54 protein-coding genes and 1 pseudogene (2 of these 55 cut by a window edge) are annotated in these 57,176 nt (G+C 74.0%); 12 read left to right on the forward strand and 43 right to left on the reverse strand.

The genetic code is table 11. The features are described from left to right. The 3 genes and pseudogenes from ACI79T_RS00805 to ACI79T_RS00815 form a co-directional block, all read right to left on the reverse strand. Window positions 1–528, reverse strand: partial view of a DUF1905 domain-containing protein gene (locus tag ACI79T_RS00805; RefSeq protein ID WP_456608139.1) — the 5' portion only. The gene continues 66 nt to the left of window position 1, outside the view; the window shows 528 of its 594 coding nt (coding positions 1–528); the start codon lies at window positions 526–528; the stop codon falls past the left edge of the window. A gap of 17 nt (window positions 529–545) precedes the next feature. Beyond that, window positions 546–641, reverse strand: a pseudogene (locus ACI79T_RS00810) (VOC family protein); the annotation flags it as partial. A 67-nt stretch (window positions 642–708) separates the two neighbouring features. Next, the gene (locus ACI79T_RS00815) at window positions 709–900 is read right to left on the reverse strand and encodes an ATP-dependent Clp protease proteolytic subunit (protein WP_456608140.1); all 192 of its coding nucleotides are present in this window, start codon (window positions 898–900) and stop codon (window positions 709–711) included. Between the two features lie 145 nt (window positions 901–1,045). On the opposite strand from ACI79T_RS00815, the gene ACI79T_RS00820 reads away from it, so the two are divergent. Next, window positions 1,046–1,453 carry a DUF2332 family protein gene (locus tag ACI79T_RS00820; protein ID WP_456608141.1) on the forward strand — a complete coding sequence of 136 codons (408 nt, stop codon included), beginning with the start codon at window positions 1,046–1,048 and terminating at the stop codon, window positions 1,451–1,453. A gap of 339 nt (window positions 1,454–1,792) precedes the next feature. Here ACI79T_RS00820 and ACI79T_RS00825 read toward each other — a convergent pair whose 3' ends face one another. Further along, complete coding sequence (locus tag ACI79T_RS00825) at window positions 1,793–3,616, reverse strand: ABC transporter ATP-binding protein (RefSeq protein WP_456608142.1); 1,824 nt, start codon at window positions 3,614–3,616, stop codon at window positions 1,793–1,795. Next, window positions 3,613–5,388 carry an ABC transporter ATP-binding protein gene (locus ACI79T_RS00830; RefSeq protein ID WP_456608143.1) on the reverse strand — a complete coding sequence of 592 codons (1,776 nt, stop codon included), beginning with the start codon at window positions 5,386–5,388 and terminating at the stop codon, window positions 3,613–3,615. The genes ACI79T_RS00825 and ACI79T_RS00830 overlap by 4 nt, the downstream gene beginning before the upstream one ends. Before the next feature lie 123 nt (window positions 5,389–5,511). Between ACI79T_RS00830 and ACI79T_RS00835 the strand changes: the two genes are divergently transcribed. Continuing rightward, complete coding sequence (locus tag ACI79T_RS00835) at window positions 5,512–6,123, forward strand: TIGR03085 family metal-binding protein (protein WP_456608144.1); 612 nt, start codon at window positions 5,512–5,514, stop codon at window positions 6,121–6,123. A gap of 183 nt (window positions 6,124–6,306) precedes the next feature. Then, the gene (locus ACI79T_RS00840) at window positions 6,307–6,663 is read left to right on the forward strand and encodes an iron chaperone (RefSeq protein ID WP_456608145.1); all 357 of its coding nucleotides are present in this window, start codon (window positions 6,307–6,309) and stop codon (window positions 6,661–6,663) included. A gap of 654 nt (window positions 6,664–7,317) precedes the next feature. On the opposite strand, the gene ilvD is transcribed toward ACI79T_RS00840, so the two are convergent. Continuing rightward, the gene (gene ilvD, locus ACI79T_RS00845; RefSeq protein ID WP_456608146.1) at window positions 7,318–9,156 is read right to left on the reverse strand and encodes a dihydroxy-acid dehydratase; all 1,839 of its coding nucleotides are present in this window, start codon (window positions 9,154–9,156) and stop codon (window positions 7,318–7,320) included. A gap of 77 nt (window positions 9,157–9,233) precedes the next feature. Here ilvD and ACI79T_RS00850 point away from each other — a divergent pair, with 77 nt between their 5' ends. Next, window positions 9,234–10,064, forward strand: coding sequence for a helix-turn-helix transcriptional regulator (locus tag ACI79T_RS00850; RefSeq protein ID WP_456608147.1), 831 nt, complete (start codon window positions 9,234–9,236; stop codon window positions 10,062–10,064). Here ACI79T_RS00850 and hisF read toward each other — a convergent pair. From hisF to ACI79T_RS00870, 4 genes are read right to left on the reverse strand one after another with little or no spacing between them, the layout of a single operon-like run. Beyond that, entirely contained in the window at window positions 10,055–10,858 is an 804-nt protein-coding gene (hisF, locus tag ACI79T_RS00855; RefSeq protein WP_456608148.1) for an imidazole glycerol phosphate synthase subunit HisF, read from the reverse strand. The two genes, ACI79T_RS00850 and hisF, sit on opposite strands and share 10 nt — an antisense overlap. Continuing rightward, the gene (locus tag ACI79T_RS00860; RefSeq protein ID WP_456608149.1) at window positions 10,855–11,247 is read right to left on the reverse strand and encodes a RidA family protein; all 393 of its coding nucleotides are present in this window, start codon (window positions 11,245–11,247) and stop codon (window positions 10,855–10,857) included. The genes hisF and ACI79T_RS00860 overlap by 4 nt, the downstream gene beginning before the upstream one ends. After that, window positions 11,244–11,975, reverse strand: coding sequence for a bifunctional 1-(5-phosphoribosyl)-5-((5-phosphoribosylamino)methylideneamino)imidazole-4-carboxamide isomerase/phosphoribosylanthranilate isomerase PriA (gene priA, locus ACI79T_RS00865; RefSeq protein WP_456608150.1), 732 nt, complete (start codon window positions 11,973–11,975; stop codon window positions 11,244–11,246). The genes ACI79T_RS00860 and priA overlap by 4 nt, the downstream gene beginning before the upstream one ends. A gap of 38 nt (window positions 11,976–12,013) precedes the next feature. Continuing rightward, window positions 12,014–12,829 carry a helix-turn-helix domain-containing protein gene (locus ACI79T_RS00870; protein ID WP_456608151.1) on the reverse strand — a complete coding sequence of 272 codons (816 nt, stop codon included), beginning with the start codon at window positions 12,827–12,829 and terminating at the stop codon, window positions 12,014–12,016. A gap of 65 nt (window positions 12,830–12,894) precedes the next feature. Between ACI79T_RS00870 and ACI79T_RS00875 the strand changes: the two genes are divergently transcribed. The 4 genes from ACI79T_RS00875 (at window position 12,895) to ACI79T_RS00890 (ending at window position 15,832) form a co-directional block, all read left to right on the forward strand. Then, on the forward strand, window positions 12,895–13,443 hold the full coding sequence (locus ACI79T_RS00875) for a TIGR03086 family metal-binding protein (RefSeq protein ID WP_456608152.1): 549 nt from the start codon (window positions 12,895–12,897) through the stop codon (window positions 13,441–13,443). A 46-nt stretch (window positions 13,444–13,489) separates the two neighbouring features. Then, on the forward strand, window positions 13,490–14,089 hold the full coding sequence (locus tag ACI79T_RS00880) for a nitroreductase family protein (RefSeq protein ID WP_456608153.1): 600 nt from the start codon (window positions 13,490–13,492) through the stop codon (window positions 14,087–14,089). A gap of 73 nt (window positions 14,090–14,162) precedes the next feature. Continuing rightward, a complete protein-coding gene (locus ACI79T_RS00885; protein ID WP_456608154.1) occupies window positions 14,163–15,410 on the forward strand; it encodes a hypothetical protein in 1,248 nt (415 codons plus the stop codon). Between the two features lie 95 nt (window positions 15,411–15,505). Further along, entirely contained in the window at window positions 15,506–15,832 is a 327-nt protein-coding gene (locus ACI79T_RS00890; protein ID WP_456608155.1) for a hypothetical protein, read from the forward strand. A 61-nt stretch (window positions 15,833–15,893) separates the two neighbouring features. On the opposite strand, the gene ACI79T_RS00895 is transcribed toward ACI79T_RS00890, so the two are convergent. The 4 genes from ACI79T_RS00895 to ACI79T_RS00910 form a co-directional block, all read right to left on the reverse strand. Then, window positions 15,894–16,562: a response regulator transcription factor gene (locus ACI79T_RS00895; RefSeq protein ID WP_456608156.1), complete on the reverse strand. Its 669-nt coding sequence runs from the start codon at window positions 16,560–16,562 to the stop codon at window positions 15,894–15,896. Further along, complete coding sequence (locus ACI79T_RS00900; protein WP_456608157.1) at window positions 16,559–18,142, reverse strand: sensor histidine kinase; 1,584 nt, start codon at window positions 18,140–18,142, stop codon at window positions 16,559–16,561. Before ACI79T_RS00900 ends, ACI79T_RS00895 begins: the two co-directional genes overlap by 4 nt. A gap of 3 nt (window positions 18,143–18,145) precedes the next feature. Continuing rightward, window positions 18,146–18,517, reverse strand: a complete 372-nt coding sequence (locus ACI79T_RS00905; RefSeq protein WP_456608158.1) for a hypothetical protein — start codon at window positions 18,515–18,517, stop codon at window positions 18,146–18,148. 91 nt (window positions 18,518–18,608) lie between these two features. Continuing rightward, complete coding sequence (locus tag ACI79T_RS00910) at window positions 18,609–20,948, reverse strand: M28 family peptidase (RefSeq protein ID WP_456608159.1); 2,340 nt, start codon at window positions 20,946–20,948, stop codon at window positions 18,609–18,611. 112 nt (window positions 20,949–21,060) lie between these two features. Here ACI79T_RS00910 and ACI79T_RS00915 point away from each other — a divergent pair, with 112 nt between their 5' ends. Further along, window positions 21,061–21,825: an SDR family NAD(P)-dependent oxidoreductase gene (locus ACI79T_RS00915; protein WP_456608160.1), complete on the forward strand. Its 765-nt coding sequence runs from the start codon at window positions 21,061–21,063 to the stop codon at window positions 21,823–21,825. Window positions 21,826–21,835: 10 nt separating this feature from the next. On the opposite strand, the gene hisH is transcribed toward ACI79T_RS00915, so the two are convergent. Further along, window positions 21,836–22,474 (reverse strand): imidazole glycerol phosphate synthase subunit HisH, encoded by a 639-nt coding sequence (gene hisH, locus ACI79T_RS00920; protein WP_456608161.1) that lies wholly within the window; start codon window positions 22,472–22,474, stop codon window positions 21,836–21,838. A 171-nt stretch (window positions 22,475–22,645) separates the two neighbouring features. Here hisH and ACI79T_RS00925 point away from each other — a divergent pair, with 171 nt between their 5' ends. After that, window positions 22,646–22,924 carry a hypothetical protein gene (locus ACI79T_RS00925; RefSeq protein WP_456608162.1) on the forward strand — a complete coding sequence of 93 codons (279 nt, stop codon included), beginning with the start codon at window positions 22,646–22,648 and terminating at the stop codon, window positions 22,922–22,924. A 146-nt stretch (window positions 22,925–23,070) separates the two neighbouring features. Here ACI79T_RS00925 and ACI79T_RS00930 read toward each other — a convergent pair whose 3' ends face one another. The 5 genes from ACI79T_RS00930 to hisD are packed head-to-tail and all read right to left on the reverse strand — an operon-like array spanning window position 23,071 to window position 26,868. Continuing rightward, window positions 23,071–23,661 (reverse strand): nucleotidyltransferase family protein, encoded by a 591-nt coding sequence (locus tag ACI79T_RS00930; protein ID WP_456608163.1) that lies wholly within the window; start codon window positions 23,659–23,661, stop codon window positions 23,071–23,073. Further along, window positions 23,658–23,834 carry a hypothetical protein gene (locus tag ACI79T_RS00935; protein ID WP_456608164.1) on the reverse strand — a complete coding sequence of 59 codons (177 nt, stop codon included), beginning with the start codon at window positions 23,832–23,834 and terminating at the stop codon, window positions 23,658–23,660. The genes ACI79T_RS00930 and ACI79T_RS00935 overlap by 4 nt, the downstream gene beginning before the upstream one ends. A 4-nt stretch (window positions 23,835–23,838) precedes the next feature. Next, window positions 23,839–24,435, reverse strand: a complete 597-nt coding sequence (gene hisB / locus ACI79T_RS00940) for an imidazoleglycerol-phosphate dehydratase HisB (protein WP_456608165.1) — start codon at window positions 24,433–24,435, stop codon at window positions 23,839–23,841. Between the two features lie 4 nt (window positions 24,436–24,439). Beyond that, window positions 24,440–25,552 (reverse strand): histidinol-phosphate transaminase, encoded by a 1,113-nt coding sequence (locus ACI79T_RS00945; protein ID WP_456608166.1) that lies wholly within the window; start codon window positions 25,550–25,552, stop codon window positions 24,440–24,442. Further along, complete coding sequence (hisD, locus tag ACI79T_RS00950) at window positions 25,552–26,868, reverse strand: histidinol dehydrogenase (protein WP_456608167.1); 1,317 nt, start codon at window positions 26,866–26,868, stop codon at window positions 25,552–25,554. Before hisD ends, ACI79T_RS00945 begins: the two co-directional genes overlap by 1 nt. Before the next feature lie 131 nt (window positions 26,869–26,999). Here hisD and ACI79T_RS00955 point away from each other — a divergent pair, with 131 nt between their 5' ends. Continuing rightward, window positions 27,000–27,800 carry an LON peptidase substrate-binding domain-containing protein gene (locus ACI79T_RS00955; protein ID WP_456608168.1) on the forward strand — a complete coding sequence of 267 codons (801 nt, stop codon included), beginning with the start codon at window positions 27,000–27,002 and terminating at the stop codon, window positions 27,798–27,800. Between the two features lie 7 nt (window positions 27,801–27,807). Here the strand turns inward: ACI79T_RS00955 and ACI79T_RS00960 are convergent, their stop codons facing one another. From ACI79T_RS00960 to ACI79T_RS01020, 13 genes are all read right to left on the reverse strand, one after another. Beyond that, a complete protein-coding gene (locus tag ACI79T_RS00960; RefSeq protein WP_456608169.1) occupies window positions 27,808–28,422 on the reverse strand; it encodes a hypothetical protein in 615 nt (204 codons plus the stop codon). A 67-nt stretch (window positions 28,423–28,489) separates the two neighbouring features. Next, complete coding sequence (dnaE, locus tag ACI79T_RS00965; protein ID WP_456608170.1) at window positions 28,490–32,056, reverse strand: DNA polymerase III subunit alpha; 3,567 nt, start codon at window positions 32,054–32,056, stop codon at window positions 28,490–28,492. A gap of 199 nt (window positions 32,057–32,255) precedes the next feature. Then, window positions 32,256–32,711, reverse strand: coding sequence for a GNAT family N-acetyltransferase (locus ACI79T_RS00970; RefSeq protein WP_456608171.1), 456 nt, complete (start codon window positions 32,709–32,711; stop codon window positions 32,256–32,258). Window positions 32,712–32,735: 24 nt separating this feature from the next. Next, window positions 32,736–33,539 carry a CPBP family intramembrane glutamic endopeptidase gene (locus ACI79T_RS00975; protein WP_456608172.1) on the reverse strand — a complete coding sequence of 268 codons (804 nt, stop codon included), beginning with the start codon at window positions 33,537–33,539 and terminating at the stop codon, window positions 32,736–32,738. Window positions 33,540–33,549: 10 nt separating this feature from the next. Then, complete coding sequence (locus ACI79T_RS00980) at window positions 33,550–34,497, reverse strand: RluA family pseudouridine synthase (RefSeq protein WP_456608173.1); 948 nt, start codon at window positions 34,495–34,497, stop codon at window positions 33,550–33,552. Between the two features lie 93 nt (window positions 34,498–34,590). Then, window positions 34,591–35,277, reverse strand: a complete 687-nt coding sequence (lspA, locus tag ACI79T_RS00985; protein ID WP_456608174.1) for a signal peptidase II — start codon at window positions 35,275–35,277, stop codon at window positions 34,591–34,593. A 12-nt stretch (window positions 35,278–35,289) separates the two neighbouring features. Beyond that, window positions 35,290–36,924, reverse strand: coding sequence for a glycoside hydrolase family 13 protein (locus ACI79T_RS00990; RefSeq protein WP_456608175.1), 1,635 nt, complete (start codon window positions 36,922–36,924; stop codon window positions 35,290–35,292). A gap of 101 nt (window positions 36,925–37,025) precedes the next feature. Beyond that, window positions 37,026–38,333: an ABC transporter ATP-binding protein gene (locus tag ACI79T_RS00995; RefSeq protein ID WP_456608176.1), complete on the reverse strand. Its 1,308-nt coding sequence runs from the start codon at window positions 38,331–38,333 to the stop codon at window positions 37,026–37,028. A gap of 55 nt (window positions 38,334–38,388) precedes the next feature. Beyond that, window positions 38,389–39,222 (reverse strand): carbohydrate ABC transporter permease, encoded by an 834-nt coding sequence (locus ACI79T_RS01000; protein ID WP_269190459.1) that lies wholly within the window; start codon window positions 39,220–39,222, stop codon window positions 38,389–38,391. A gap of 2 nt (window positions 39,223–39,224) precedes the next feature. After that, complete coding sequence (locus tag ACI79T_RS01005) at window positions 39,225–40,190, reverse strand: carbohydrate ABC transporter permease (RefSeq protein WP_456608177.1); 966 nt, start codon at window positions 40,188–40,190, stop codon at window positions 39,225–39,227. Next, window positions 40,187–41,536: an extracellular solute-binding protein gene (locus ACI79T_RS01010; RefSeq protein WP_456608178.1), complete on the reverse strand. Its 1,350-nt coding sequence runs from the start codon at window positions 41,534–41,536 to the stop codon at window positions 40,187–40,189. Before ACI79T_RS01010 ends, ACI79T_RS01005 begins: the two co-directional genes overlap by 4 nt. A 78-nt stretch (window positions 41,537–41,614) precedes the next feature. Continuing rightward, the gene (locus tag ACI79T_RS01015; RefSeq protein ID WP_456608179.1) at window positions 41,615–42,937 is read right to left on the reverse strand and encodes a DUF4032 domain-containing protein; all 1,323 of its coding nucleotides are present in this window, start codon (window positions 42,935–42,937) and stop codon (window positions 41,615–41,617) included. 321 nt (window positions 42,938–43,258) lie between these two features. After that, a complete protein-coding gene (locus ACI79T_RS01020) occupies window positions 43,259–44,770 on the reverse strand; it encodes a potassium/proton antiporter (RefSeq protein ID WP_456608180.1) in 1,512 nt (503 codons plus the stop codon). 127 nt (window positions 44,771–44,897) lie between these two features. Here ACI79T_RS01020 and ileS point away from each other — a divergent pair, with 127 nt between their 5' ends. Next, the gene (gene ileS / locus ACI79T_RS01025) at window positions 44,898–48,059 is read left to right on the forward strand and encodes an isoleucine--tRNA ligase (protein WP_456608181.1); all 3,162 of its coding nucleotides are present in this window, start codon (window positions 44,898–44,900) and stop codon (window positions 48,057–48,059) included. Between the two features lie 36 nt (window positions 48,060–48,095). On the opposite strand, the gene ACI79T_RS01030 is transcribed toward ileS, so the two are convergent. The 10 genes from ACI79T_RS01030 to murG all read right to left on the reverse strand — a co-directional run. Beyond that, complete coding sequence (locus ACI79T_RS01030; RefSeq protein ID WP_456608182.1) at window positions 48,096–48,848, reverse strand: hypothetical protein; 753 nt, start codon at window positions 48,846–48,848, stop codon at window positions 48,096–48,098. Window positions 48,849–49,082: 234 nt separating this feature from the next. Further along, window positions 49,083–49,817: a DivIVA-like cell division protein Wag31 gene (wag31, locus tag ACI79T_RS01035; protein WP_456608183.1), complete on the reverse strand. Its 735-nt coding sequence runs from the start codon at window positions 49,815–49,817 to the stop codon at window positions 49,083–49,085. Between the two features lie 98 nt (window positions 49,818–49,915). After that, window positions 49,916–50,203 carry a YggT family protein gene (locus ACI79T_RS01040; RefSeq protein ID WP_456608184.1) on the reverse strand — a complete coding sequence of 96 codons (288 nt, stop codon included), beginning with the start codon at window positions 50,201–50,203 and terminating at the stop codon, window positions 49,916–49,918. A gap of 49 nt (window positions 50,204–50,252) precedes the next feature. Further along, the gene (locus ACI79T_RS01045) at window positions 50,253–50,984 is read right to left on the reverse strand and encodes a cell division protein SepF (protein WP_456608185.1); all 732 of its coding nucleotides are present in this window, start codon (window positions 50,982–50,984) and stop codon (window positions 50,253–50,255) included. Window positions 50,985–51,075: 91 nt separating this feature from the next. Beyond that, window positions 51,076–51,810, reverse strand: coding sequence for a YggS family pyridoxal phosphate-dependent enzyme (locus tag ACI79T_RS01050; RefSeq protein ID WP_456608186.1), 735 nt, complete (start codon window positions 51,808–51,810; stop codon window positions 51,076–51,078). Window positions 51,811–51,893: 83 nt separating this feature from the next. Then, entirely contained in the window at window positions 51,894–52,625 is a 732-nt protein-coding gene (pgeF, locus tag ACI79T_RS01055; RefSeq protein ID WP_456608187.1) for a peptidoglycan editing factor PgeF, read from the reverse strand. Window positions 52,626–52,705: 80 nt separating this feature from the next. Continuing rightward, complete coding sequence (ftsZ, locus tag ACI79T_RS01060; RefSeq protein WP_456608188.1) at window positions 52,706–53,998, reverse strand: cell division protein FtsZ; 1,293 nt, start codon at window positions 53,996–53,998, stop codon at window positions 52,706–52,708. Window positions 53,999–54,366: 368 nt separating this feature from the next. After that, window positions 54,367–55,167: a cell division protein FtsQ/DivIB gene (locus ACI79T_RS01065; RefSeq protein WP_456608189.1), complete on the reverse strand. Its 801-nt coding sequence runs from the start codon at window positions 55,165–55,167 to the stop codon at window positions 54,367–54,369. Beyond that, entirely contained in the window at window positions 55,164–56,624 is a 1,461-nt protein-coding gene (gene murC / locus ACI79T_RS01070) for a UDP-N-acetylmuramate--L-alanine ligase (RefSeq protein WP_456608190.1), read from the reverse strand. Before murC ends, ACI79T_RS01065 begins: the two co-directional genes overlap by 4 nt. 10 nt (window positions 56,625–56,634) lie before the next feature. Then, window positions 56,635–57,176: the end of an undecaprenyldiphospho-muramoylpentapeptide beta-N-acetylglucosaminyltransferase gene (gene murG, locus ACI79T_RS01075; RefSeq protein ID WP_456608191.1), read on the reverse strand. The gene runs 556 nt beyond the window's last position; the window shows 542 of its 1,098 coding nt (coding positions 557–1,098); the start codon falls outside the window, past its right edge; it ends in the stop codon at window positions 56,635–56,637.

The following is a 57,176-nucleotide window of genomic DNA, read 5'->3' on the forward strand; positions in this document are numbered from 1 at the left end:
GATCGGAGCAGCTACCGGGAGCTTGTGGGTGCCGTCTCCCAGGGCCATGAACGCTCCGGTGAACGGGTGCCCGTCGACGGTGCCGGCAACCTTGACCAGGCCACGAGTTCCGAAGATCTGTGCTGATCCCGGCAGCTGGACACAGGTCCAGGTGTCTGCCGGTCGGACCTTGCCCAGCCGGGCGGTGAACGTGATGTCCAGTGGGCCGGGATTCGCCATGGTCGTGCTCCTTCGCTCTGGTGGGAGGGGGCTGTCGGGCTTACGAGGCTCGCTCTGGTCGGAGTCCTCCAGGTAGACCAGACCGTTGCCGTCGGGGTCGCTGAAGGAGGACATCGCCAGGACCCCCTCCATCCGCGCCAGCTCCTCGTTGTGCAGGGTCACGCCGGCCTCGCGGACGTTGTCGTGGGCCTGTTGAGCATCGGAGGTGCCCAAGAGGATCGCGATCGGGATCTTGCTGTCGGGGGGTAGGAGCACCAGGGCGACACTCGACCCGGCGGGACGACCTCGATCATCCGTGCGCCCGGCCACACCTCCACATCGGTGCGCAGCACGCAGCCCAGCACCTCGGTGTAGAACCTCAGCGCGGCGTCCTGATCAGCCACCGGAACGGAGACACTCAACGCTCTCGTCGCGATCGTCATACCGCCTCAGACGCCACCCCGCCCGAAAACTCATCGCGCGCGCCCGGTCGTCTCGCGAGAGGAACGGCTACCGGCGCACCGGAGGACTTCTTGGCGCCCAGCCGGCCGCCGTCCCGCAAAGGATCCGCGTGCGGGGCAGCGAGTATCGCTTGCCGGCGGTGCCAGCGGTGAGCAGGAACTGTCCCATGGAGGCGGCCATGCCCATGCCGTAGGTGGCGACGTCGCAGTCGATGAACTGCATCGTGTCGTAGACGGCCATGCCGCTTTGCGCGGATCGAGGTCGACGGCGTCTCCCCGCACTACGCGGAGTTCGCCCGGGCGATCGCCGAGGACGGCGAGGTCCTGGCGTTCATCGCTGGCCTGCAGGACGACAAGCGGCAGGCCAACCTGCTGCCCGCTGTGCCGTGCAGTACCTGCATGGCACAGCGGCTTACGACGCCCAGCTGCGCGATTGGACTCTCGAGGATCGGCTCCGGCTCCGCGCCACCGTCCTCGCACACGCCACCCAGACCGACGAACCCGCGCGCTGCGCGGCGCTGCTGCCGCTGTTGGCCGGAATCGCCGAACCGCTGGCCCTCATCGAGGTCGGCGCCGCCGCCGGGCTGTGCCTGTACCCCGACCGCTACAGCTACGACAACCACGCCACGCGGGTCGGGCCGTCGCAGGTTCCATCATCGAACGGCTCAAGTCCGAGTGCGGCACTGTTCACCGAAGCGGACCTGCTCCTCCTCACCGCACTTCTCGTGCTTTTGATCAGCGATAGCCTCGACAGCGCAGTGCCGGCGGTCAGGCACGAGCGTGACGTCCCGTAAGCCGAACGTCGACCGGGAAGCTCCGACCAAAGGTGGGGCGCCGACTGGAACGTCCCGTATGCCCGGCCCGCAGACATTCCCGGTGACGGGAGGCTTCCCGGTACGGCGGCCGGGCTGTTGCCACCCGTCAGCGCACCTCGCCACGGCGGCCTCATCGTGCGCGCCGTCAGACCGTCCTTGCGACCCCAACAGTGCACCGGTCGACGAGGCGCCGCGTGCCGCCGACGCCGGCCGTACTCGGGTTCGTCGCCGTGGCTGGTCCCGGCCTCGTCACCCGGCCCGCAGGACGGGCCCGAAGCGCGCCCCGGGCATGCCGCGTCCTCCCCGTCGGGCGGGAACTCAGGCGACCGGCTCGGGCTCCCCGGCCGACGAGCGCCGCCAGGAGGCGTGCAGCCGGGCGTAGGGGCCCTCGGCGTCGACGAGCTCCGCGTGCGTGCCGCGCTGCACGACGTGGCCGGCGTCGACGACCAGCACCTCGTCGGCGCGCTCGGCGGTCGAGAGCCGGTGCGCGATGGTGAGCGTGGTGCGGCCCTCGGTGAGGGTGTCCAGCGCCCGGGTCAGCCGCTGCTCGGTGGCGGGGTCGACGGCGCTGGTCGCCTCGTCCAGGACGAGCAGGTCGGGGTCGGCGACGTAGGCCCGGGCGACGGCGACCAGCTGCCGCTCACCGGCCGACAGCGACTCCCCGCGCTGGCCCACCGCCGTCGTGACGCCGTCGGGCAGCCCGGCGAGCCAGTCGCCGAGCCCCAGGTCGTCGAAGGCGGCGACGACCTGGGCGTCGGTCATGCCGGGCCGGCCGTAGCGAACGTTCTCGGCGACGGTCGCGTCGAACAGGAAGCCGTCCTGCGGCACCATCACCACCCGCACGCGCAGCGAGGCGAACGCGACGTCGGCCAGCGGCACCCAGCTGCCCGCGTCGGAGCCGAGCAGCACCCGGCCGGCGACCGGGTCCATGAGCCGGGTGACCAGCTTGGCGAAGGTGGTCTTCCCGGAGCCGGTCTCCCCCACGATCGCCACCCGCGTGCGCGGGGCGATGGTGAGGTCGACGTCGTCCAGCGCGGCCCGCGCGCCCGACGCGTAGCGGAAGGTGACGGCGTCGAAGCGGACGCCGAGCGGCCCGTCGGGCAGGGCCCGGACCCGCTCGGGCGCAGCGACGGCGGGGTCGCGGACGTCGGGCTCGGTGTCCACCACGTCGAGCACCCGCCGGAACCCCGCGACGGCGTTCTGCGCCTCGTTGAGCACCTCGCTGGCGGTCTGCACGGGGGCGACGAACAGGGTGACCAGGAACAGGAAGGCGACCAGGGTGCCGGCGCTGATGTCGCCGGCCAGGCCCAGCAGCACCCCGACGACCACCACGGCGGCGTTGGCCAGCGCCGCGACGAACTCGCCGCTGACGAAGACCGCGGCGGTCACCTTCTGCGCGTCCACCTGGGCGCGGTAGTGCCGGTCGATCGCGGCGTCCAGCCGGGCGGCGGTGCGGCCGCGCACGCCGTAGGCGCGCACCGTCGGCGCCCCGACCACCGACTCGGCGACGGCGGCCAGCACGTCCCCGACGCGCTCGCGGACCACGCCGTAGACCCGCACCAGGCGCTGGGCGAACCAGCGGACGGCGAAGACCAGCGGCACGAAGCAGATCAGGACCAGCAGGGTCAGCTGCCAGGAGTAGACGGCCATGACCACGGTGGCGACGAGCAGCTGCCCCACGCTGACCAGGCCGAGCACGCCGCCCCACTGCATGAACACCGACAGCTGGTCGACGTCGCTGGTCACCCGGGAGACCAGCGAGCCGCGGCGCTCGCCCTGCTGGTGCAGCACCGACAGGTCGTGCACGTGCCGGAAGGCGCGGGCGCGCAGGTTGGCCAGCGCCGTCTCCGTCGTCCGGAACAGCCGGACGTTCATCCGGTAGACCGCGACGGCGGTGAGCACCACGACCACCGCACAGCCGGCGATCACCCAGGTGACCAGCCCGAGGTCGGGGCCGGCGGGAGCCTCCAGCCCCCGGTCGATGACCTGCTGCACGGCGATCGGCACGACCACCCGGCCCGCGGTGGCGACCAGCGCGAGGGCGAAGGTGACCGGCAGCCCGCGCCGGAACTCGGGCATCATCCGCAGTCCGCGGCGGAGGGTCGCCATCGCTCCCTCGGTGCGCTCCACCGGCTCGCTCACGCGGGCACCTCCGCCTGCGAGTAGGCGCGGACCAGGGCCGCGTAGCCGGGCACCTGGTCGATCAGCTCGTCGTGCGTGCCCCGGGCGACCGCGCGCCCGTCGGCCAGCCACACCACCTCGTCGGCGAGCGCGATGGTCGCCTGCCGGTAGGCCACGACCACGACCGTCGTCGGCGTCTCGCTGCCGCGCAGGGCGTCGAGGATGCGGGCCTCGACGGCGGGGTCGACGGCGCTCGTGGCGTCGTCGAGGACCAGCAGCCGGGGACGGCGGACCACGGCGCGGGCCAGCGCCAGCCGCTGCCGCTGACCGCCGGAGAGCGAAGCGCCGCGCTCCCCCACGCGGGTGTCCAGGCCCTCGGGCAGCGCCGCGACGAACTCGTCGGCGGCGGCCACGCGCAGCGCCGCCGTCACCTCGTCGTCGGAGAACGGGGCGCCCAGGGTGACGTTGCCGCGGACGGTGTCGTCGAAGAGGAACGCGCTCTGCGCGACGAACGCCGCCTGGCCGCTCAGCTCGCCCTCGCGCAGCCGGCGCAGGTCGACGCCGTCGAGCAGCACGCCGCCCCCGACCGGGTCCACCAGGCGCACCAGCAGACCGGCCAGCGTGGACTTGCCCGAGCCGGTCGGCCCGACCACGGCCACGGTGCTGCCGGCGGCGACGTCGAAGGTGACGTCCCGCAGGGTCGGGCGGGCCACCCCGTCGAAGGTGAAGCCGACGTCGCGCACCCCGATCCCGGCGCCGCCGGGAGCGGGGACGGCGGCGTCCGGCCCGTACGGGGTCTCGCCGGTCGCCTCGAGCACCGGGGTGACCCGGTCGAAGCCGGCCAGGGCGCGCGGCAGATCGGCCAGCACCCACCCGATGGCGCGGATCGGCAGGGCGAGCACGGTGAACAGGTAGGCGATGAACACCAGGTCGCCGGCGTCGGTGGCGCCGTCGGCGACCCGGCCCGCCCCGATGAGCAGGACGGCGAGGGTGCCCAGGTTGGGCAGCGCCTCCATCAGCGGGTCGAACATCCCGCGCACCCGGCCGACGGCGATCAGCCCGTCGCGCAGCTCGTCGGCCCGGGCGGTGAAGCGCTCGGTCTCGGTGTCCTCGCGGCCGAGCGTCTTCACGACCAGGGCGGCGTCGAAGCTCTCGTGCGCGATCTCGCTGACCTCGGCCCGCAGCTGCTGCGCCCGCTGCATCCGGGGGCTCATCACCTGCGAGTAGACGACGTTGGCGGCGAATACCAGCGGGAAGACGACCAGGCCGACGACGGCGAGCAGCGGGTCGGTGAGCACGAGCGCCACGCTGGTGATCGCGATCATCACCAGCGCGCCGCAGGCGAAGGGCAGCGGCGCGACGAAGAACCAGGCTGACTCGACGTCGGAGTTGGCGTTGGAGAGCAGCTGCCCGGTGGGGTGGCGCTGGTGCCACGACAGCGGGAGCCGCAGGTACTGACCGGTGACCCGGCGGCGGTACTCGGCCTGCAGCCGGTAGCTCATCACGCCGGCGAACAGCCGGCGGCCGAGGATGCCGATGATCTTCAGCAGTGCGACGCCGAGGATGGCGACGGCGGCGAGGGTGAGCGCGGTCGCGGTGGTGACGCCGTCCTCGAAGGAGGGCAGCAGCACCCGGTCGGTGATCTCACCGATGACGTACGCGCTGGCCACCGTCATCGCGCCGTAGAGGCTGCTGGCGAGCAGCGCCAGGGTGAACATGCGCGGCTGCTCGCGGACGGCCCGGCCGATGTGGCGGAGCCCGCGGCGCACGACGGCGTCTCGGCGGCGGGACACGGAGCTCCTCGGGGTTCGTAGCTGCGACCAGCATGCCACGCGGTCGTTAGGTGGGCTAAGCGAATCGCGGCCGGGTCGCCCGACCGGGTTTCGCCGCCCGGGCCTCCTCGGTAACTACGCGAGGTGAGCGCCTCTTCCCTGCCCCTCCCGGACCGCGAGCGGTCGGCGCTCGCCGACCTGCTGGCCGAGCTCGGTCCCGACGCCCCGACCTGCTGCGAGGGGTGGACCACCGCGCACCTCGCCGCGCACCTGGCCGTGCGCGACCGGCGCCCCGACGCCCTGCCCGGCTACGGCCTGGAGATGCTGCCCGGCGGTGCGCGGCTGGCCTGGTGGTCGCACCGGCTGGAGGACCGGCTGCGCGACTCCACGCCCTACGCCGAGGTGGTCGACCAGGTGCGCAGCGGGCCGCCGTCGTGGTCGCCGATGACGCTGCCGGCCGCCTCGAAGGCGTTCAACGTCTCGGAGTTCGCCATCCACCACGAGGACGTGCGCCGCGCCCAGCCCGGCTGGGAGCCGCGCGAGCTGCCCCGCGAGGAGCAGGACCAGCTGTGGTCGGGATTGGGTCTCTACGCCCGGCGCGCCGCGGGTCGCCGCGGGTTGGTGCTCCGGCGCAGCGACGACCCCGGCACGGAGAAGCGAGTGGGCGCCGGCGGCCGCACGGTCACCGGTGAGCCGCTCGAGCTGATGCTGTGGGTCTCCGGCCGCCGCGACGTCGCCCGGGTGACGGTCGGGTAGCCGCGCGCGGCACCGCACTCGCCCTGCCGACCCAGCTCGGGCGACATTCTGCCTGTCCCTCGGGCGGCTCTAGGGACACGCACCTGTCGGTGAGTCGCCCCGCCGCCCCTACGCTTCGCCGATGCCGTTTGTCGGGGAGTCTGCGCAGGAAGCTCTCAGCCGATTCGGAAGGGCGAGACAGCCATGACGACGACAGCCGACCACGACGCCTACATTGCCGCGGCGCCCGAGCCCTTCCAGCCCTCGCTGAAGCGGTTGCGCGCGATATTGGCCCGCGTCCTGCCAGACGCGGAGGAGATCGTGGCCTACAACATGCCGGGGTTCAGGATCGGCGGCTCGGTCGTCGCGAGCTATGCGGCGTTCAGCAAGCAGTGCGGGCTGTATCTCCTTCCAGGAGCCATCTCCGAACATGCCGGAGAGATCGCGGGTGCTGGCCTGAAGGCAACCAAGACTGGCATCACCTTCTCGCCGCGCAGACCGATCTCGGACGACCTGGTCGAGCGACTGGCGCGGGCGTCGCGAAAGGACGCCGGGGCCTGACGGCTCGGCCTGTTCATCAGGCGAGCGATGCCCCTGGCCTACCGCCCGTCGGTGAGGAGGGTCCCGGTGACGTGATGCTGGGCCGGGTGATTGGCGGGCGGCCTCCACCGAGGGTGTCCCATGGTGGGCCGCTATGGGACACAGAGGTGCTATGGCAGCGGGACAGCCGCCACGCGCTGCGGCTGCAGGCGGGCCTCACGGTAGGTCCAGCAGTCATCGACGGCCGTAGCGACCTCAGATCCGCACGTTGGACAGATCAGATTTGGCCCGTCCAGACCGTCTCTCCTGCAGCAGCCACTGCTCCGAAGGCGGTCTGGGTGCGGAGGAAGCTCGAGGAGGTCGTCCAAGTTCGCGATCACGCAGTTGAGTGGGCCGCTTGGTTCCCCATCTGCGCCGCGCGTGTAGGGCTCAGGGTCGATCACCCATTCACCGACACCGACCGTAGGCAGGAACTCCTCGGCCGGCTGCTGCCGCTCGGGTAAGGCTGACAGGGCCTTCACGGGGCGCGTCAACGGCGTCCCACAACGGGAGCACACGAACTGAACGGCCCCGGTCACGCTGACAGGCTAAGCGCCCGAGCCGTCGCCAGCGGTATCCCATAGGCCGCCTTCAGGGCCACCGTTGCCGGGCGCGGCACAGCTCCGGCCCGCGGGGTCACGGCAGGAGGCGGACAGCGCCCTTGTCGGCGGACTGGGCGAAGGCGGCGTAGGCGCGTAGCGCGGTGGACACAGGCCGGTGCCGGTCCCGCGGGCGGTAGCCCCCGGCGGCCTCCAGCGCCGACCGCCGGGACGCGAGCTCCTCCTCGCCGACCTCCAGCCGGATGCTCCGTGCCGGGATGTCGATGCTCACTGCGTCGCCGTCCCGCACCAGGGCGATGACCCCGCCCGCCGCCGCCTCCGGTGAGACGTGCCCGATCGACAGCCCGGACGTACCGCCCGAGAACCGGCCGTCGGTCACCAGCGCGCAGGCCGCACCCAGGCCCCGGCCCTTGAGGAACGAGGTCGGGTAGAGCATCTCCTGCATGCCCGGTCCGCCCCTGGGCCCCTCGTAGCGGACGACCACGACGTCTCCCGCCCGCACGCGGCCGGTGAGCACGGCGTCGACGGCCTCCTCCTGCGACTCGACGACCACCGCCGGGCCGCGGAAGCGCAGGATCGACGGGTCCACCCCAGCGGTCTTCACCACGCACCCGTCGGGCGCCAGGTTGCCGCGCAGGACCGCCAGGCCGCCGTCGGTGCTGTAGGCCGCGGCCGCCGAGCGGATGCAGCCGGCCTCGGCGTCGAGGTCGAGGCTCTCCCAGCGCTCCGACTGGGAGAAGGCCGTGGCCGAGCGGCGGCAGCCCGGCGCCGCGTGGAACAGCTCCACGGCCTCGTGGGTCGCCCGTCCACCGCGGACATCCCAGTCGTCCAGCCAGCTGCGCAGGTCCGGGGAGTGCACGGTGCGGACGTCGCTGCGCAGCAGCCCCGCCCGGTCGAGCTCGCCGAGGAGGGCCGGGACGCCACCGGCGCGGTGCACGTCCTCGACCAGGTGGACCCCGTTGGGTGCCACCTTCGCCAGGCAGGGCGTGCTGCGGGAGATCCGGTCGACGTCGTCGAGGGTGAAGTCCAGGCCGGCCTCGTGCGCGGCCGCGAGCAGGTGCAGGACGGTGTTCGACGAACCGCCCATGGCGATGTCCAGGGCCATCGCGTTCTCGAACGCCGCCCGGCCGGCGATGGCGCGCGGCAGCACCGTGGGGTCGTCGTGGTCGTAGCGGGCCCGGACGAGCTCCATGACCGTGGCCCCGGCCGCCTCGTACAGGTCGCGGCGGGCGGTGTGGGTGGCCAGCGTCGTCCCGTTGCCGGGGAGCGCGAGACCGAGCGCCTCGGTCAGGCAGTTCATCGAGTTGGCGGTGAACATGCCCGAGCAGGAGCCGCAGGTGGGGCAGGCGGCCTCCTCGATGCGGCCGAGGTCCTCGTCGGAGACCGCCGGGCTGACCGAGTCGGCGATGGCCGAGACCAGGTTCAGCCCGGTGCGCACCGTGCCGTCGACGAGCGTCGCCGTACCGCCCTCCATCGGACCGCCGGAGACGAAGACGGTGGGGATGTCGAGCCGCAGGGCGGCCATGAGCATGCCCGGGGTGATCTTGTCGCAGTTGGAGATGCAGACCAGCGCATCGGCGCAGTGCGCCTGGACCATGTACTCGACCGAGTCGGCGATCAGGTCACGGGAGGGCAGGGAGTAGAGCATCCCGCCGTGCCCCATCGCGATGCCGTCGTCGACGGCGATGGTGTGGAACTCCCGCGCCACCCCGCCGGCCGCGGAGATCGCGTCCGAGACGATCCGCCCGACCGGCTGCAGGTGCGTGTGGCCGGGGACGAACTCCGTGAAGCTGTTCGCGACGGCGACGATCGGCTTGCCGATGTCGTCGCGGTCGACGCCGGCCGCGCGCAGCAGCGCCCGCGCGCCGGCCATGTTGCGCCCGTGGGTGACGGTCCGGGATCGCAGGTCTGCCATGGCGGTAGTCAGCCACGCGGTCGCGTGGGCCGGGTAGACGCTGCCGGTGCTAGTAGTGGCGGTACTACGTTCGCGGTGTGACCCAGGAGGCCCGGCGCCGCGAGCTCGGCACCTTCCTGCGCAGCCGGCGGCAGGCGCTGTCCCGGCTGGACTTCGGCCTGCCGGACCCGCCCCGCCGGCGCAGCAGCGGCCTGCGGCGCGAGGAGGTCTCGGCGTTCGCCGGGGTGAGCGTCACCTGGTACACGTGGCTGGAGCAGGGGCGCGACATCAACCCCTCCCGGCAGGTGCTCGAGGCCCTCGGCCGGGTGCTGCGGCTGACCACCTCGGAGCTGCACTACCTGCTCTCGCTCGGCGGTTTCGCGCCCGGTGCGCCCGACGGTGAGATGCCCGTCCCGGACGCCGCTCCCCCGTCCACCCAGCGGTTGCTGGACAGCCTCTGGTTCCCCGCCTTCGCCGTGGCCACCGACTGGACGATCGTCGGCTGGAACGCGGCCTACGCCGCCCTCTACTCGCGGATCGCCGACCTCGCGCCGGCGGACCGGAACCTGCTGTGGGTGGTGTTCACCGACCCGCACCTGCGCGAGATGCTCCCCGACTGGGCCGAGGACAGCCGGCACTTCGTCGCCGAGTTCCGCGCCGAGTCCGGTCGACGGCTCGGCTCCCCGGGCCACTCGGCCGTCATCGCTCGTCTCGCCGAGGCCAGCCCGGACTTCCGCGCACTGTGGCGCGACCTCACGGTCGAGGGGTTCACCTCCCGCCGGCGCACGTTCGTGCACCCCACCGCCGGGCGCCTGGAGTTCGAGCAGCACCGGCTGGCCCCGGCCGACCACCCCGACCTGCACGTGGTGGCCTACGTGCCCGACCCCGGCAGCGGCACGGCCGCCTGGTTCCGGGGCCCTCAGTCCTGATCGGCGAGCGGGTGGTCGACCTCGTGCCGCACCGGCACGCCGGCGGCGGCGAGGGCGCCCTTGACGTCGCCGATCCGCATCATCCCGAAGTGGAAGACGCTCGCGGCCAGGACCGCGTCGGCGCCGGCCGCGACGGCGGGCGGGAAGTGCTCGGGAGCACCCGCGCCCCCGCTGGCGATCAGCGGCACGGCCACCTCGCGCCGCACCTGGGAGATCAGGTCGGTGTCGAACCCTGCCCGGGTGCCGTCTGCGTCCATCGAGTTGAGCAGGATCTCGCCGGCGCCCAGCTGCGCGGCGCGGATGCACCACTCGACGGCGTCCTGACCGGTGCCGCGGCGCCCGCCGTGCGTGGTGATCTCGAACCCGCTCTCGGTCTGCGCGCCGTCCCGGCAGCGGCGGGCGTCCAGGGACAGCACCAGCACCTGGTTGCCGAACCGGTCGGCGATCTCGGCGATCAGCTCGGGCCGGGCCACCGCGGCGGTGTTCACCGCGACCTTGTCCGCACCGGCACGCAGCAGCCGGTTCACGTCCTCGGGGGTGCGCACCCCGCCACCGACGGTCAGCGGGATGAAGACGCTCTCCGCCGTCCGGCTGACCACGTCGTAGGTCGTCGCGCGGTCGCCGGAGCTCGCGGTGATGTCGAGGAAGGTGAGCTCGTCGGCGCCCTCGGCGTCGTACACGCGGGCCATCTCCACCGGATCGCCGGCGTCGCGCAGGTCGACGAAGTTGACGCCCTTCACCACGCGCCCGGCGTCGACGTCCAGGCACGGGATCACGCGGACCGACAGGCTCATGCCGGCACCCCCCGCACCGCGTCGGCCTCGATCTCGACCAGCATCGCGGGATCGATGAGGGCGGCCACCTGGACCATGGTGGTGGCGGGCCGGATGTCGCCGAACACCTCGCCGTGCGCCCGGCCGACCTCTTCCCACCGGGAGATGTCGGTGACGAACATCCGGGTGCGGACGACGTCGGCGAGGGTGAACCCGGCGCGCTCCAGCGACTGCCCGATCGTGGCCAGCGCCTGGCGGGTCTGCGCGGCGGCGTCCCCGGGGTGGGCGACGGCGCCGTCGACGGTCGACGTCGTCCCGCTCACCCAGGCCGTGTCACCGCGGACCACGACCCGGCTGTAGCCGACGACCGCCTCCCACGGCGCCCCGGAGCCGAGCCGGATCACCGTCACGCCATCTCCTGGGTGACCGCCAGCGCCTCCGGCAGCGTGAACTGGCCGGCGTAGAGGGCCTTGCCGACGATGGCGCCCTCGACGCCGATGGCGGCCAGGCCGGCCAGGGCGCGGATGTCGCCCAGCGAGCTCACCCCGCCGGAGGCGACGACCGGGCGCGGCGTGGCGGCGCAGACCTCGCGCAGCAGCTCGAGGTTGGGCCCGCGCAGCGTGCCGTCCTTGGTGATGTCGGTGACCACGTAGCGGGCGCAGCCCTCGGCGTCCAGGCGGGCGAGGGTCTCGTAGAGCTCGCCGCCCTCCTGGGTCCAGCCGCGGGCGGCCAGCCGGGTGCCGCGCACGTCGAGGCCGACGGCGATCCGGTCGCCGTGCTCGGCGATGGCCCGCGCGCACCACTCCGGCGACTCCAGTGCGGCGGTGCCCAGGTTCACCCGGCGGCAGCCGGTGGCCAGGGCCGCGGCCAGCGACTCGTCGTCCCGGATGCCGCCGGAGAGCTCCACGTCGACGTCGAGCTCCCCCACCACCCGGGCGAGCAGCTCGCGGTTCGATCCGCGGCCGAAGGCGGCGTCGAGGTCGACCAGGTGCACCCACTCGGCGCCGTCGCGCTGCCACTGCATCGCGGCGTCGAGGGGGTCGCCGTAGGAGGTCTCGCTCCCGGCCTCCCCCTGCACGAGACGGACGGCCTGGCCGTCGGCGACGTCGACGGCGGGGAGCAGCTGCAGCTTCGGCACGCCGGACAGCCTAGGGACCGGCTCCGCGGCGCCCGGCGTCAGCTCCCGCCCGCGTGCCGGGCGGCGAACCGGCCGGGGGTCATGGCGGTCACGCGGACGAAGTCGCGGGTGAAGTGGGCCTGGTCCGCGTAGCCGAGCACCGCGGCCACGTCACCGATGTTCGCCGGGTTCTGGCGCAGCCGCTCGGCCGCCTCCTGCAGCCGGCGGCGCTGGATCAGCCACTTCGGCGTCAGCCCCAGCCGGCGGTGCACCAGCCGCTGCAGCGCCCGCTCCGACAGCCCGAACCGCGCGCACACCTGCGCGACCCGGACGACCTCGCGGTCCCCCTCCACGAAGGCGACCACCTCGTTGACCAGGCGCCCGTCGTCGTCGACCGGCAGGAACGGATTCAGCGCGTCGCCGAAGGCGGCCATCGCCGCGCCGTGCGCGTCCGGCGCGTGCGGGTCCCCGGTCATGGCGGCGCGGACCCGTGCGGTCAGCTCCTCGCCCGCGCGGCCGAGGACGTCGGTGACGTCGACGTGCCGGTCGGTGTACCCGCTCATCGGGCCGCCGGCGACCAGCGCTCCCGCCGCCGGGGCGCACATCACCCCGACCGCCCAGCCGGTGCCGGTCAGCGTCGTCGTCGACAGTCCGGAGACGACGCCGTAGAACCGGGCGTAGTCGGCGGCGACGACGACCAGCGCGACCGGGTACTGCAGCACCCGCTGCGGCGCCTCGCGCCCGGGCGGCACCGACCACACCGGGATCCAGAACCGCTGCAGCAGCCCGTCGAACTCGGGCCCGGCGGCGTACCGGTGGATGACGTGCGAGGCGTCGTCGGGGTCCTTGAGGTGGGCGCGCTCGATGTGGTCCATCGCCCCACCGGGCCTGTCGGGTTTCATCAAGACCGAGCCTGCCGCACGCTCCTACGGTCCGGGGCATGACTTCTCCCGCCACCGCGTTCGAGTCCGCCGACCGTCCCCTCACCGCGCTCCTCGACGCCGTGCCCGCGGCCGGCTGGGCCCGCCCCTCGCCGTGCGAGGGGTGGACCGCCGCCGACGTCGTCGGCCACCTGGTCGAGACGCAGCGGCAGTTCCTCACCACGCACGGAGTGGACCTGGGCGAGGCCCCCGACGTGGCCGCCGACCCGGCCGCCGCCTGGCGGGAGCACGCCGCGCGGGTGGCCGAGGCCATGACCGACGACGCCGTGCCCGCCCGGGAGTTCGACGGCTTCTTCGGCCCCACCACGGTCGGCGCCGCCTTCGAGCAGTTCTACGTCTGGGACATGGTCGTGCACCGCTGGGACGTCGCCCGCGCCGTCGGCGCCGACCCCGGCCTCACCGACGCGGAGCTGGACCGGATCGACGCCGGCGCGGACAGCTTCGGTCCCGCCCTGCACATGGACGGCATCTGCCGCCCGGCCCTGGACGTCCCCGCGGACGCCGACCGGGCGAGGCGCGCGCTGGCCCGGCTCGGCCGGAGCGCCTGACCGACCCCGGCGACCGTGCGGCAGGCTGGTGCCGTGGAGTGCCGCCGTGGAGTTCGCTGACGTCGTCCGCCGTCGCCGCATGGTGCGCGACTACGACCCCGACCGCCCGGTGCCGCCCGAGGTGCGGGAGAAGCTGCTCGAGCACGCGATCCGGGCGCCGTCGGCGGGGTTCAGCCAGGGCTGGGCGTTCCTGGTGCTCGAGACCGCCGAGGAGCGGGACCGCTTCTGGTCGGCCACCACCACCGACGGCGCGCCCGACCGGTGGCTCACCCGCATGCGGCGCGCACCGCTGCTCATCGTCCCGCTGGCCAACAAGAGCGCCTACCTCGACCGGTACGCCGAGCCGGACAAGGGCTGGACCGACCGGGACGAGGCCCGCTGGCCGGTGCCGTACTGGGACGTCGACGCCGGGATGGCGAGCCTGCTGGTGCTGCTCACCGCCGTCGACGAGGGGCTGGGCGCCTGCTTCTTCGGCGTCCCGGCCGAGCGGGTCGACGCGTTCCGGACGGCGTTCGGCGTGCCCGGGGAGTACCGCCCGGTGGGCTGCGTCTCCGTCGGCTACCCCGGCGGCGAGGACCGCCGCTCACCGTCGCTGCGGCGGGGCCGGCGGGGCGTCGACGAGGTCGTGCACCGCGGCCGGTGGTGAGGCGGTCCGATCGGTGAGAGACCTCTCATCGGGCTCTCACCCGCCGCTCACCCCCGCCGCGCAGGCTCGCCGGGTGGACACCGCCCTGCGCCGCCCGGCCCCGGTGCCGCCCTCGTGGCCGCCCGCCCTGCAGCTCCTGCTCGGCGAGCCGGCGGCGGAGCTCTGGACCGCGGTGCTCGGCCCGCTGTCCGGCCGGCTCCGCAGCCTCACGGCGGCCGCGGTGACGCTGCGCCCGGACGGCGCGGCGACCGTCCGCCACACCGCCGTCGTCGACTGGGCGGACGGGCGGGCCACCCGGGAGCACCTCGCCGCGACGACGGGGACGGCGGTCCCGCCGGGAGCCGCCGTCGTCGAGGGCGACGCCGGAGGCCGGCCGGTTGCCGTGGGGCTCTGGCGCTGGCCGCTGGACCCGGCGCTACCCGGGCTGGCCTGGGCGACCTCGGCGGCCGGCGTCGCCGAGCGGCTGGGCCCGCTCGGCGTCGACGTCGGCAGCCCCCGGCTGCGGCTGCGCGCCTACCGGCCCGGCCGGCGGGCGGTCGTGGAGGTGACCTCGCCGGCCGGCCGCTGGTTCCTCAAGGTCGTCCGGCCGGCCGCGGTCGCGGACCTCGTGACCCGGCACGCCGCGCTCGGGGCAGCGGTGCCGGTGCCGCCGGTGCTGGCGAGCACCGGCGACGGCGTCGTCGTGCTGCCCGGCCTGCCCGGCACGCCGATGCGGACGGCCCTGACCGGCGATCCGGCCCGGCTGCCCGACCCGTCGGCCCTCGACGCCCTGCTCGACCGGCTCCCGGCGGTGCCCGCCCGGGCGCGACGCGCCGCCCCCGGTGACCCGCTCTCCCCGCTGCGGGCGCACGCGAGGGTCCTCGGGATGCTCAGCCCGTCCCTGGTCCCCCGGCTGGACCGGCTCACCGCCGCGGTGGGTACGGCCGCGGGCGAGCACCCCGTGGTCCCCGTGCACGGGGACTTCTACGAGGCGCAGCTGCTCGTGGACGCGGGGGCCGTGGTCGGGCTGCTCGACGTGGACACCGCCGGCCCGGGCGCCCGGATCGACGACTGGGCCACCCTCCTGGGCCACCTGGTCCTGCTCGAACGCCTCGGCGACGGCCCCGCGCCGATCGCTGCCTACCGGCAGCGGGTGACCGGCCTGCTCGCGGGGCGCTGGCCCGACGGCCAGCTCGAGGCGAGGGTGGCCGGGGTGCTCGTGGGGCTGGCCACCGGTCCGTTCCGGGTGCAGCAGCCGGACTGGGCCGAGGCGACCGAAGCCCGGGTGGCCTTCGCCGAGGAGTGGGCCGAGTCCTCGATGAGGCGGTTCTCATCCGGATGAGAGCCGCCTCACCGCGGTCTCCCGGAGGCCTCACCGGCGGTGGGGAGGGTGGAACCCGTCAGCGCACCACCACCGTTCCCGAGGAGGTCCTCACCATGACCAGCACCCCCGCCACCTGGAAGGTCGTCACCTTCGGCACCGCGCTCACCGGGCTCGGCGTCGTCGGCGTCGGCCTGGCCGCCGCGGACGACGGCGGGTCCTCGACCCAGCCGCCGGCGGCCGTGTCCGTCGCCGCGGACGACAGCCCCGACGCCTCCCCCGGCACCGCCGTCGACGCCTCCGCCGAGACCGCGGACAGCCCCGACGTCCACACGCCGGACACCGACAGCCCGGACGTCGACAGCCCCGACGTCGACAGCCCGGACGTGCACACGCCGGACGCCGACAGCCCCGACGTCGACACCCCTGACTCCGACGACTGATCCGCAGGCCGCCGACGGGCCCCGGTCCCCCGAGGGGGCCGGGGCCCGTCGGCTGCCGGGATCAGGCGGCGGGCAGCCGGTAGCCCATGCCGCGCACCGTCTCGATGCGGTCGGCGCCGAGCTTCTTCCGGAGGTACCGGACGTAGACGTCGACGACGTTGGAGCCGGGGTCGAAGTCGTACCCCCACACGTGGCTGAGCAGCTGCTCGCGGGCCAGCACCTGTCCCGGGTGGCGCAGGAACGTCTCGGCGAGGGCGAACTCCCGGGCGGAGAGGTCGACGGTGCGCCCGTCCACGCTCGCCCGGCGGGTGCGCAGGTCCAGCGAGAGCCCGCCGACGGTCAGCACCGTGACCTCGCCCTCCCCCTCGCGGGCGCCGGCCAGGCGCAGCCGGACCCGGGCGAGCAACTCCTCGAAGCGGAAGGGCTTGGGCATGTAGTCGTCCGCGCCGCCCTCGAGCCCGGCCACGGTGTCCTGCACGCTGTCCCGCGCGGTCAGGACGATCACCGGGACCGCGCAGCGCTCGGCACGCAGTGCGCGCAGCACGGCGAACCCGTCCAGCACCGGCAGCCCGATGTCGAGGACCACGAGGTCGAACTCGCCGCTGCGGGCGCGGTCCAGGGCGCTCAACCCGTCACCGACGACGGCCGTGACGAACCCGTTGGCCCGCAGGCCCTTCTCGACGAACGCGGCGATCCGCGGCTCGTCCTCGGCGATCAGCACCCGGCTCACCGGGGTCCTCCCTCGGTCGGTGCGGACGCGACGCCGGCGCCCAGGGGCGGCGTCGCGGGCCAGTCGTCGACGGGGTCGTCGGCACCGGCGGTCCGGTCGGCGGGCCCGGCGTCGCGCGGCGGCGCCGGGCGCGCGGGCAGCGCGAGGGTGAAGGTCGCCCCCTCGCCCGGGCGGCTGTGCAGCTCGACGTGCCCGCCGTGGGCCGCCGCGATGGCCTGGACGATGGAGAGGCCGAGGCCCGCGCCGTCGCTGCGCCGGGCACCGGAGCTGCCCCGGGCGAACCGCTCGAACACCCGTTGCTGGTCGGCGAGCGGCACCCCGGGTCCGGTGTCGTCCACCCACACCAGCAGCTGGTCGCCGCTGAGCCGGCTGCCGAGCACGATGCGGTCCCCGGGCCCGGTGTGCTGGACGGCGTTGTCGGCGAGGGCGACGACGGCCTGGGTGAGCCGCTGCGGGTCCAGCAGCAGGTCGGCCCGGGCGACGGCACCGAGCTGCCAGTCCCGGTCGCCGAGCCGCTGCACCTTGCCGAACACCTCGGCGGTCAGCTCCGCGACGTCGGCCGGCTGCACCCGGACGAACTCCGGCTGCTCGGCGCGGGCGAGCAGCAGCAGCTCGGACACCATGCGGTTCATCCGCTCGAGTTCGTCGTCGACGAGGGCGACGGTCTGCCGGACGTCGTCGGGATCGGCCGGATCGAGCACCTCGAGGTGGCCGCGCACGATGGTGATCGGGGTGCGCAGCTCGTGGCCGGCGTCGTCGAGGAAGCGGCGCTGCGCGGCGACGCCGCCCTCCACCCGGTCGAGCATCGCGTTGACGGCGACGGCGAGGTCGGCCAGCTCGTCGGCCGGACGCCCGTCCACCGGGATCCGGCCGGAGAGGTCGGTCTCGGTGATGCCCTGGGCGGTGGCCGCCACCGCGCGCACCGGGGCGAGGATCCGGCCGGCGACCACCCAGGCGCCCGCGGCGGCCAGCAGCACGGTGACCGAGCCGACGCCGAGCATCAGCTGGGCGGTGTCGTCGGCGGCCTGCCGTTCCTGGTCGGCGAAGTAGGCGACGAGGACGACGCCGGGCGTCGGATCGCCCTCCAGCGTGACCGGGACGGCCAGGTAGCGGACCTCACCGGCACCGCTCTCGTAGCGGCCGGCCCGGGTGTCGGTCACCGAGCCGACGAGGTCGGTGAACGCGGCGTCCTCGCTGAGCAGGACCGGCGCCTCGATCCGGCTCTGGAAGCGGTACTCGCCGTCGACGTAGCCGAGGAACTTCTCGTTGGGCCGGGCCAGGTTGTAGGTGATGACCGTCCGCAGCACGTCGTCGACCGAGGCGAACGGCTCCCCCGTCCCCGGGTCGACGTTGCGCTCGACGATCTGCGAGAACTCCTCGACCTCGGCCCGCAACGCCAGGTCCATCCGCTCGTCGATGGACCGGATCAGGAGCCGCCAGGTGACCAGCGTGACCAGAGCCAGGGCGAGCAGCACGAGCAGGAGGACCCAGCCGATGATCCGGGTCCGGGCGGCCCGGGGCACGAGCCGGCGCCGGATGCGGTCGGGCCACCCGGCCGTCGTGCGCTGCTCGTCGCTCACCGGTCAGTCGTCGTCATCATCGTCGTCGTCGTCATCCTCGTCGTCCCCGGGACCGTCGTCGTCATCGTCGTCGGGCAGGGGCGGCGGAGGAACGACGTCGGGAGCCGGCGCGGGCGCCGGCGGCGGACTGCCCGGTGCGGGCGCTCCCGGCCCGGCGGGGACCTCGGGGGCCGGCACATCTCCCGGCGCCGGGATCTGGCCCGGGGCAGGCGTCTGGCCCGGCGCCGGCGTCCCGACAGGAGCCGGCACCTCGATGGGAGCAGGCACGCCACGTTCCCCTGCGCCTGCCGAGCCCAGCAGCGCCCACGCCACGCCACCGGCGAGCAGGACGGCGATCAGCCCGGCCAGCACGGCGAGCACGGGACGCGGGCGCACGTCCGCCAGCCTGCGCCGTCCCGGTGGCAGGTGGGTGAGAGGGACATGAGAGCACTCTCATGCCGACCGGCCGGCCGGCGCATCCCGGCGGTCAGCCCAGCTCGGTGACCGCCGTGACCAGGAGCAGGTCGGAGCCGTGCGCGCCGGCCACGTCCACGCCCTCGGGACGGGGCTCGTACCCGGGCAGGTCCGCGAGGCCATCGCTGCCGTCGGTGGCTCGCAGGCGCACCCCGGCGTCCCCGGTCACGGTGACGCTCACCAGCAGCCCGTCGGCCGGCGGCGCGTGGAAGGTGACCCGCAGGCGGTCGCCCCCCAGCGCCGCCTCGGGGACCGCCCGGCCGGCCACCCGGGCGCGGACCACCGAGCCGCCGTCGACGGTCAGGTCGAGGTCGACCAGCCGGACGTCGTCCCGCTGCGGCGTCACGCGCACCGTGAGCTCCCGCCGGTCGCCCAGCACCTCGTCGGAGACGACGGAGACCTCGGGCGCCGGCAGGTCGGCGGCCTCGGCCGCGCCGGTGAGCACCGGCCGCCCGGCGAGGTAGGGGTAGTCGGCGCCCAGGTCGCCCGGCCCGTCCACGAAGCGGTCGGTGTACCCGGTCGGCGCCGTCTCCGTGCTCACCCAGCGGGCCCGGCCCGCGTCGGTGTCGAGCACGTAGGCCAGCCGGGTCGGCACCGGGTGCTCGGCGTCGAACCGGTCGACGGCGAGCCCCGCCGCGACGCACGCCCCGGCCACCACCAGCGCGGTGACCGGCACCGCCGCCGATGCCAGCGGCCGGCCCCGGCCGGGCTCGGGATCGGGGAAGATCAGCTCCAGGGCCGGGAGCAGGACGGCGGCCGCCAGCGCCACCACCAGCGCCGGCGCGACCGCCGACGACATCCCCAGCGCCGGGAAGAACAGCGCGGCGGTGGGCGCCAGCAGCAGCACCGCGACGGCTCCGGCGACGAGCGCGGCACCGATGCGCACCGCCCGGCCGGGCGCCAGGACGGCGACCGTGCCGGCCAGCGCACCGGCCAGCGCCGGCAACGCAGCCAGGTAGGACCCGCCGGGCGCCACCGCGGCGAGCACCGCCGAGAGCACCGCTGTCCAGACCAGCGCCCCGGCCGCCAGCGGGGCGGGGCCCACCCGGCGGCGCAGCAGTCCGTACCAGAGCAGCACCACGGCCAGCACCACCGCGACGGCGGCCAGCCGGAACCAGCCCGGCCGCCAGGGATCGATCATCGAGGCGTACTCCGGGCGCACCGCGACCAGGGCCGTCCAGAGGCCCTGGACCGCGAGCGGCGCCAGCCCCAGCGGGAGGAGGGCGAGGGCCGTCGCGGTCGCGGTCCGGCGCAGCGAGCTCGTCCCGCGTCGCCGCAGCACCGCCACGAGGCCCGCGACGGCGACCAGCGCCGCACCGGCCAGCGGCCACACCAGCCAGCCGGGGTACCGCACCAGGAGGCCGGGCAGCGGGAAGTAGGTCGCGTCGTCGTCCGCCGGGCGGCCCAGCGAGCCCAGGTCCCGGTCCCCCAGCTCCCGGGTCAGCGCCAGCGTGTTGTCGCCCAGCGCCTGCAGGGAGCCGCGGTCCAGCCGTTCCGGGGCGTCCTGCGGCGAGTGGTAGGCGGCGGCGCCGTCGATGAAGGCGGTGTTCATGCCGGTGAAGTCGCCGTCCGCGAGCAGGACGCTGAAGTCGGTGTCGTTGGGCAGCGCCCGGTAGACCTCGACGGCGAAGCTGCTGGCGACCGGGTGCACCGCGGCGTCGGCGAAGACCTCGGCGAGGCCGGCGTTGCCCAGCGAGGTCTCGAACATGATCGGCGGGCCGGTGGTGCCGCGGGCCTCCAGGTTGAGCACGACTCCCCCGCCGGCCAGCGGGTGCGAGGCGGCGAACGCCTCGGCGCCGCAGAGGCAGGCCTCCTCGGCGTCGGTGAGCACCACGACGACGTCGTTGCGCAGCGGCTGCCCCTCCGCCAGGGCCCGGACCGACTCCAGCACCGCCGCGACCCCGGCCGCGTCGTCGGCGGCGCCGGGGGCCGCCTCGGCCGAGTCGTGGTGGGCCACCAGGTAGAGCCGGCCGGTCGGGTCGGTGCCCGGCAGCACCGCCACGACGTTGCGGACGCGGGCCATGCCGGCCTGCCCCGGTCCCCCGCTGCGCGCCCCGACGGCGTTCTGCACCCGGGTGTCGAGGCCGAGCCCGCTGAGCGTGGCCACCAGCCGCTCGACGACCCGGTCGTTCTCCGGGCTGCCCGCCACGTGCACGCCGGCCGCGATCTCCTCGACGTGCGCGAACGCGCGGGCCGCGCTGAACTCCGTCGCCGGGGCGTCGGCCGGCCGCGGGTCCGGCGGGCTCAGGCCGGCCACCGTCCAGGCAGCCAGGGCCAGCAGCAGCCCGACGACGGCGAGTCCGGCGAGACGGCCGGGTCGACGGCCGGGTCGGGACAGACGCGTGGCGGGCACGCCGACCTCCTGAGCAGGACCGGGACGGGACGCGGGAACCCTAGGCGGCGATCACGACCTGGGCGGGCAGGCGCGGCCCCGGCTCGTCGGTGCCGGCTGGTTGACTGCCCGCGTGGCCGACACCATTGACTCCCGCGCCGTTCTCGTTACCGGCGCATCCCGCGGCATCGGGCGGGCGATCGCGCACGCCTTCGCGGCCCAGGGCGACCGGGTGGCCGTCCACTCCGGCAGCTCCCGGGACGCGGCCGAGCGGGTGGCCGCCGAGCTCCCCGGCCGCGGCCACGTGGTGGTGCAGGCCGACGTGGCCGACGCCGACGCCGTCGGGGCGATGGTGGACGAGGCGGCGGCTGCGCTGGGCGGGCTGCAGGTACTGGTGAACAACGCCGGCGTCTACACGGCGCACCCGCCGATGGAGACCTCCTGGGCCGACTGGCAGGCGGTCGTGTCGCGCACCCTGCAGGTGAACCTGGTCGGCGCCATGCACGCCACGTTCCGCGCGGTGCCGCACCTGGTCACGGCCGGCGGCGGCGCGGTGGTCAACGTGACCAGCCGGGGCGCCTTCCGCGGCGAGCCGACCACCCCCGCCTACGGCGCGGCGAAGGCCGGCCTGAACGCCTTCGGGCAGTCGATGGCCCAGGCGCTGGCGCCGCACGGCATCACCGTGGGCAGCGTCGCACCGGGTTTCGTGCAGACGGAGATGGCGCGGGAGATCCTCGACGGCCCGAGCGGCGACGCCGTCCGGGCGCAGTCGCCCTACGGCCGGGTGGCGGCGCCCGCGGAGGTGGCCTCGGCCGTGCTGTGGCTCGCGTCGCCGGGGGCCCGCTTCGCCACCGGCACGATCATCGACGTCAACGGGGCCAGCTATCTGCGCAGCTGAGCCGCCGCCCTCAGTCGAGGGCGCCGAGCCAGTTGGTCAGCAGCTGGGCGCCCGCGTCGCCGCTCTTCTCCGGGTGGAACTGCGTCGCCGAGAGCGGCCCGTTCTCCACGCCGGCGACGAACCGGTCGCCGTGCTCGGCCCAGGTGACGGTCGGGGGCGTGAGCCGCGAGGGTGCGCCGTCCTGGGCGAGGGGGAAGTTCCGGACGCCGTAGCTGTGCACGAAGTAGAAGCGCTCGTCCTCGAGACCGTCGAAGAGCACGCTCTCCCGGGGCGCCTGGACGGTGTTCCAGCCCATGTGCGGCAGCACCGGCGCCTGCAGCGGCTCGACGACCCCCGGCCACTCGCCGCAGCCCTCGGCGTCCACGCCGTGCTCGACACCGCGCTCGAAGAGGATCTGCATGCCGACGCAGATGCCGAGCACCGGGCGGCCACCGGCGAGGCGACGGCCGATGATCCGGCGCCCCTGGACGGCGTCCAGCCCGGTCATGCACGCGGCGAACGCGCCCACGCCGGGGACGACGAGCCCGTCGGCGTCCAGCGCCGTCTGGAAGTCGTCGGTCACCGTCACCTCGGCCCCGACCCGCTGCAGCGCGCGCTCGGCCGACCGCAGGTTGCCCGAGCCGTAGTCGAGAACCGCCACCTTCTTCACCCCTGCCACGCTACCGACCAGCACAGGAGCGACCCGAAGTGTTCCCGGCCGCGGCCGGCAGCCGAGCCGGCCGAGGGCAGCCGCCGGGGCTGCACTCAGCCACCACGGGCGGGCGGCTCAGGACACCCTCTCCCGGGCGACAGCGCCCGGCCAGGCGCTACCGTCCCTCTGATGAGCCTGACCATCGTCATGGTCGCGGACATTCCGAGTGGAGCCGACGCGGGCTTCCAGGCGTACGAGTCCGCAGTTTTGCCCTTGCTCACGCGTCACGGCGGTCGCCTCGAACGACGCCTACGAACTGGCGACGCGCTCACGGAGGTCCACATCGTCTCCTTCGCGTCGCAGGACGGCTTCGAGTCCTACCTGGCCGACGAAGAGCGGCAGTCGCACAAGGGGCTGTTGGACGGCCTCGGCGTCACCCAGCGCGTGCTTGTCGTCGACGACGTGTAGGTGCCGTTGCACGCGCGCACCACCGCGGCCGTCGAGGCGCTGCAGGACCGCCTCGACCGCATCACCGGAGAACCCGAACACCCCGCACCGGCTGAGCTCCCGCCCGCGCCGACCGCCCGCGAGGGGACGGACCGGGACGGGGGGTGTCAGGGAGACAGCTGATCGGGCCAGGGCAGGGCCGTGAGCTCGGGCCACTCCCCCACCCAGCGAGCAACCTTGGCCTCGTAGACGTGCCGGGGCGCCAGCCGCGGGTTGGGCCGCACGACCAGGGCGAAGAGGTCGTCGTAGCCGTGCGGCGCGTACACCTCGACCGCGCCGGCGTCGTCCACCCGGATGCCGTAGCAGCAGCAGACGGCGGCGAAGTGGTCGATGGCGTCCGGGCAGTCGCGGAGCGGCGCGGCCGGTACGCCGAACTTCTGCTCGTACCAGAGGTGCACCCGGGCCTCGTTCCGGATCTCGACCGGCACCGGTAGATCGGCGAACAGGTCCGCGCCCGCGCGGATCACCGCGTCCTCGGCCGCCCACGAGGTGTCGGGGTCGAAGTAGAAGAAGTCGGCGTCGCGGATGCCGGTGCCCGGCGGACGGCCGGTCAGGCCGTTCCACACCGTCTGGAACAGCACGCCGGCGGTCAGCCACCAGTCGGACAGGCCCAGGGCGGGGGCCCGCTCGAGCACCGCCCGCACCGTGGGGTCGGCGGTGACCAGCCCGAGGAAGCGCTCCTCGTCCGTGCGGCTCACACCAGCCGGAGGATGCCCGACGCGGTGGCCAGCAGCGCGGCGAGCAGCAGGATCACGGCGAAGACGACCTGCGGCCCCGTACGCCCGGCGGTCTCGGAGTCCGAGCGCCAGATGCTCCAGGCGCCGCCCAGGAGGAACCCGCCGAGCACGACGAGGATCAGGCCGAAGTCCACCGGGCTACAGGGCGCCCTTGGTCGAGGGCACGTCGGTGACGCGGGGGTCCAGGGCGACCGCCGTGCGCAGCGCCCGCGCCAGCGCCTTGAACTGCCCCTCGACGATGTGGTGGGCGTCGCGGCCGGCGTACAGCACCCGGACGTGCAGGCTGATCCGGGCGTTGAACGCGAAGGACTCCAGCACGTGCTTGGTCAGGCTGGTCGGGTAGTCCGGCCCGATCATCGGGGTCATGTTCTCGGGCTCGGCGTGCACGAAGTACGGCCGGCCGGAGAGGTCCACCGCGGCCTGCACCAGCACCTCGTCCATGGGGATCGTGGCGTCGCCGTAGCGGGTAACGCCCTTCTTGTCGCCCATCGCCTCGGCGAACGCCTGGCCCAGGGCGATGGCGACGTCCTCCACCGTGTGGTGCGCGTCGATGTGCAGGTCGCCGTCGGCGCGCACGGTCAGGTCGATGCCGCTGTGCTTGGACAGCGCCGTCAGCATGTGGTCGTAGAAGCCCACGCCGGTGCTGATCGAGCTCGTGCCGGTGCCGTCGAGGTCGAGCTCGACCACGAGCTTGGTCTCGTTGGTCTGGCGCTCGACGCGTGCGGTGCGGGTCATGCGGTCAGTCTCCCAGAGTCGTGCGGTGGTCCGGCGCGACCTCACCCAGCGCAGTGAGGAACGCATCGGTCTCGGCCGAGGTGCCGGCGGTGACGCGGAGCCAGCCGGGCAGCCCCACGTCGCGGACCAGCACGCCCCGGTCGAGCAGCGCCTGCCACGCGGCGGGCGCATCGGCGAAGTGGCCGAAGAGGACGAAGTTTGCGTCGCTGGCCACGCTGGCCAGCCCGAGGCCCGGCAGGGCGGCGACGATCCGGTCCCGCTGCGCCTTGACGGCGTCGACGGTGGCCAGCAGGGCATCGGTGTGCGCCAGCGCGGTCCGCGCGGCGGCCTGGGTCAGCGAGCTGAGGTGGTACGGCAGCCGGACCAGCTGCAGCGCGTCGACGACGGCGGTGTCGGCGGCCAGGTAGCCCAGCCGCAGGCCGGCCATGCCGAAGGCCTTGCTCATCGTCCGGCTGACGATCAGTCGCGGCCGGCCGGGCAGCAGGGTGAGCGCCGAGGGAGTGCCGGTGCGGGCGAACTCCGCGTACGCCTCGTCCACGACGAGGACCCCCTCGGTCGCCTCGTACAGCGCGGCCACCGTGTCCAGGTCGACGGCGGTGCCGGTGGGGTTGTTCGGGCTCGTCACGAAGGTGACGTCGGGCCGGATCTCCCGCACCTGCGCCACCGCGGCCGCGACGTCGATGGTGAAGTCCGCCGCCCGGTGGCCGTCGACCCACGCCGTCCCGGTGCCCGCGGCGATGATCGGGTGCATCGAGTAGGAGGGCGTGAACCCCAGCGCGGTGCGCTCCGCTCCCCCGAAGGCCTGCAGGATCTGCTGGAGCACCTCGTTCGAGCCGTTGGCCGCCCACACCTGCTCCGGGCCCACCGGCTGCCCGCCGGTGCGGGTCAGGTAGGCGGCGAGGTCGGTGCGTAGCGCCACCGCGTCCCGATCGGGGTAGCGGTTGAGCTCCAGCGCCGCGGAGCCGAGCGCCGCACCGAGGTCGGCGAGCAGCTCGGCCGGCAGCGGGTGCGGGTTCTCGTTGGTGTTGAGCCGGTGCGTGGCCGGGAGCTGCGGGGCGCCGTAGGGCGTGCGTCCGCGCAGCTCCGGCCGCAGCGGGAGCTCGTCGAGGCCGGCCATCAGCCGCTCTGCCGCGCGGTCTGCCGGATGCGGACGGCGGCGGCGTGCGCCGGCAGGTCCTCGGCGCCCGCGAGGGCGTCGACGTGCCGGGCGACGTCGGCCAGCGCCTGCTCGTCGTACTCGACCAGGTGGATGCCGCGCAGGAACGACTGCACGGACAGCCCGCTGGAGTGGCGGGCGCAGCCTCCGGTCGGCAGCACGTGGTTGGAGCCGGCGATGTAGTCGCCGAGCGAGACCGGCGACCAGGCGCCGATGAAGATCGCGCCCGCGTTGCGCACCCGCAGCGCGACCTCGCGGGCGTCCCGGGTCTGGATCTCCAGGTGCTCGGCGGCGTAGGCGTCCACCACGCGCAGGCCGGCGTCCAGGTCGTCGACCAGCACGACGCCGGACTGGCTGCCGTCCAGCGCGGTGGTGATCCGGTCGGAGTGCTTGGTGGCCGCCACCTGGGCAGGGACCAGCGCGAGGACGGCGTCGGCCAGCTCCTCGCTGGGGGTGACGAGCACCGCGCCGGCGAGGGGGTCGTGCTCGGCCTGGCTGATCAGGTCGGCCGCCACGTGCGCCGGGTCGGCGGTGTCGTCGGCGAGGATCGCCACCTCGGTGGGGCCCGCCTCGGAGTCGATGCCGATCAGCCCGCGCAGCAGCCGCTTGGCGGCGGTCACGTAGACGTTGCCGGGGCCGGTGACCATGTCGACCGGCTCGCAGGAGCCCGCGCCGTAGCCGAAGACGGCGATGGCCTGTGCGCCGCCGACGGCATACACCTCGGTGACCCCGAGCAGGGCGCAGGCGGCGAGCACGCCCGGGTCGGGCAGCCCGCCGTTGTCCCGCTGCGGCGGGGACGCCACGGCGATCGACTCGACCCCGGCGATCTGCGCCGGCACCACGTTCATGACCACGCTGGACAGCAGCGGCGCCAGCCCACCGGGCACGTACAGACCCACGCGGCGGACCGGCAGCCAGCGCTCGGTCACGCTGCCGCCGCCGACGACCTGCGTGGTCACGTCGGTGCGGCGCTGGTCGGTGTGCACCTTCCGGACCCGGGAGATCGCCTCCTCGAGGGCCTCGCGCAGCGTCGGGTCGCACTCGGCGAGCGCCCGGTCCAGCGCCTGCTGCGGTACGGCGAAGTCCTCGGCGTCCACCCCGTCGAGCCGGGCGGTGATCTCCCGCACCGCCTGCCCGCCGCGGATCCGCACGTCCTCGCAGAGCGGCCGGACGGTGGCCATCACCGAGTCGATGTCGGTGGCGGCCCGCGGCAGCAGGCCGGCGAGCTCGCGGACGCCGGGCAGCGCGGATCCGCGCAGGTCGATGCGGGCGAGCACGGGTGCCTCCGGGGGTGGGCGGGAACAAGTCGCTGGTGTGGGCCGACGCGGCCTCCAGCGTAGCCAGCGGCCCTCGCCCGGCCCGGAGCGCCCGGGCGGGCGGCGGGCCCACGACCCGTACGCTTGCCCGGATGGGTGAGCTGATCCCGCTGTTCCCGCTGGGACGGCCACTGTTCCCCGGGGTCGTGCTGCCCTTGCAGATCTTCGAACCCCGGTACCGCCGGCTGATGCGCGACCTCATGGACCTGCCCGAGCACGGGGACCGGCGCTTCTTCGGCGTCGTGGCCATCCGGCAGGGCTGGGAGGTCGAGCACGTCTCGCCGGCCGCGGCCCTCTACGACATCGGCTGCACCGCGCGGCTGCAGCGGGTGCAGCCCCAGCCGGACGGCGGTTTCCGGATCCTGACCGTCGGTGGCGAGCGGTTCCGCCTGCTCGACGTCGTCGTCGGCGACGACCCGCCCTACCTGCAGGCCGAGGTCGAGTGGCTCGCCGAGGAGGAGGCCGCCGAGGAGGCGGCCGGCGACGCCGAGGCGGTCACCGACGGCTCCGGCCTGCTGGCCCCGCCCGCCGACGAGGTGGCCACCTCGGTGGCCCGTGGTTCGCTGGACGTGCTGGCCCACGGGGTGGGCGGTCTGTTCACCCGCTACGTGTCGGAGGTGTCGGCGCTGGGCGCCGGGGCCTCCGGGGACGGCGCGGAGGCGGCGGTGCGCCTCGCCGCCGCCGCGGACGACCCGGAGGCGCTGTCGTGGCTCGTCGCGTCCTCCGCACTGCTGACGACGGAGGACCGGCAGGCGCTGCTGGCGGAGTCGGCCACCCGCCGGCGGCTGGCGGCGGAGTCACGCCTGCTGCGCCGGGAGCTGACGCTGCTGCAGGCCCTCGGCGCGGTCCCCGCACCGCTGCAGCAGTTCGCCAGCCCGATGACGGTGAACTGAGCGCGGGTCAGACCACCGGCGGGACGGCGGCGTGCCCGCCGGGGACGGCGTCGTCGCGGCCGTGCCGGCCGAGGCCGTCGTCGGCGGCCACCAGCGCGCAGCCCAGGTAGACCAGCAGCGCGGCGAACGGCGCGCCGGCCAGGCCGGGCAGGGAACCCAGCACCAGGCCGGTGCTCACCCGGGCGCCGACGACGGCGAGCTCGGCCTCGCTCGGCGAGGGAGCCAGCAGCTCACCGGTCTGCCAGGCGATGAGGGCCGCCAGCGACGTCCCCAGTGCGAGCACCACCAGCATGCCGACGCCGCGCGCGCGCCGCAGCCGCCACGCGGCCGCGCCGGCGAACAGTCCCAGGCCGATCAGCACGAGCACCAGCACGGCGTCGTCGCCGATCCGCAGCTCCCCCGACGGCATGCCGACGGCGACCGGTCCGGCCTCGGTGACCTCGAACTCCGCACGCGGCGCCAGCGCCCACCAGAGCAACCCGGCGGGGATGCCGGCCAGCACGAGCGCGAGCAGCAGCCGCCGCCCCGCGTGCAGGTCCTGCCGGACCTCCGGCCACCCGCGCCAGTAGGCGTGGGGCGGCACCCCGGGGACCGGTCGGAACGACGGCGGTGGGGTGCTCACCGGTCCAGTGAACAACGGGGACCGGCGTCCGTGGTCCGCACCCCCGGGGGACCGGTGGCCGGCCGGCTCAGAGGATCGCCACGCTGGTGGGCCCCAGGAGAGCCTTGATGTCCCCCATCAGCGCCGTGCTGGGCCGCACCCGGAGCCCCTGGTCCAGGCGCAGCACGGTCTCCCGGCTGCCGTTGACCAGCTTGAGCTGCACCTCGGTGGTACCGGGGTGGCTGCCCAGGACCTCGCGCAGGCGCTCGACCACCGGCGGGGTGCAGCGAGCGGCCGCCATGGAGACCAGCACCGGGCCGCGCGGGCCCTCGGTGAGCTCGGGGACGGTGACCTCGGAGCCGAACAGCGAGGGCTGGTCGTCGCGGCGGCTGATCCGGCCCTTCACCACGACGATCTGGTCGCGGACGATCTTCTCCGACACCTCGGCCCAGGTCTTGGGGAAGAACAGCACCTCGATGCCGGACTCGAGGTCCTCCAGCGTGGCGATCGCCCACGGCGCACCCTGCTTGTTGGTGCGCGGCGAGACCGCGGTGAGGATGCCGGCGATCGTGACGTTGGCGCCGTCCTCGACCCCCCCGGCGTTGATCTCGGCGATCGGGGTGTCGGCGTGCGAGGTGAGCACGTGCTCGACGCCGTGCAGCGGGTGGTCGGAGACGTAGAGGCCGAGCATGTCCCGCTCGAACATCAGCCGCTCGCTCTTCGACCAGTCGGCGGTGGGGATGGTGATGTCGAGCGCCCCGGCGAACGGGTCGTCCGCGGCGTCCTCGGCGCCGAAGCTGCCGAAGAGGTCGAACTGGCCCTCGGCCTCCTTGCGCTTGAGCCCCATGGCCGAGTCGACCGCCTGCGCGTGGACCGCGACGATGCCCTGCCGCGAGTGGCCCAGCGAGTCGAAGGCGCCGGCCTTGGCGAGGGACTCGATGACCTTCTTGTTGCAGGCCACCGTGTCGATCTTGCGCATGAAGTCGGCGAAGTCCTTGAACGCGCCCTTCTCCTCGCGGGCCCGGACGATCGACTCCACGACGTTCGTCCCGACGTTGCGCACCGAGGCGAGACCGAAGCGCACGTCGGTGCCGACGGCGGTGAAGTCCCAGGACGACTCGTTGACGTCCGGCGGGAGCACCTTGATGCCCATCCGCCGGCACTCGGCCAGGTAGATCGGCCGGCGGTCCTTGTCGTCGCCGACGCTGGTGAGCAGCCCCGCCATGTACTCGGCCGGGTAGTTCGCCTTGAGGTACGCCGTCCAGTACGAGACCAGGCCGTAGGCGGCCGAGTGGGCCTTGTTGAACGCGTAGTCGGCGAACGGGACGAGGATGTCCCAGAGGGTCTTGATGGCCGCGGCGGAGAAGCCGTTGGCCTTCATGCCGGCCTCGAACCCGACGAACTCCGCGTCCAGGACCGACTTCTTCTTCTTGCCCATCGCGCGGCGCAGCAGGTCGGCCTTGCCGAGCGAGTACCCGGCGACCTTCTGCGCGATCGCCATGACCTGCTCCTGGTAGACGATCAGGCCGTAGGTCTGGCCGAGGATCTCCTCGAGCGGCTCGGCCAGCTCGGGGTGGATCGGCGTGATCTCCTGCTGGCCGTTCTTGCGCAGCGCGTAGTTGGTGTGCGAGTTCGCGCCCATCGGCCCGGGCCGGTAGAGCGCGCCGACCGCGGAGATGTCCTCGAAGTTGTCCGGCCGCATGAGCCGCAGCAGCGAGCGCATCGGGCCGCCGTCGAACTGGAAGACGCCGAGGGTGTCACCGCGGCCGAGCAGCTCGTACGTCGCCTTGTCGGTGAGGTCCTTGCTGAGCTCGTCGAGGTCGATCGGCTCCTTGCCGTTCAGCACGATGTTGCGCAGCGCGTCGTCGATGACGGTGAGGTTGCGCAGGCCCAGGAAGTCCATCTTCAGCAGGCCGAGCGTCTCGCAGGTCGGGTAGTCGAACTGCGTGATGACCGCGCCGTCGGCCTCGCGCCGCATGATCGGGATGCTGTCGATCAACGGGTAGCGGCCGATGATCACGCCGGCGGCGTGCACGCCCCACTGGCGCTTGAGGCCCTCGAGCTTGCGGGCCTGGTCGACGACCTCGGCCGCGCCCGGGTCGGACTCGTAGCGGGCGCGGAACTCCGCGGCCTCCTTGTAGCGCGGGTGGGCCGGGTCGAAGACCCCCGACAGCGGGATGCCCTTGCCCATCACGTCCGGCGGCATGAGCTTGGTCAGCTCGTCGCCCACCGAGTAGGGCCGGTCGAGCACGCGGGCGGCGTCCTTGATCGCGGCCTTGGCCTTGATGGTGCCGTAGGTGACGATCTGGCTGACCCGCTCCTCGCCGTACTTTTGCGAGACGTACTGGATGACCTCGCCGCGGCGGCGGTCGTCGAAGTCGATGTCGACGTCGGGCATGGAGACGCGCTCGGGGTTGAGGAACCGCTCGAAGATCAGCCCGTGCGCCAGGGGGTCGAGGTCGGTGATCCCCATGGCGTAGGCGGCCAGGGAGCCCGCGGCCGACCCACGGCCCGGGCCGACGCGGATCCCGTTGTCCTTGGCCCAGTTGATGAAGTCGGCGACCACGAGGAAGTACCCCGGGAAGCCCATCTGGCAGATGATCCCGACCTCGTAGTCGGCCTGCTTGCGCACGTGGTCGGGGATGCCGCCCGGCCAGCGCTTGTGCAGCCCCCGCTCGACCTCCTTGACGAACCAGGAGGTCTCGTCCTCCCCCGGCGGCAGCGGGAAGCGCGGCATCAGGTCGGCGCCCTCGGTGAAGGACACCTCGCACTGCTCGGCGACCAGCAGCGTGTTGTCGCAGGCCTCGCGCAGGTCACCGGAGAACAGCGCCCGCATCTCGGCCGCGGACTTCAGGTAGTAGCCGTCGCCGTTGAACTTGAAGCGGTTGGGCTCGTTGAGCCGGGAGCCGGTCTGGATGCACAGCAGGGCGTCGTGGGCGTCGGCGTCCTCCTTGTGCGTGTAGTGCAGGTCGTTGGTGGCCAGCAGCGGGATGCCGAGGTCCTTGGCGATGGCCAGCAGCGCCGGGCGGGTCTTCTTCTCGATGGACAGCCCGTGGTCCATCAGCTCGGCGTAGAAGTTCTCCCGCCCGAAGATGTCCTGGAAGTCCGCCGCCGCCTGCTTGGCCTTGTCCTCCTTGCCCGCGCGCAACCACATGTTGACCTCGCCTGAGGGGCAGCCGGTCGTGGCGATGAGGCCCTTGCCGTAGCGCTCGAGCAGGTCGCGGTCGAAGCGCGGCTTGCGGTACTGCCCCTCGAGGCTGGCCAGCGAGGAGATGCGGAACAGGTTGTGCATGCCCTCGGTGGTGCGGGCCAGCAGCGTCATGTGGGTGTAGGCGGCCTTGCCCCGGTTGGACCCGCCGTCACCCTCCTCGTCGAGCAGCTTGTCGCCGAAGTCGAAAGGCGCGCGGTCGAACCGGGAGCCGGGCGTGTAGTAGCCCTCCATGCCGATGATCGGCTTCACCCCGGCGCCGGTGGCCTGCTTGTAGAAGTCGTAGGCGCCGAAGACGTTGCCGTGGTCGGTCATCGCCAGCGCCGGCATGCCCTGGGCGGCCGCCGCGGCGGTGACCTCCGGCAGCTTCGCCGCGCCGTCCAGCATCGAGTACTCGGTGTGCACGTGCAGGTGCACGAAGTTCTCTTCGCGGGACGGGTTGCTCACGGTGCGGGGTGCTCCTCACGGGTCTCGCCGGCCCCGCCGGCGCGAGGCGGGCAGGGTCGACGGGGTGGTTCTCATGACCGGCGGGGAAGGCCGTTCGGCGGTGACGCTCCAGCGGTGACCGGTGGCTCCGATCCTCGCACCTCGACAGGTCTACCGGCGACCACCGACAGTTCGTGTCTCCGCGATCCGGACCACTCCGTCACACGGTTCCCGCAGGCCCCCGGCCGAGCTGCCGCCGCATGGTGACGTGGGCGATCCCGGCCTCCTCGTAGACCTCGCCCACGGCCGCGTACCCGGCGCGCTCGTAGAACCGCCGGGCGGGCAGCTGGGCGTGCAGCTCGACCGCGGTCGCGCCGCGCCGCGCCGCCTCGCGGTGCAGCTCGTCGAGGACCGCGGCCCCGTGCCCCCTCCCCCGCACCTCCGCGGCGGCGGCCATCCGGCCGATCCGGGCCGTGCCGCCGTCGACCAGCAGCCGCCCGGTGGCCACCACCCGCCCGGCGTCGTCGCGGCTGAGCACGTGCACCGCCGTCGCGTCGGCGGCGTCCCGCTCGATCTCCGGCGGAACGCCCTGCTCGTCCACGAACACGCGGGTGCGCAGGGCGGCGACCTCGGACCAGTCGGCGGCGGTGGCGACCTGCGCGGTGGGGCTCGGCACGGCGTCCATCCTGCCGACCGCGGCTCAGCCGGTCGCGTCCGCCTGCGGTCCGGCACCTGGAACGGGCAGGGCGCTGGCCGGCACGAGCAGGAACCGGAGATCGATGAGCGCGTGCAGCAGCACCGGCAGCAGCAGCGAGCCGGTGTCCAGGTAGAGCGCCGCCATCACCCCGCCGAGGACGCCGGTGAGGACGATGCCCGCGCGGCCCTGGTAGGCGTGCGCCAGCCCGAAGGCCACCGCGGCGACGACGACCAGCACGAGCGACGGCGCACCCCCGGCCACGGCCGCCACCACGGCGAGGAAGAAGCCGCGGTACAGCCACTCCTCGCAGACACCGGCGGTGATCCCGACGACGGTGAAGAGCCGCCGCTCGTCGGCCGTGCGCGGGAGCAGCGCCAGCGTCGACTGTCCCGGCGGCTCGGCGTGCCGGCCCTCACCCGGGCGGCGCGCCGGCCGGGCCATCTCCAGCAGGACGCCGGAACGCAGCTGGCGGGTCGAGGCGACGACGAACAGCAGCACCAGCACCACGACGGCGGCGGATCCGGGTCCGGGCCATTCCCGCGGCCAGACCAGCCCGACGGCCGCGGCGTCGACCCCGGGGGCGGCCAGCCAGACGACGAACGCGACGACCGCGAGCCCCCACTCGAGCACCAGCAGCCGCCGGTAGAACGAGCGCCGGGCCCCCGCGTCGGTGCGCAGCCGGCCCTCGAACCGGCGGTGCAGCACGTGCCCGACCACGGGCTCCCCCACCACCAGGTAGACGGCCACCACGACCGCGGCCAGCGCGGCGGGTCCGAAGTCGGCGAGGGAGGCCGGCAGCGCCGTCACCGGAGGGGCGTCAGGCCTCGGCGCGCAGGACGGCCAGCGCGCCGGCGAGGTCGGGCGGGTACTCGCTGGTGAACTCGACCCACTGCCCGTCGGCCGGGTGCGGGAAGCCCAGCCGCACCGCGTGCAGCCACTGGCGGGAGACACCGAGCCTCGCGGCGAGGGTGGGGTCGGCGCCGTAGGTGGTGTCGCCGACGCAGGGGTGGCGCAGGGCGGAGAAGTGCACTCGGATCTGGTGGGTGCGGCCGGTCTCCAGCCGGATGTCGACCAGGCTGGCGGCGGCGAAGGCCTCCGTGACCTCGTAGTGGGTCACCGACGGGCGGCCGCCGCTGACCACGGCGAACCGCCAGTCGTGCCGCGGGTGCCGGTCGATCGGTGCGTCGATGGTGCCGCGCGAGGGATCGGGGTGGCCCTGCACGAGGGCGTGGTAACCCTTCTCCACCGTGCGCTCCTTGAACGCGGCCTTGAGCGCGGTGTAGGCCCGCTCGCTCTTCGCGACGACCATCACGCCGGTGGTGGCGGCGTCCAGCCGGTGCACCACGCCCTGCCGCTCGGCCGCTCCCGACGTGGAGACGCGGTAGCCGGCCGCCGCCAGTCCACCGATCACCGTGGGCCCGTCCCAGCCCGGGCTCGGGTGGGCCGCGACGCCGACCGGCTTGTCCACCACGACCAGGTCGTCGTCGTCGTGCAGGATCCCCATTCCCTCGACCGGGCGGGGCGGCGCGGGCTCTCCCGGCGGAGGCGGCAGCTCGACCTCGAGCCAGCTGCCGCCGGTCAGCCGGTCCCCCTTGCCGCGGACGCGGCCGTCGACGACCACGTGGCCGGCGTCGGCCACCTCGGCGGCGGCGGAGCGGGAGAGGCCGAACAGCCGGGACAGGGCCTGGTCGACCCGCTGGCCCTCCAGCCCGTCGGGCACCGGGAGAGCCCGCGAGAGGCCGGGAGAGCTGGTCACGGGCTCCATTGTGCGGGTCGGGTCGCGCGAGGGGAGGGAACGGCCCGCCTGCCGGGTCCCGTCACGGGCGCACGGGTGGTGGGCCGCAGGTGCTCCTGCCGCTCAGGCGGGGTCGGCCTGCTCGTCCACCCCGCCGCGGGTGCCGTCGAACTCGATGCCGCGGAGGGCGAGCAGCACGCCCAGGATGCCGCCGCAGACGATCGCCGAGTCGGCGACGTTGAACACCGGGAACACCCGCCCGTCCGGGCCGAACACCGAGAGGAAGTCGACGACGCCGCCGCGCAGGAAGCCCGGGTCGCGGAAGATCCGGTCGATCAGGTTGCCCAGCGCCCCGCCGAGCACGAGGCCCAGCGCCACCGCCCAGCCGGTCGACCGCAGCCGGCGCGCGGTGCGCACGATCACCACCGTCACCACGACGGCCACCAGGGTGAACAGCACGGTGAAGCCCTCGGCGAAGGAGAAGGCCGCCCCGGTGTTGCGCAGCTGGGTCAGGTACAGCGCCCCGCCGAGGGTGCGGATGTCCTCCCCCGGCTCGATCGTCGCGACGACGACCAGCTTGGTGACCAGGTCGAGCACCAGGACGGTGGCCGCCAGCGACAGCAGCAGCCGGGTGCGGAGCGGGTGCGGCGGTGCGGCGGCTGAGGAGCCCCCGGCCGCGTCGTCCGCCGGGTCGACGTGCTCGGACAGGTCAGGCTCCTCGGCTCGGCGGTCGCGCGGGGACCGTGCGGCTCGCTCCGACGATAGCGGGGGGCTCGCCGGCGTCCGGCGCCCGCGGCGACCCGGGACCACGCGGCGCGGCGGTCAGCGCGTCAGCCAGACGGCGCAGTCGGGCGGTATCAGCTCCCCCACGGGTCGGCTGGCGACCAGCACCCGCCCGGCTCCGCCGACCCGGACCGGGTGCCGGGCGAAGTTGACGACGCACCGGAAGGACCCGCCCCGGTCGAAGGCGAGGACGTCGGGACCCAGGTCGCGCCACGCGAGGGGTTCACGACGCAGGGCGGACACCTCCCTGCGGATGCGGAGCGCCGTGCGGTAGAGGGACAGGGTCGACGCCGGGTCCGCCAGTTGTGCGGCGGCGGTGCGGCCCGCCCAGTCCACGGGCTGCGGCAACCACGGCTCGACGCCGTCGTCGGTGAACCCGAACGGCGGGCGGTCGCCCGACCACGGGAGGGGCACGCGGCACCCGTCACGGCCCCGGGCGGTGCGGCCCGACCGTTCCCACGTGGGGTCCTGCAGCACCTCCTCCGGCAGGTCCTCCACCTCGGGGAGCCCGAGCTCCTCGCCCTGGTAGACGTAGGCCGAGCCGGGCAGGGCGAGGGTGAGCAGCGCGGCCGCCCGGGCCCGGCGGAGCCCGAGCTCCGGGTCGGCGGCCGTTGCGCCGGTGTCGAAGCCCATCGTGGCGGCCGCGCTCCGGGCCCGCCCGAACCGGGTCACGTGCCGGGTCTCGTCGTGGCTGGACAGCACCCAGGTGGCCGGCGCCCCGACCGGTTCGAGCGCGGCCAGGCTGGCATCGATCACGGCGCGGAGGTGCGCGGCGTCCCAGGGCGAGGCCAGGTAGTCGAAGTTGAAGCTGGTGTGCATCTCGTCCGGCCGGACGTAGCGGCTGAGCCGTTCGGGGCCGTTCACCACCGCCTCGGTGACGAACAGCCGATCACCCTCGTAGCTGTCCCCGATCCGCCGCCACCGACGGAGGATGTCGTGCACCCCGTCGACGTCCCAGTGCGGATTGCCCACCCAGGTGCGGGACTCGAACAGGGCGCCGGGTCCGTGGCCGGCGTCGGGGAGCCCGGTCACCTTCGCCATCGCGGGGGCGGCGTCGACCCGGATCCCGTCGATCCCGCGGTCGAACCAGAAGCGCAGCACGGCGTCGAAGTCGTCCCGGACGCCCGGGTGGTCCCAGTCGAGGTCGGGCTGCTCCGGGGCGAACAGGTGGAGGTACCACTGCCCCGGCGAGCCGTCGGGCTCGCGCACCCGGGTCCAGGCCGGCCCGCCGAAGGCGCTGATCCAGTCGTTGGGCGGCGCCGAGCCGCCCGCCCGGCCGTCGCGGAAGAAGTACCGGCTCCGCTCGGGGGCCCCCGGCCCGGCCGCCAGGGCCGCCCGGAACCACGGGTGCCGGTCGGAGGTGTGGTTGGCGACCATGTCGGTGATGACGCGGAGTCCGAGGCCGTGGGCCTCGGCGAGGAGCGCGTCGGCGTCCGCGAGCGTGCCGAACCGCGGATCGATGTCGCAGTAGTCCGCGACGTCGTACCCGCCGTCGGCCATGGGCGAGGGGTACCAGGGAGTGATCCACAGCGCGTCGACGCCGAGTTCGGCGAGGTAGGGCAGCCGACGGCGCAGGCCCCCGAGGTCGCCGACCCCGTCCCCGTCGGAGTCGGCGAAGCTCCGCAGGTACACCTCGTAGACGACGGCGTGCCGCCACCACGTGTCCCGCGCCATCGTTGCCAACTCCGAGCCTGGTGACGTGCTGGTACGGCCGCCCTCCACCGCTCCGCGCCGAGCGTGCGGGGCGGGGGCGACGGGATGCTCCTCCTGCCGCGTCAGGCCGAGGCCGCCGTGGCCCCACCCACCTGGGCGCCGCCCGCGGGTGCCCCGCCCGTGGGCGCACCGTCCGCCCGCGCCTGCGAGTCCTCGAGCTGCTCGACCCGGTCCTGGGTCGCCATCCGGGTGAGCTCGGCGCCGGCCTCGGGGTCGCGGGTGAGGTTCTCCCCGGACTCCGGGTCGAACACGTGCACCTTGCGGCTGTCGAGCCAGAACTCCGCGTCGCGGCCCTCGCGGATGCGGCTGGTCGCGTCGATCGACACGATCGCCTGGGTCCGCAGCTCCTCGGAGTCCAGCTCCTTGGACAGGTCGCGCAGCTGGGCCTTGATCGAGTCGGGGGCCTCGTAGGGGATGTAGGCGTACTGCGAGTCGCCCAGCCACTCGGTGACGTCGACCCGCGCCCGGAACGTCGAGCCGAGCGGGCGCTTGGCCTCGTCGACCAGCGAGGCGTCCTCGAAGTACTCCGGCCGGATGCCGACCAGCAGCAGCTCGTGGCCGGCGATCTTGGCGACGCGGTCGGCGTCCAGCTCGATCGTCCCGAACGGTGTCTTGAGCGCGTTGCCCTCGGGCGTCGCCGGCAGGAAGTTCATCGGGGGCGACCCGATGAACCCGGCGACGAAGAGGTTGACCGGCTGCTCGTACAGCTCGCGCGGCGACGCCACCTGCTGGATCTTGCCCTTCCGCAGCACGCAGACCCGGTCGCCGAGGGTCATGGCCTCGGTCTGGTCGTGGGTGACGTAGACGGTGGTGATCCCCAGCCGGCGCTGCAGCCGTGAGATCTCGGTGCGCATCTGACCGCGGAGCTTGGCGTCCAGGTTCGACAGCGGCTCGTCGAAGAGGAACGCCTCGGCCTGCCGGACGATGGCGCGGCCCATCGCGACGCGCTGCCGCTGACCACCGGACAGGTTGGCCGGCTTGCGCTCGAGGTGCTCCTTGAGCTCGAGCACGTCCGAGGCCTCGTTCACCCGGCGGCGCACCTCGTCGTCCGAGGTCTTGGCCAGCCGGAGCGGGAAGGCGATGTTCTCGTACACCGTCATGTGCGGGTACAGCGCGTAGTTCTGGAACACCATCGACAGGTTCCGGTCCCGGGGCGCCAGGTCGTTGACCCGCTTGCCGCCGATCATCATGTCGCCGCTGGTGATGTCCTCGAGGCCGACGATCATCCGCAGCAGCGTCGACTTCCCGCAGCCGGACGGTCCGACGAGGATCATGAACTCCCCGTCGGCGATGTCCAGGCTGACGTCGTTGACCGCCGGGAACCCGTCGCCGTACTTCTTGACGATGTTGTTCATCTCGATGGAGGCCATCAGTGTTCGTCCCCTCGGGAGGTCGATGCGGTGGAGCAGGTGGGAGTCATGGCGGTCAGCCCTTGACCGCGCCGTTGGTCAGCCCGGCGACGATCCGCCGCTGGAACAGCAGGACCAGGACGACGACCGGGATCGTCACGATCAGGGCGGCCGCCGCGATGGCGCCCGTCGGGTCCTCGAACTGGGAGGCGCCGCTGAACAGGCCGAGCGCCGCGGGAACCGGCCGGGCCGCCTCGGTGGACGTCAGGACGATGCCGTAGACGAAGTCGTTCCAGGCGATGAAGAAGGCGATGATCGCCGTGGTGAACACACCGGGAGCGGCCAGCGGGACGATCACCTTGCGGAACGCCTGCCAGGTGGTCGCGCCGTCGACCTGGGCCGCCTGCTCCATCTCCCACGGGATCTCCCGGAAGAACGCCGACATGGTCCAGATCGAGATCGGCAGGGTCAGGGAGAGGTACGGGAGGATCAGCCCGGGCCAGGTGTCGTAGAGGCCGATCTGCCGCCACACGTTGAATAGCGGCGTCACGATCGAGATGACCGGGAAGATCGCCACCGCCAGCGCCGTGGAGAGGATCACCTTCTTGCCCGGGAAGTCCAGCCGGGCGATGGCGTACGCGGCGAACATCGCCAGCAGGCAGGAGATCGCCGTGGCGATCAGGCAGATGCCGAACGAGTTGCGCAGGGCGGGCAGGAACAGCTCGCTGGCGCTCCCGGTCAGGACCGTCTCGTAGTTGCCCCAGGAGATGCTGCTCGGCAGGAACTGGCCGTTGGCGATGTCCGACGGGGCCTTCAGCGAGATGGAGATGATCCAGGCGATCGGGAACAGCGCGTAGACGACGATGATCGCTCCGCCGATCCACCACATGACCTTTTTCCGAGTGGACATCGTCACTCCCCCCGCGTCGAGGCCAGATCGACCTTGAATGCCTTGATGAAGGTGAACGCGATCAGCACCACCACGAGGAACAGCAGCACCGACACCGCCGACCCGAGCCCGATCTCCAATCGGGCGATCGTCTGCCGGTAGGCGAGGAACGACACCGATTCGGTGCCGTTGGCGCCGCCGGTCATGATGAAGATGCTGTCGAAGACCCGGAACGCGTCCAGGCTGCGGAACAGCAGGGCGACCATGATCGCCGCCTTCATGTTCGGGATCGTCACCCGCCACAGCCGCTGCCACCACGTGGCGCCGTCGACCTTCGCCGCCTCCTGCAGCACCTCGGGCACCTGCGCCAGACCGGCCAGCAGCAGGAGCGAGATGAACGGGGTGGTCTTCCAGATCTCCGCCAGGCAGATGACCAGCAGGGACTGCCACCTGTCACCGAACCAGTCGGTGTCCGCGGTGACCCCGGGTATCCAGGCGAACCAGGAGTTGACGAACCCGGTGTTGATGTCGAAGGCGAACTGCCAGGCGAAGGCCGACACCACCGTGATGACCGCGTACGGGATGAGGATCGCCGCCCGAACGACGGGGCGGATGGAGCTGAGCGCCTTGGCCATCACCATGGCGAGGCCGAAACCCAGCACGAGTTCCACCGCCACCGTGACCACCGTGATGAACACGGTGACCCAGATGGCCTGCCACCAGATGGGATCGGTGAGGATCACCCAGTAGTTGTTCAGCCCGTTGAACGAACGGTTGGCCGGGTCGGTGAGCCGGTAGGAGAACAGCGACTCGTATACCGCCTGCAGGATCGGGTACGCGGTGACGGCGAGCATCACGATGAACGCCGGGCCGGCCAGCAGCCAACCGAGCTTCCGCTCGCTGCGCGACCGGTCGCTGATGCCGCTCTTCTTCTCCGGCGCCGATTTCGGATCGGTCTTCTCGCCAGGCGGCAGGGTCGTGGTGCTCACAGCAGTTCCTCCCCTGCCAGGACGGCGTTGATGAGTTCGGCGGCCGTGGCGCCGGTCTCGCCCGGTTCGACCGAGCTCGCCGGGTGGTAGACCCGCTGCAGCGCTCCGGAGACCTCGCTGTAGTAGACGGTCTGCGGCCGGGGCGCGGCCGCCTCCAGCGACTCCCGGATGAGCGGTGCCTGCGGGAACTCCTCGAGGACCTCGGGGTCGTCGTAGACCGACGCCTTGGCCGCCGGGTTGCCGTTGGTGAGGAAGTAGTAGGTCTGGTTCTCCTCGGAGACGATGCACTCCGCGGCCTCGTAGGCCAGGTCGGTGTCCTGGCTGAAGGCGCCGATGCCGAGGTTGATGCCGCCGTAGGGAGGCCTGCTCTCCTCCCCTTCGACGGTCCGCGGGTAGCGCGCCCAGCCGTAGTCCTCGGGCACCGACGCGTCGAGGGTGCCCGCCTCGACGGCGGACAGGGCCCGGGGCCAGACGAACGGCCAGTTGACCATGAAGGCCGCGTCGCCCTCCTCGAAGTCCGTCACGTTGGCGTCCTCGCCGGCGGTGGAGAAGGCGGGGCCACCGACGGTCGCCACGGACTGCATGGCCTCGGCCGCCGCCACGGCGGCCTCGGACCGGAGGCCGAGCTCGATGTCCTCGGGGTCCGCGGCGGTCTCCTCGATGATCGAGCCGCCCGCCCCTTCGATGAGCGCGTTGGTCCAGACGGTGAGCGCCTCGGCGCGGATGCCCTGCGCGGCGATCTGCGTGTCCTGCTCCTCGGCCGCGGCGACGAGTTGCGCCCAGGTGACCGGCTCGTCCATGTCCAGACCGGCGGCCTCGGCCGCGGACTGCTTGTACCAGAGCAGCTGGGTGTTGGCCCAGAACGGCACGGCCACCAGCTCGTCGTCCCAGGTGGACCCGTCGATCGCGCTCTGGACGACGTCCTCCGTCACCCGCTCGGCGACGTCCTCGGGCACAGGGGCGAGGAAGCCGGCCTGGGCGAACTCGGGGATGTACGGCGGGTCCAGGCTCATGATGTCGATCGAGTCGTCCTCCGCCGCCAGCCGCCGGATCAGCTGCTCCCGCTGCTGCGACGACTCTCGGGGCAGCTGCGCCGTCTCGATGGTGTACGCACCGTCCGCCGCCTCGGTGCAGCGCGCGGCGATCTCCGCCTGACCGCCCGAGTCCGGGTTGGTGTACCAGGTGAGGGTGTTCGCCCCGCCGCCGTCGCTCCCGCACGCGGCCAGCGTGCCGGCGGTGACGAGCGCGGCGACCGCACCGGCACCACCACGCCGCCGTCGCCGCCCTGATCGGGAGAGAGTGGGCGACCCGCTTCCGAGTCGTCCGTGGCCAGCAGCTCGTGGCATCGGTCATCGCCTCCGTTGGCGCGACGGCGACGGTTGGTCGCCGTGATCTTCGGAGCGTGGTGCAGGTCACTTATGGTGTCAATTCGAACGTGTGCCCGGCCACTCATCGCGTCCTGACCGTGACGTTCCCCGCTCCGGGGAGTCCGCGGAACGGTCCCCGGCCCGGGCGTCGGGCCGCTGCCCGGCGATCACCGACGGCGTGGTGACCTCGGGCGGCGTCCGCGGCAGCACCGTCTCGAGGTAGGACCGCGCGGCCTCGGTCGTCCCGACGTCGCGGCCGGCGCGCTCGGACAGGAACCACCGGTGCTCCAGCACCTCGTGGAAGATCTCCGCCGGCGCCAGCCGGCCGGCCAGGTGCCGCGGGATCGCGTCGACGACCGGCTGGTACACCTCCGCCAGCCAGCGATGCCCGGCGATCGTCTCCGGCACCGGCTGCCCCGACTTCTGCTCCAGGTAGGCGCGGAAGGCGCGCACGTCGTTGAGCAGCCGCTGGGCCTGGCGCTCCTGCACCTCCAGGCCGGTCAGCCGGAACAGCTCGCGCCGGTTCTGCCCGGGCTCGGCGACGCGGGTCTCCACCCGCAGCCGGGTGCCCTCGTCGGTGGTCAGCAGCTCCACCTCGCCGACGTCGAAGCCCAGGTCGTTGAGCCGCCGGAGCCGCTCGGCGACCCGGTAGCGCTGCTCGTCGGTGCGGAAGACCTCCTCCCGGGTGACCTCCTCCCACAACGTCTCGTAGCGCCTCGGCAGCCCGTCGGCCACCTCGATGGGGTCGATGCCGTCGGGGAGCAGCCCGCCGAAGCGCAGGTCCAGCAGCTCGGCGCCGACCCGCTCCCGGGCGAGGTCGACGTCGTAGGCGCGCTGCCCCGGGGACAGCCGCGGGTGCCGGTCCACGGTCTCGGCGTCGACCAGGTAGGCGGAGAAGGTGCCGGCGTCCAGCCGGAAGAGGGTGTTGGACAGCGAGCAGTCGCCCCAGAAGACGCCGGCCAGGTGCAGCCGGACCAGCAGCACCACCATCGTGTCGAGCAGCTGCTCGGCCGAGTGCTCGCCCTGCGGCCGGGAGAACAGCCAGCGGTAGGACATCGAGTACTCGAGGTAGCGGGTCACCAGGATCGCCGGCTGGTCCTCCGCCCGGTCGACGCAGATGCCGAGCACCGAGACCGACGGGAGCCCCTCCCCCTCGAACTGGGCCAGCAGCGCGTACTCGTGCCGCGCCAGCCGCTCGGAGATCTCCTTCAGCGCGAAGACGTGGCCGTCGACGGCGACGAACCGGACGACGTGCCGGGAGATGCCGCGCTGGGGGACGTCGAGCAGCAGCTCGTCGTCCCACTCCTCGAGCGGCTGGTTCCAGGGCAGGCTGAGCAGGCCCGTCGCCTCGGCGGCGGGTGGCCGGAAGAGGAACCGCATGGCGTTGCTCCGTGGGGTCCGGGCACGGCGACCGCCGCCCGGTGCCGGTGCGATCACGATGCCACGGGAGCAGGCCTTCCGCAGGCCGCGTTCGGGGCGCCGCGGGCCGGGTCACGGGCCCAACCGCCGCCGGGGATGAGGCGTTGTCCCCCCACCGGACATCCACCGCCGGGAATTGTCCGGTCACGGGACAACGCTCAGGGCGGCCCCTCAGTACGGGACCGAGGCGAGGAACGCTATGGGTCCGAAGACGTAGAACGGCCTCCCCACTTCCGGTAGCCGGCGGACCTCGTCGAGTTGGCCCGCGGGCTCGGCGGGAACCTAGTCGGTGTCGTCGGGGCGGCCGGTCTCGCCCCGCCAGGTGGCCAGCCGCCCGGCGCGGCTGACCGCGCGCAGCCGGCGCTCGGCTTCCGGCCGGGAGCGTCGCGCCGACACCAGCAGCGCCTGGTCCCCGCGCATCAGCCGGGTGTTCTCGTCGGGCACGAAGGAGCGGCCGTCGCGGACGATGAGGACCACCGCCGCGTCCTCGGGCAGCCGCAGCTCCGGCAGGTAGACGCCGTGCAGCCGGGACCCCTCGGGCACGGTCATCTGCATCAGCTCGGCGTCCAGCTCCTCCAGCGGTGCGGCCTCGACCTGGATCTCCCGCGGGGTCACCGGCGCCGCGATCCCGAGCCGCCGGGCGACCCAGGGCAGCGACCAGCCCTGCACCAGGGTGAAGACGACGACGAGCACGAAGACGGTGTCGAAGACGACCTGCGCCTGCGGCACCCGGGCGGTCAGCGGGAAGGTGGCCACCACGATCGGGACGGCGCCGCGCAGCCCCGCCCACGACATGAAGACCTGCTGCCGGAAGGGGAAGCGGAACCAGACCAGGCTCAGCACCACCGACAGCGGCCGCGCCAGGAGCAGCAGCGCGCCGCCGACCACCAGGGCCGGGCCGACGGCCTCGGGCAGCCGGGCCGGCGACACCAGCAGCCCGAGCATCACGAACAGCCCGATCTGCGCCAGCGAGGCCATCCCCTCCGCGAAGCCGATGCTGGCCGCGCGGTGCGGCAGCGCGGCGTTGCCCAGCACCAGCCCGCACAGGTAGACGGCGACGAAGCCCGAGGTGTGCGCCAGCGAGGCGCCGGCGAAGGCGAGGACGCAGAGCGCCAGCGTGGCCAGCGGGTAGAAGCCCGAGAGCGGGAGCGCCACCCGCCGCAGCAGCTCCGCGCCGCCGAACCCGACGGCCAGCCCGAGCGCCGCGCCACCGGCCAGCTCGGCGGCCACCTCCACCGGCACCAGCCACCAGGGGCCGGACGCGCCGTCGGTGAGCACCTCGGAGAGCACGACCACCAGCAGGATCACCGGGGCGTCGTTGAGCCCGCTCTCGGTCTCCAGGGAGGCGGCCACCCGGCGCGGCAGCGGGAGCCGGCGGAGCGTCGCGAAGACGGCCGCGGCATCCGTGGAGCTGATGACGGCGGCCGCCAGCAGGGCGAACCCCCACGTCCAGCCGAGCAGCCACACGCTGACCGCCGCGGTGACCCCGATGCTCACCGCCACCCCGACGGTGGCCAGGGTCAACCCCGGCCCCAGCGCCCGCCGGACGTCGGTCCAGCGGGTGGTCAGACCGCCCTCGGCCAGGATCACCAGCAGCGCGGCGACGCCCAGGGTCTGGGTGAGCGAGTAGTCCTCGAACTCGACCCCGAGGCCGCTCTCGCCCAGGACAACACCGATCGCCAGGTAGAGCAGGAGGCTCGGCAGCCCGAGCCGGTCGGCCAGCCGGAGCGCGACCGCCGCCAGGAGGACGACCGCGGCGCCGATCGCCAGCGCGAGGGTGACGTCGGTGTTCACCCGCTCCCCCTCATGGAGACAGTCTTCCGCACCGCTCCCCCGGGCCCGTCCCGGCCGCGGGCACCCGGCGGGTCGGCGGTGGGAGGTGGCGCGTGAACCGGTTTGCCGGTTCGGGGAGAATGGCGGCGTGAGTGCTCCCACCGGCCCCTTCGCCGCGCTGCCCCCGCAGGTCGACCTGCCCGCCCTGGAGCACCGGATCCTCGAGCGCTGGGAGTCCGACAAGGTCTTCGACCGGTCGCTGCAGGAGTCCGCCGGCCGGCCGCAGTGGAACTTCTACGAGGGGCCGCCCACCGCCAACGGCCGGCCCGGGACGCACCACATCGAGGCGCGCGCGTTCAAGGACGTCTTCCCCCGGTTCAAGACCATGCAGGGCTACTCCGTGCCGCGGCGCGCGGGCTGGGACTGCCACGGCCTGCCGGTGGAGATCGCCGTGGAGCAGGAGCTGGGCTTCGCCGGCAAGCCCGACATCGAGCGGTTCGGCATCGCGGAGTTCAACGCCCGCTGCCGGGCGTCGGTGGAGCGGCACGTCGGCGCCTTCACCGAGCTCACCCACCGGATGGGCTACTGGGTGGACATGTCCACCGCCTACTGGACGATGGACCCCAGCTACATCGAGAGCGTCTGGTGGTCGCTCAAGCAGGTCTTCGAGAAGGGCCTGCTGGTCGAGGACCACCGGGTGGCCCCCTACTGCCCGCGCTGCGGCACCGGGCTCTCCGACCACGAGGTCGCCCAGGGGTACGAGACGATCACCGACCCGTCGGTCTACGTGCGGCTGCCGATCACCGACGGCGAGTGGGCCGGCCGGGCCGACCTGCTCGTCTGGACGACGACGCCGTGGACGCTGCCGAGCAACACCGCCGTCGCCGTGCACCCCGACGTCGCCTACGTCGTCGCCCGGGCCGCCGGCTCGGACGACGTGCCGGTCGTGGTCGCCGAGCCGCTGCTGGCCGCCGTCCTCGGGGAGGACGCCGAGGTGCTCGGCCGCGCGCCCGGACGCGACTGGGAGCGCACCCACTACCGGCGGCCGTTCGAGCTGGTCGAGTTCCCGGCCGGCGAGGACGCGCACTTCGTCGTGCTGGCCGAGTACGTCACCACCGACGACGGCACCGGGCTGGTCCACCAGTCCCCCGCCTTCGGCGCCGACGACCTCGCCGTCTGCCGCGGTTACGGGCTGCCGGTGGTCAACCCGATCGACGCGACCGGGCACTTCCTGCCCGAGATCCCGCTCGTCGGCGGGCACTTCTTCAAGGCCGCCGACCCCGCGCTCGTCGAGGACCTGACGGCGCGCGGCGTGCTGTTCCGCGAGATCCGGTACGAGCACAGCTATCCGCACTGCTGGCGCTGCCACACGCCGCTCATGTACTACGCGCAGCCCTCCTGGTACATCCGCACCAGCCAGATCAAGGACCAGTTGCTCGCGGAGAACGAGAAGACGAACTGGTACCCCGAGAGCATCAAGACCGGCCGCTACGGCGACTGGCTGAACAACAACGTCGACTGGGCGCTGTCCCGCGACCGCTACTGGGGCACGCCGCTGCCCATCTGGCGCAACGACGCCGACCCGAGCCGGATGGTCGCCGTCGGCTCGCTGGCCGAGCTCTCGCAGCTCACCGGCCGCGACCTCGCCGACCTCGACCCGCACCGCCCGTTCATCGACGACATCACCTTCACGGTGGCCGGCGAGGAGGGCACCTACCGGCGGGTCCGCCAGGTCATCGACGCCTGGTACGACTCGGGCTCCATGCCGTTCGCGCAGTGGGGCGCGCCGCACCGCAACCAGGAGCAGTTCGAGGCGGCCTACCCGGCGCAGTTCATCTGCGAGGCGATCGACCAGACCCGCGGCTGGTTCTACACGCTGATGGCCGTCGGCACGCTGGTGTTCGAGCGGAGCTCGTACGAGAACGTGCTCTGCCTCGGGCACATCCTGGCCGAGGACGGCCGGAAGATGAGCAAGCACCTGGGCAACATCCTCGAGCCGATCCCGCTGATGGACCGGCACGGCGCCGACGCCGTCCGCTGGTTCATGCTCGCCGGCGGTTCACCGTGGTCGGCCCGGCGGGTCGGGCACGAGACGCTCTCCGAGGTGGTCCGGAAGGTCCTGCTCACCTACTGGAACACCGCCAGCTTCTTCACCCTGTACGCCGAGACCAACGGGTGGGACCCCGCGACCTCCCCCGCCCCGGCCCGTGCGGAGCGGCCGCTGCTGGACCGCTACGCGCTCGCCGAGCTCGCCGCCGTCACCCGGGACGTCACCGCGGCGCTGGAGGACTTCGACACCCAGGGCGCCGGCCGGCTCCTGGCCCAGTTCGTGGACGACCTGTCCAACTGGTACGTCCGGCGCTCGCGGCGCCGCTTCTGGGACGGCGACCCGTCGGCGCTGGGCACCCTGCACGAGGTCCTCGACGGGCTCACCCGGCTCATGGCGCCGTTCACGCCGTTCGTCACCGACGAGGTGTGGGCGCGGGCCGTCGTGCCCGGCCTGGCCGAGGGCACGGCCGTCGACTCGGTGCACCTGGCCTCCTGGCCGCAGGTCGACGAGGCGGCGCTGGACGACCGGCTGGTCGAGCAGATGGCGCTGGTGCGCCGGCTCGTCGAGCTGGGCCGGTCGGCGCGCACGGCCGCCAAGATGCGCACCCGGCAGCCGCTGGCCCGCGCCGTCGTGGCCGCGCCCGGCTGGTCCGCCCTCCCCCGCGACCTGGTCGCCGAGGTGGCCGACGAGCTGAACGTCGCCGAGCTGCTGGAGCTGGCCGCGGTCGGTGGCGACCTGGTCGACGTCAGCGTCAAGGTCGACTTCCGCGCGGTGGGCCGCCGGCTGGGCAAGCAGGTGCAGGCGGTGGCGAAGGCGGTCGCCGCGGCCGACGCCCCGGCCCTCGTCGCCGCCTACCGCGCGGGCACGGCCAGCGTGGACGTCGAGGGCTCCCCCGTGGCGCTCGAGGAGGGCGACCTGGTGGTCACCGAGACGCCGCGCGAGGGCTGGACCGTGGCCAGCGCCGGCGGCCTGACCGTCGCCCTCGACCTCACCTTGACCCCCGAGCTGGAGCGGGCGGGGCTGGTCCGCGAGGTGGTCCGGCTCGTGCAGGAGGCGCGCAAGACCAGCGGCCTGGATGTCAGCGACCGCATCGAGCTGTCCTGGACCGCGGACGGCGCCATGGCCCAGGCCCTGACCGAGCACGCCACGCAGCTCGCCGGCGAGGTGCTGGCCACCGCCGTGCACGCGGGGACGGCGGGTCCGGGCGAGGGCGTCGAGGGCCCGGAGGGCTCGCGGTTCTGGGTGGTCAAGGCCGGCTGACCGGGGACGACGCCGCGAGGGTCCGGCCGGGCCGGTTCAGCCGGCCCGGCGGGCCCGGGCGCGCTCGGCGAGCGTGCGATCGGGGCGGCACACCGCGCACGGGGTGAACCCGTCGGTGCGCGCCTCGTCCAGCGGCAGCGGGATCGCGTCGTGCCCCTGGAGGTGCACGCACCCGGGCACGTGGTACCGCGGGCGCTCGTCGACGACGAGCACCTCGTCGGTGAGGTCGACGATGATCAGCAGGTCGGTCACCTCGACCTCCTCGACCGGCGGGTCGGGCAGCTCCCTGGCGCCGAGGGACGCCGCGGTCGCCCCCGTCGCCGGCGCTCGGGCGGCGGTGTCCACCGGCTGCGCCGCCCGGCCGGCGGGCTGGGCCGTGGCCGGCTCGACGGCGGGCGGCGCGGTGTCGGACGGCTCCGCGCCGGACGGCTCCGCGCCGGACGGCTCCGCGCCGGACGGCTCCGCGGCGCGCGGATCCGTGCTGGGTGGCTCGACGGCCGGTGACGCGCCGGTGGCGCCGGTCGCCAGGTCCGGCCCGGTCGCCGCCGGGAGCGCGGGAGCCGGCGCATCACCGGTCGACGTCGAGGCCGGGGCGTCCGCCGTGGGGGCAGGCGTGGACGCCGCGGAGGCTGATCGGGCCGCCAGCGCCCGGCGCGCGGCGACCAGCACACCCGCGGCGACGAGGCAGGCAGCCACACAGCCCCAGTACAGCGCGGTGATGCCGGTCAGCAGCCCGCCCACGAAGAGCCCGGCGCCCAGGAGCACGAGCAGTCCGGCGATCGCGATCACGCCTGGACTCTAGAAGGCCCTCCCGCCCCCCACACCTCGCAGCGGCGGCGCGCCTCCCCGCACGCAGACCGGGACCAGCCGGGAACGCAGCAGGGCCCCCGGACCGGAGTCCGGGGGCCCTGCTCAGTCGTGCGTCCCGCGCAGCGATGCTCCCGCGGCTGTCGTCAGGCGGAATCACCCGGCCTGACTCCGCGCCGCGGTCCGCTCCTCGCTGCGATGCTCCCGCGGCTGTCGTCAGGCGGAGGCGTGCTGGTTCTGCCGGCCCGCCGTCGCGGGCTCGGCCGAGCCGCGGCTGTCCAGGTCGCGCAGGTGCGACTCGAGGTAGGACCGCAGCCGGGTCCGGTACTCGCGCTCGAAGGTGCGCAGCTCCTCGATCTTCCGCTCCAGGCTGCTGCGCTTCTCCTCGAGGCCACCCATGACCTCGACGTGCCGGCGCTCGGCGTCCTGGTCGAGGGCGGCGGCCTTGGCGCGGGCCTCGCGCTCCATGGTCTCGGCGCGGGTGCGGGCGTCGCCGATCATCGAGTCCGCGCGATGCTTGGCCTCGGTGACCATCTGCTCGCTCTTGGACCGCGCCTCGGTCATGAGGCGCTCGCTGTTTGTCTTGGCGCCGGTCAGCATCTGCTCGGCCTGCGTCTTGGCCTCGTTGACGTAGCGGTCAGCGGTCTCGGTGGCCAGCGCCAGCATGCGCGAGGCGCGCGCGCTGTCGTCCTCGCGCGGCTGCTGGACCGGCGGCGGCGGCGCCACCGGCGGGGCGACCGGGGCGGGGGCGGGCGGCTCCGGGCGCTCCTCGGCCCGCGCACCGGCGCGGCTCGCGGTGGAGCGCAGCTCGTTGTTCTCCTCGATCAAGCGGGCCAGCTCGGCCTCCACGACGTCGAGGAAGGCGTCGACCTCGTCCTCGTCGTAGCCCCGCTTGCCGATGGGCGGCTTCTTGAACACGACGTTGTGCACGTCGGCAGGCGTGAGTGGCATCGCAGGTCACCTCGGGTCGGACGGCGGGAACAGGGTCGTGCGGGGACGGGCGGCGGAGCGCGACCGTCCTGCGGCTCTGATCCCAGGGGATTCAGTGGTCATGCGAGTGCTTGCGTGACGTTCCGGAGGACCACCACGGCGATCAGCAGCACCATAAACCCGAGGTCCAGTCGGATGGACCCCAGGTTCAACGGCGGGATGACCTTGCGCACCGCCTTCAACGGCGGGTCGGTGGTCGAGTAGACGACCTCGAGGCCGGCCGCGACCAGGCCCGTGGGGCGCCAGCTGCGCGCCAGCACCATCACCCAGTCGACGACGAACCGCGCGAAGAGCAGCACGAGGAAGACGAGCAGCACCGATGAGAGTATCTGCCAGAAAAGAGACACGGGCCCCGCTCGTTCAGGGCACCCCCTGGTGCCGACTCCACTACGCCACTCAGGACTTGTCGGAGAACCCGCCCTCGCGGATCTTCGCCTTGTCCTCAGCGGTGACAGCGACGTCCTGCGGGCTGAGCAGGAACACCTTCGCCGTGACGCGCTCGATACTACCGCGCAGCCCGAAGCTGAGTCCGGCAGCGAAGTCGACGAGCCGCTTCGCGTCGGCGTCGTCCATCTCGGTGAGGTTCATGATGACCGGCATGCCGTCGCGGAACCGCTCGCCGATGGTGCGCGCCTCGTTGTAGGTGCGCGGGTGCAGCGTGGTGATCCGGTAGGTCTTGGACACAGGAGCAGGTGCCGCCTCGGGCTCGGGCTCGGGGGCCACCACGGGCTCGCGGACAGCGAGACCCGCCGCAGCGACGGGACCGCTGTTCATCCCGCCGAGCCGTGCGCCGACCGGGCCGGAGCCGATGCCGGACGCACTCGCCCCGGCCGGCGCGAGGCCGAGCGGGCGGGCCTGGACCCGGCGCACGGACAGCGGCTCGGGGTCGCGGGCGGCGGGCACCGCGGCGATCGCCGGCTCCTCGTCGGCGTACCCGTCGGCGTAGTCGTCGTCGGCGTAGGGCCGGTCGGCGAACTCGTCGCCGTAGCGGTCCTCGGCGTACCCGCCGTAGCGGCGGTCGCGCTCCAGCTCGTCGGAACCGCGGGAGTCGTACCGGCCGTAGCCGCGGGGGTCGTCGTCCTCGACGAGCCCCAGGTACATCCCCATCCTCCGCATGGCTCCAGCCATCGAACCTCCCCCTCTGCCGGTGTGCTCATCGTCGCGTCTGCACGGTCGTCGTCACATCGTCCCCGGGAGTCCGGTGAGCGTGCGGCTCGTGTTACTGCTGTGACTCGCGTGGCTGGTGTTCCTCGAACTCACCGCAGGGTAGGGGCCGCGCGCCGAACAACGCGGTTCCGACACGCACGATGGTGGCGCCGGCCGCCACGGCGTCCTCGAGGTCGCCGCTCATGCCCGCGGAGATCTCGACGGCACCGGGGTGGTCCGCCCGCACCCGCTCCGCGAGGGCGGCCAGGCGGGCGAACGCGGGCGCCGGGTGCTCGCCGCGGGGAGCGACGGCCATGAGGCCCCGTAGCCGCAGACCCGGTGCGGCGGCGATGGCGTCGGCGAGCGCGGGCACGTCCGGCGGCTGCGCTCCGCCTCGCGCGGCGGCCCGCCCCTCCGGGCCCCCGAGGTCCACCTGGACGAGCACGTCCACCGGGCGGCCCGCCTCCTGGCCGGCCCGGTCGAGGGTGGTGGCCAGGGATGCCCGGTCGACGGAGTGGACCACCGCGCCGGTCCGGGCCACCGCAGCGGCCTTGTTCCGCTGCAGCTGGCCGACGAAGTGCCACCGCACGTCCGCTCCGCCCAGTTCGGCAGCCTTCCCCAGGAGCTCCTGCACGCGGTTCTCGCCAAAGTCCCGCTGCCCGAGCCCGGCCAGCGCCCGCACGTCGTCGACGGGCCAGGTCTTGCTGATGGCGAGGAGCGTGACGTCGGCCGGCTCCCGCCCGGCGGCCCGGGCCGCCGTGTCGATCCGGGCGCGCACGGCCCTGAGGTTCTCGGCGAGCGGGTTCATGACCCGATCCTCTCCCGGGGCCGACGACGGGTGGACGGGGGCGGGCAGTCGGGCGGACGGGCGGTCGGGGTGCGGGCCGCCGGTCAGCCGAGCCAGACGAGGCCGGCCTGGCGGCCGGTCACGCCGTCGCGGCGGTGCGAGAAGAGGAGCGGGTCCTCGACGGTGCAGCGCGCGTCCTGGACCACCTCGGGGATGCCGGCGCGGCGGAGGATCTCCTCGACCCCGGCCCGCAGGTCCAGCCCCGGCGTGCCGGCGCGGGTGCGCACGGCCGCGGCGGGTGCGACCCGCGCGACGTCGGCCTGCATCGCCTCGGGCACCTCGTAGCAGGCGCCGCACACCGCGGGGCCGAGCAGCGCGGACACGTGGCGGGCGCGGGCGCCCAGGCTCGCCATGGCCGACAGCGCGGCGGGGAGGACGCCCTGGCGCACCCCTTCGCGTCCGGCGTGCACGGCGGCGACGACGCCGGTCTCGGAGTCGGCCAGCAGGACCGGGACGCAGTCGGCGGCCAGGACCGCCAGCACCAGGCCCGGGGTCGCGGTCACCAGACCGTCGGTGGCGGCCACCGGCCCGGCCTGCGGGCCGTCGACGACCACCACGCCCGTGCCGTGGACCTGGTCCATCCAGACCAGGCGGTCCTCGGCCACGCCGAGCTCCCGCGCGACGCGGAACCGGTTGGCCGCGACGTCGGCCGGGTCGTCACCGACGTGCGACCCCAGGTTGAAGGAGTCGTAGGGGGCACGAGAACGGCCGCCCCGCCGGTCGGTGACGACCCGGCGGGGTCGCACCGCCGACGAGGCGGCCGCATTCGTGCTCATCGCAGACCACCCTACGGCCTCCTCCTAGCGCACGCCCCGGTCCTGCGGGGGCGGGCGGAGGGGCCCGGCGAGGGAGCCGGTCAGCCCTTGAGGAACTCCGGGATGTCCAGCTCCTCCTCGAAGTCCTCGTTGGACAGCGGCCGACGTCCGTTGGCCGCGGGACCCGGGATGGGCGGCAGCGGGGGGACGGTCAGCCCGCCACCGGCGGCCGGCCGGCCGGCCGCGGCGCTCGGCGCCGGCTGGGCGAGCCGCTCCCCCGTGACCGGCGGGGCGGCCTGAGCCGGCGCTGGGGCCGGGGGCGCAGCCGCGACCGGCGGGGCGGCGACCGGACGACGGTGCGGCGCGAACGGCGAGGCATTCCCGGTGGACAGCCCACCGGGGACCGCACCCGGCGTCGCCGCCGAGGTCTCCTTGCGCGAGCTGGGCCGGCCGCCGTCGAACCCGGCGGCGATGACCGTCACCCGCACCTCGTCACCGAGGGCGTCGTCGATCACCGCACCGAAGATGATGTTGGCGTCGGCGTGCGCCGCGTCGGAGACCAGCGACGCGGCCTCGTTGATCTCGAACAGGCCCAGGTCCGAGCCACCCGAGATCGACAGCAGCACGCCGTGCGCGCCCTCCATCGAGGCCTCGAGCAGCGGTGAGGCGATGGCCTGCTCGGCCGCCAGCAGCGCCCGGTTGTCGCCGCGCGCGCTGCCGATGCCCATCAGCGCCGACCCGGCTCCGGACATGACCGACTTGACGTCGGCGAAGTCCAGGTTGATCAGCCCGGGGGTGGTGATCAGGTCGGTGATGCCCTGGACGCCGGACAGCAGCACCTGGTCGGCGGTGCGGAAGGCGTCCATGACGCTCACGTTCCGGTCGCCCAGCTGCAGCAGCCGGTCGTTCGGGATGACGATGAGCGTGTCGCACTCGTTGCGCAGCTCCTCGATGCCCGACTCGGCCTGCACCGCGCGCCGCTTGCCCTCAAAGGCGAACGGGCGGGTGACGACACCGATGGTCAGCGCGCCGAGCTTCCGGGCGATCGAGGCGACGACGGGGGCGCCACCGGTACCGGTGCCACCGCCCTCACCCGCGGTCACGAAGACCATGTCGGCGCCCTTGAGCACCTCCTCGATCTCCTCGCGGTGGTCCTCGGCGGCCTGCCGGCCGACGTCGGGCTGCGCACCGGCCCCGAGCCCGCGGGTGAGCTCGCGACCGACGTCGAGCTTGACGTCGGCGTCGCTCATCAGCAGCGCCTGGGCATCGGTGTTGATCGCGATGAACTCGACCCCCTTGAGGCCGACTTCGATCATGCGGTTGACCGCGTTCACCCCGCCGCCGCCGATGCCGACGACCTTGATGACCGCTAGATAGTTGTGCGGAGGTGTCATGCGGCGCTCCCCAACTGGACCCTCATCCTCAAGTTCAGCCTTACAGTTATGTCAACTTGGTCGACGTGGATGAAGTTAGGTGCGTGCCGAGAGGCGCTACAAGCACCCCCATCAGGTCGGCGTGTCGGTGGACCGGGATCGCACCAGACCCGTAAGGCACTTTGGTCACATTCGCACCACTAGCTGTGACGACTCGCCCCGGAAATGTCTCATCCCGTGATCCAGGGACGGCCGCCGCACGCGACCAGAAAGATCCGGCCCGAATTCGCGTGTCGGGCGTGTCGCACCGCTCGGCGTGTCGGCCCGGCTGCCGGGTGCCACCGGTGCGCAGCCGCGCGGCGACCGTCTGCGACCGGCCCGCGCGGCGGTCAGCGCAGGACGACCGCGTCCGGTGCGCTGACGTCGATCTCGGCCGCCGGGTCGAGCTCGCCGGCGGCGATCCGGTCGAGCAGGGCGACGAGCACCTGCGCCTTGGTGTCGGACCCGGCGGCGTCCCCCCAGGTCACGACCGTGCCGTCGGTCATGGTCAGGCCGATGTCCTCGACACCGGGGACGGTGACCTCGGCCACCTCCTCCCGGAGCTCCTGCGGGATGGCGCGGATCGCGGCGATCCCGGCCGCCATCTCGGGATCCCCCGGCGCCGGGTCGTCCACCTCGAGAGGCACCACACCAGGCGGCGGGGCGCCGGTGACGGTGTCGAAGAGGACCCCGTCGGCGTCCACCAGCGACCGCCGCCCCGGCTCGCCGACCACGACCACCGGCACCCGCTCGGCCACGGTCACCACGATCCGGTCCGGCCAGCCACGCGCGGCCTGCACGTCGCGGACCTGCGGGAGCCGCGCGACCCGGTCCTCCACCGCACCGAGGTCGATCCGCAGCAGCGGCACGCCGTCGGGCACCTGCGCGGCCTCGCGCACCTGATCGGCCGACAGCGTCGTCGTCCCGTCCACCTGCACCGCGCGGACCGCCAGCACCGGGCCGAGCCACAGCAGCCAGCAGACCACCGCCACGACGGACAGCGCCGCGGCGGCCTGGATCATCCGCCGGTGCGGGGTCCGGCGCCGGGCCGGACGCCGGTCGGGCAGCGGGGTGACCCGGGCCCGGCGGCGGGCTGCGGTCCGGCGCCCGCCCCGCGTGCGGTCGCGGGTGGTGCTGCCGGTCCTGTTCACCGGCCGGCGTCCGGCGGGTCGTCCTTCCCGGCCGGCCCCTCCGCGGCGCGCAGCGCGTCGAGCACCTCCGGCCCGACCATGGAGACGTCACCGGCGCCCATGGTCATGACCAGGTCGCCGGAGCGGGCCCGCGCGGCCAGCGCCGGCCCGGTCGCCGACCAGGACGGCTCGAAGAGCACCCGATCGGCCGGCAGCGGCACGGCGTCGGCGACCATCGCGCCGGTGACCCCCGGGACCGGGTCCTCCCGCGCGCCGTAGACGTCCATGACCACGACCTCGTCGGCCAGGCCGAGCGCGGCGCCGAAGCCCTCGGCGAACTCCCGGGTACGGCTGTACAGGTGCGGCTGGAAGGCGACGACGAGGCGCCCCTCCCCCGCGACCGCGCGGGCGGCCCGCAGCTGGGCCTCGACCTCGGTCGGGTGGTGGGCGTAGTCGTCGTAGACCCGCACGCCCCCGGCGACGCCCTTGAGCTCGAAGCGCCGGTGCACGCCGCCGAACCGGCCCAGCCCCTCGATCAGGCCGGCGGCGGGCAGCCCCAGCTCCAGACCGGCGAGCAGCGCCGCAGCGCTGTTGCGCGCCATGTGCTCCCCCGGCAGCTGGATCTGCACCCGGCCCAGCTCGGCGCCGTCCAGGATCGCGGTGTAGCTGGTGTGCTCCCGGCCGACGACGAGGTCGACCAGTCGGAGGTCGGCGTCGTCGGCGGTGCCGTAGGTCCGCACGCGAGCGGGCCCGGGGACCGTCTGCAACCGGGCGGCGCCCGGATCGTCGGCGCAGAGCACCACGAAGCCGTCGGGGTGCACGGTCTGCAGGAACCGGTCGAAGGCGTGCTCCACGGCCGCCAGGTCGCCGTAGTTGTCCAGGTGGTCGGCCTCGACGTTGGTCACGATCCCGGCGAAGGGGGCCAGCAGGAGGAACGAGCGGTCGCTCTCGTCGGCCTCGGCGACGAAGACGTCGCCCTCCCCCGCGTGCGCGTTGCTGCCGGACTCGTTGAGGTTGCCGCCGATCGCGAAGGACGCGTCGACGCCGCAGGCCTGCACGGCGACGGTGAGCATCGACGTCGTCGAGGTCTTGCCGTGCGTGCCGGCGACGGCGACGCTGCGCCGACCCGCCATGACCGCGGCCAGGGCCACCGCGCGGGGCAGCACCCGGAGGCCCCGGTCGCGGGCGGCCACGAGCTCGGGGTTGTCCGCCCGGATCGCGGTCGAGACGACCACGGTGTCGGCGTCGCCCAGGTGCGCGCCGTCGTGACCGAGCTCGACGCGGGCGCCGAGGGCCCGCAGCGCCAGCAGCGTCGGGCTGTCCCGCCGGTCGGTGCCCGAGACGCGGACGCCCCGGGCGAGCAGGATCCGGGCGATCCCGCTCATCCCGGCACCGCCGATCCCGACGAAGTGCACCGCCCCCAGCTCGGGCAGGGACGGCACGGGGCCGGTCCAGGCCGCCACGTCGTCGGCACTCATCGCTCCGCGCTCACTTTCCTGCGACCTCGCAGACGATGTCGGCCAGCCGCTCGTCGGCGTCGGGGACCCCGGCCGCAGCGGCGTGCTCGGCGAGCGCGGCCAGCGCGGCCGGGTCGGTGAGCAGCGGGACCAGGGTGGCGGTGATCCACGCCGGGTCCAGGTCGGCGTCCTCGACCAGCAGCCCGCCACCGGCCTCGATCACCGGCAGCGCGTTGCGCCGCTGCTCGCCGTTGCCGATCGGCAGCGGCACGAACGCCGCGGGCAGGCCGACGGCGGAGAGCTCGGCGACGGTGACCGCGCCGGAGCGGCACAGCGCGAGGTCGGCCGCGGCGTAGGCGAGGTCCATCCGCTCCAGGTAGTCGACGACGACGTAGGGCGCGCTGCCCGCCGGCCGCTCGGGGACGACGACGCCGGTGTTCTTCGGACCCCGGGCGTGCAGCACCTGCACCCCCGCGGCGGTGAGGGCGTCGGCCGCGGCGACGGCGGCGAGGTTGAGCGACGTCGCCCCCTGCGACCCGCCGAACACCAGCAGGGTCGGCCGGTCGGCGTCCA

The sequence above is a fragment of the Blastococcus sp. SYSU DS0619 genome, from assembly GCF_054051035.1.

Coding starts and splice junctions, on each gene's coding strand:
- wag31 (WP_456608183.1), bottom strand. CDS start 49,817: ATGCCACTCACGCCTGCCGACGTGCACAACGTCGTGTTCAAGAAGCCG.
- ilvD (WP_456608146.1), bottom strand. CDS start 9,156: ATGGCAGACCTGCGATCCCGGACCGTCACCCACGGGCGCAACATGGCC.
- pgeF (WP_456608187.1), bottom strand. CDS start 52,625: ATGAGCACGAATGCGGCCGCCTCGTCGGCGGTGCGACCCCGCCGGGTC.
- murC (WP_456608190.1), bottom strand. CDS start 56,624: ATGAGTGCCGACGACGTGGCGGCCTGGACCGGCCCCGTGCCGTCCCTG.
- ACI79T_RS00840 (WP_456608145.1), top strand. CDS start 6,307: ATGACGACGACAGCCGACCACGACGCCTACATTGCCGCGGCGCCCGAG.
- ACI79T_RS01000 (WP_269190459.1), bottom strand. CDS start 39,222: ATGTCCACTCGGAAAAAGGTCATGTGGTGGATCGGCGGAGCGATCATC.
- ACI79T_RS00945 (WP_456608166.1), bottom strand. CDS start 25,552: ATGGCCGGCCTCGACGAGCTCCCGCTGCGGCCGGAGCTGCGCGGACGC.
- ACI79T_RS00815 (WP_456608140.1), bottom strand. CDS start 900: ATGGCCGTCTACGACACGATGCAGTTCATCGACTGCGACGTCGCCACC.
- ACI79T_RS00980 (WP_456608173.1), bottom strand. CDS start 34,497: ATGGAGCCCGTGACCAGCTCTCCCGGCCTCTCGCGGGCTCTCCCGGTG.
- ACI79T_RS01045 (WP_456608185.1), bottom strand. CDS start 50,984: ATGGCTGGAGCCATGCGGAGGATGGGGATGTACCTGGGGCTCGTCGAG.
- ACI79T_RS01010 (WP_456608178.1), bottom strand. CDS start 41,536: ATGCCACGAGCTGCTGGCCACGGACGACTCGGAAGCGGGTCGCCCACT.
- hisB (WP_456608165.1), bottom strand. CDS start 24,435: ATGACCCGCACCGCACGCGTCGAGCGCCAGACCAACGAGACCAAGCTC.
- ACI79T_RS00990 (WP_456608175.1), bottom strand. CDS start 36,924: ATGGCGCGGGACACGTGGTGGCGGCACGCCGTCGTCTACGAGGTGTAC.
- ftsZ (WP_456608188.1), bottom strand. CDS start 53,998: ATGACACCTCCGCACAACTATCTAGCGGTCATCAAGGTCGTCGGCATC.
- ACI79T_RS00870 (WP_456608151.1), bottom strand. CDS start 12,829: ATGGACCACATCGAGCGCGCCCACCTCAAGGACCCCGACGACGCCTCG.
- ACI79T_RS00875 (WP_456608152.1), top strand. CDS start 12,895: ATGACTTCTCCCGCCACCGCGTTCGAGTCCGCCGACCGTCCCCTCACC.
- ACI79T_RS01015 (WP_456608179.1), bottom strand. CDS start 42,937: ATGCGGTTCCTCTTCCGGCCACCCGCCGCCGAGGCGACGGGCCTGCTC.
- ACI79T_RS00995 (WP_456608176.1), bottom strand. CDS start 38,333: ATGGCCTCCATCGAGATGAACAACATCGTCAAGAAGTACGGCGACGGG.
- ACI79T_RS00955 (WP_456608168.1), top strand. CDS start 27,000: ATGGGTGAGCTGATCCCGCTGTTCCCGCTGGGACGGCCACTGTTCCCC.
- ACI79T_RS00890 (WP_456608155.1), top strand. CDS start 15,506: ATGACCAGCACCCCCGCCACCTGGAAGGTCGTCACCTTCGGCACCGCG.
- ACI79T_RS00925 (WP_456608162.1), top strand. CDS start 22,646: ATGAGCCTGACCATCGTCATGGTCGCGGACATTCCGAGTGGAGCCGAC.
- hisF (WP_456608148.1), bottom strand. CDS start 10,858: ATGAGCCTGTCGGTCCGCGTGATCCCGTGCCTGGACGTCGACGCCGGG.
- ACI79T_RS01050 (WP_456608186.1), bottom strand. CDS start 51,810: ATGAACCCGCTCGCCGAGAACCTCAGGGCCGTGCGCGCCCGGATCGAC.